Raw genomic sequence first — 57024 nt, 5'->3', positions numbered from 1 at the left:
GCTGAAGAACAACACGAAGTTCCAGGACGCCGTCAAGAAGGGCACCTACGACGCCTGGGCGATGGCCATGTCGAAGACCTTCGACAACAACAAGGACGGCGTGACGGGCACCCCGAGCTTCGTCATGAACGGCAAGATGCTCACCGCCGACACTTCGGGCAACCCGCCCATGACGGTGGCCGACTTCACCAGGGTGGTGGACGCGGCTCTGGCGAGCTGAGTCGACGGCTGGTGGAAGAGCGGGCGAACTTTTACGAGTTCGCCCGCTCTCGTTGATACCGGTCAGTAACCTGTTCGCTCGTGACCAGTCGATACAGAGCAACCGAAGGCGTCAACTCGCCCTTCCCGCGCCGCCGTACGGTCGTCAAGGCCGCTGCCGCCACCGCCGTGCTGGCCGGCCCGCTCGTCGCCGCGCTGCCCGCCGGGGCCGCGACCGAGGCCCCCGCCTTCCTGCACGGCGTCGCCTCCGGGGACCCGCTCCCGGACGGCGTCCTGCTGTGGACCCGGGTGACACCCACCGTCGAGGCGGTCCCCGGTTCGGGGCTCGGCCCGGACACCGAGGTGAGCTGGACCGTCGCCACCGACAAGGCGTTCACCAGCATCGTCGCCAAGGGCTCGCTCACCGCGAGTGCCGCCTCCGACCACACCGTCAAGGCCGACATCCGCGGCCTGGCCCCGGCCACCGACTACTTCTTCCGCTTCTCGGCCGGCGGCACCGACTCCCCCACGGCGCGCACCCGCACCGCGCCGGCGGCGGACGCCGACGTGAGCGGTCTGCGCTTCGGAGTCGTCACCTGCGCCAACTGGGAGGCGGGCTACTTCGCGTCGTACCGCCATCTCGCCGGCCGGGGCGACCTCGACGCCTGGTTGCATCTGGGCGACTACATCTACGAGTACAAGTCCGGCGAGTACGCGGCGCGCGGCACGGTCGTACGGCCGCACGCGCCGCTGAACGAGATCATCACGCTCGCCGACTACCGCACCCGGCACGGCAAGTACAAGACCGACCCCGACCTCCAGGCGCTGCACCTGAAGGCACCGGTCATCGCGATCTGGGACGACCACGAGTTCGCCGACAACGCCTGGTCGGGCGGCGCGGTCAACCACACCGAGGGCGCCGAGGGCACCTGGACCGCGCGTCAAGCCGCCGCGAAACAGGCGTACTTCGAGTGGATGCCGGTCCGCCCCGCCATCGCGGGCACCACCTACCGCCGGCTGCGCTTCGGCAAGCTCGCCGACCTCTCCCTCCTCGACCTGCGCTCCTTCCGTTCGCAGCAGGTGAGTTCGGGCAGCGGCTCGGTCGACGACCCGGACCGGACGATCACGGGCCGCGCCCAACTCGACTGGCTGAAGGCCGGGTTGAAGGCCTCGGACACCAAGTGGCGGTTGGTCGGCAACTCGGTGATGATCGCGCCGTTCGTCATCGGCTCGCTCACCGCCGATCTGCTCAAGCCGCTCGCCAAGCTGCTGGACCTGCCGCAGGACGGCATCGGCGTCAACACCGACCAGTGGGACGGCTACACCGACGACCGCCGTGAACTCCTCGCCCATCTGCGCTCGAACGCGATCGGCAACACGGTCTTCCTCACCGGCGACATCCACATGTCCTGGGCCAACGACGTGCCGGTGGACGCCGGCACGTACCCCCTGTCGCCGTCGGCCGCCACGGAGTTCGTCATCACCTCGGTGACCTCCGACAACCTCGACGACATCGTGAAGGTCCCCGAGGGCACGGTCTCCGCGCTCGCCGCCCCGCTGATCCAGCTCGCCAACCGGCACGTCCACTGGGTCGACACGGACCGCCACGGCTACGGCGTCCTCGACATCACCGCCGACCGGGCGCAGATGGACTACTACGTCCTGTCCGACCGCACCTCGGCCACCGCGACCTCGTCCTGGGAGCGGTCGTACCGCACGCGCAGCGGCACGCAGAAGGTCGAGCGGACGTACGACCCGGTGTAGCTAGAGGCTGTCCAGGAAGCCGAGCGCCACCCGCCAGGTGGCCTCGGCGGCCTCCTCGTCGTAGTCCGGGAGGCCGGGGTCGGTGTACAGGTGGCCCGCTCCGGCGTACCGGTAGATCTCGACGTCGGCACCGGCTCTGCCCATCTGGAGGTACCAGGAGCTGAGCCAGTCGTCGGTCTCGAACTGGTCCGGCTCGGCGACATGCAGCTGGACCGGCAGGTCGTCGACGGAGGCGGTGGCCGCGATGTCGGAGGTGCCGTGCAGGAGCAGCAGCCCGCGCGCCTTCTCGTCGCCGAGGGCGAGGGTCTGCGCGATGGAGGCGCCGAGCGAGAAGCCGGCGTAGACGAGCCCGCGCTCGGAGTAGGGGGCGGCGGCCAGCACCGCACGCTTCAGCAGCTCGTCCTTGCCGATCCCCTCGTTGAAGGCCATGCCCTCCTCGACCGTCTCGAACGTGCGCCCCTCGAAGAGGTCCGGCGTCCACACCTCGTGGCCCGCGGCGCGCAGCCGGTCGGCGGCCTCGCGCACCGCCGGGCGGAGTCCGTACGTCGAGTGGAAGAGCATGATGTTCATGAAGCCATCGTGCCAGTACGGTCTGACACATGGAGAACGTGCTGCGCCCGCTGATCGTCATCGGCGGCTCCGTCGTCCTCACGCTGCTCATCGGCTGGGTCACCGACCTGCTGCTGCGCAAGGCGGACGCCCGCCACGACGACACCACGCTGTGGGGCCTGCTGCGCCGCGGCCGTGTCCCCTACCAACTGCTGCTCTGCGCGGCCTTCCTCAGGGGCTCCTACGACCAGGCGCAACTGCTTGAGGAACACCGGGTCGGCATCGGCCAGACCCTGACCCTGGTGCTGATCGGCGCCACCGCCTGGCTGATGATCCGGGTCGCGGCGGCGATCGTGGAGTCGTCGTACGCGCGCTACGCCCGCGCCTCCCGCGACGCGGCCCGGGTCCGCCGGGTGCGGACCCAGGTGACGCTGATCACACGCGTGGTGGCCGCGATCGTCGGGGTGGTGGCGATCGCCGCGATGCTGCTGACGTTCCCCGCGATGCGCGCGGCCGGCGCCTCGCTGCTGGCCTCGGCGGGCGTCCTCGGCATCGTCGCCGGTGTGGCCGCGCAGTCCACGCTCGCCAACCTCTTCGCGGGCCTCCAGATCGCCTTCGGTGACATGGTCCGCATCGGCGACACCGTGGTCGTGGACGGCGAGTGGGGCACGATCGAGGAGATCACGCTGACCTTCCTGACGGTACGGACCTGGGACGAGCGCCGGATCACCATGCCGGTGTCGTACTTCACGTCCAAGCCGTTCGAGAACTGGTCGCGCGGCACCCCGCAGATGACCGGCATCGTCTACTTCCAGGTCGACCACTCGGCGCCGGTCGACGCGATGCGCGAGCAGCTCCGCGAGATCCTGCGCGCCTGCCCCGAGTGGGACGGCCGCAAGTACGGCCTGGTCGTCACCGACACCACCCCGAACACCATGGAGGTACGGGCCCTGGTGACGGCGAAGGACGCGGACGACATCTGGACGGTACGGGTCACGGTCCGCGAGCAGATGATCCGCTGGCTGTACGCGGAGCATCCGTACGCCCTGCCCCGGGTCAACACGGCGGACGCGGCCCCGGTCCCGGACGAGCCCCCGTCCCCGAGTCCGAACCGGGGCTGAGCGACCCGGGGTGCGGGTGCCTCAACGCCCGCGCTCCGCCCCGCCGTTGACCTGGATCACCTGTGCGGTGACATGGCCGGCCGCCGGGGAGGCCAGCCAGTGCAGGGTGCCGGCCACGTCACCGGGAGTACCGGCGCGGCCGGTCGAGGTGTCCCGGATCATCCGCTCGCGGCGGGCCTCGGCGATCTCGGGCCCGAAGAACTCGGTGTCCTCGATGTACCCGGGCGCGACCACGTTCACGGTGATCCCGCGCGGCCCGAGGTCCCGGGCGAGATCGTAGGCGTACGGGTGCAACGCGGCCTTGGCGCCGCCGTACGCCCCGCTGCCCGAACCCCGGTACGCGGCGATGGAACTGACGAACAGCACCCGCCCGCCCGGTTCCGCGAGCCGTGCCTTCAGGGCCTCGGTGAGGAGCGCGGCGCTGAGGGTGTTGATCCGGAAGTTGACGGTCCAGTCGTGCGCGACGGCGTCCAGCGCGTCACCGCCGACGCGCCCCGGCTCCAGCGTCCCGTTGCCGCCCGCGCTGTGCACCAGCACGTCCACCGTGCCGAACTCCTCGGCGACGAACCGCGCGACCGCGCGCACCACTTCGGGCTCGCTCAGATCCCCGGCGTACGTCAGCGCCCCGGGCACCCCGGCCTTCTCCAGCACCTCCCGCCGCCGCCCGAGCAACAGCACCCGGTCGCCGCCGGCCGCGAAGGCATGCGCCGCGGCGAGCCCGATTCCCGTACCACCACCACTGATCACCACATTGCGAGCCATGGCACGAGCCTACAAAGGAATCCAAGTGCCCGCAGGCAAGGGCGACTTACCGCAGGCTGCGCACATCGAGATGGCGCAGCACCCGGTCCACGATCTCCGGATCCGCCCCCGGCTCGCTCCGCGCGGCCAGCACCTCGTGCCGCGCCGCGCTCATCATCTCCGACTGGATCCGCCGCATCCGCTTCACCCGCTGCACCCGCTGCACCCGCTTCTCGTACGCCTCCCGCCGCTCCCCGACCTCGGGCGAGATCCGCACCCCGATGTCGAACGCCCGGCGCAGCAGCTGCTCGGACACCTCCTCCGGCAGCTCCTCCACGTCCTCGATCTCCCGCAGCCGCCGCTTCGCGGCCTTCGCCGCCCGCACCGCGAGTTCCTTCTCGAAGGCCTGCTCGCTGTCGGTGTCGGCCCGCACCCCGAGCCGCTTCACCAGCCAGGGCAGGGTGAGCCCCTGAAGGACGAGCGTCGCCATGATCACCCCGAACGCGATGAACACGATCTCGTCCCGGTCCGGGAACGCCGATCCGTCGTCCATGGTCAGCGGGATCGCCAGCGCCAACGCGACGGACGCCACCCCGCGCATCCCGGCCCACCACATGATCACGGTCTCCCGCCAGGAGGTCGGGATCTCCTCGTCGTAGTCCCGCTTGGCGTGCAGCCGTTTCGTCAGCCAGGTCGCCGGCAGCAGCCACGCCAGCCGTACGACCACGACGACACCGACGATCGCGGCGGCCCAGCCCAGCATCTCGCCCCAGCGCCCGGACGCCGTGCGGATCGCGTTGTGCAGCTCCAGCCCGATGAGCCCGAAGGCGACCCCGGTGACCAGGGTGTCGACGACGTCCCACACGGTCCCGCCGGCCAGCCGGGTCAGGACGTCGTCGGCACCGAAGGCGTACTCGGACAGGAACAGCGCGGTGGTGAGCACGGCGAGCACCCCGGAGCCGTGCAGTTCGTCGGCCAGGACGTACGAGGCGTACGGCACCAGGAGGGTCAGGCCGATCTGGAGGGTGGCGTCGTCCAGGGCCGACATCAGCTTGTTCGCGGCCCACCCCAGGGCCAGCCCGATGGCCACGGCGACGACGGCGGAGAGCACGAAGTCGAGCCCCGCGCGCCAGGGGTTGAACGATCCGCTCACGGCCGCGGCGATCGCCACGTGGTAGAGCACGATGGCCGTGACGTCGTTGAAGAGGCCCTCGCCCTCCAGGATCGACACCAGCCGCCGCGGCAGGCCGAGTTGACCGGCGACGGCGGTCGCGGCGACCGGGTCGGGCGGCGCCACCAGCGCGCCGAGCGCCACGGCGGCGGCGATGGGGAGCCCCGGCACGATCGCGCTCGCGACGAAGGCCACGGCGAGGGTGGTGACGAAGACCAGCGCGACGGCGAGCAGGAAGATGGGCCGGATGTTGGCGGTGAACTGCCGCCAGGAGGTGCGCCGTACGGCCGCGTAGAGCAGCGGTGGCAGCAGCAGGGGCAGGATCAGGTCGGGCGGGACGTTCACGTTCGGCACGAAGTCGGCCACCGCGAGGACCATCCCCAGGAGGGTCATGAGCACCGGCGCCGGCAGACCGAAGCGGTCCCCCAGCGGGACGCTCACCACGGCCCCCAGCAACAGGACGAACAACAGGGCCAATTGATCCACGGTCAGGGCTCCGGCGGGATCTCGACGTTCGGTTCACACAACGGACGCCCAAAGCCTGCCACGCCGCCCGCCCGACCGGCTCTTGCGACGCCCTACGGCTGGTGGAGCGCGCGCCGCATCGCCCGGTGCGGGATGCCCGCGTCCGGGAACTCCGGGCCGTACGCCTCGTACCCGAGCCGTTCGTAGAACCCCAGCGCGTGGGTCTGGGCGTGCAGATCGACCGCCGCCAGGCCACGCGCGCGTGCCGCGTCCTCGATGGCCCGCACCAGCGCGATCCCGACCCCGAGCCCCCGTGCCTCCTTGGCGACGGCGAGCCGCCCCAGGGAGCCCACGGTCGGATCCCCGCCGGTCTTCGCCGCGGCGGCCTCGCCGTGCAGCAGCCGGCCGGTGCCCAACGGCACGCCGTCCTCGCGCACGGCGAGCACATGCGTCGCCACGGCGTCGTACGCGTCGTACTCGATGTCCTGGGGCACGCCCTGCTCGACGACGAAGACCTCCTTGCGCACCGTGAAGCAGGCCTCCCGGTCGGCCGGGTCCTCGGCGACGCGCACCGCGTAGGGCGTGGGGCTCATGCGTAGGTCTCCTCGCGCACCAGGTCCAGGGCCTGCTGGAGGTCGTCCGGGTACTCGCTCTCGAACTCGACCCACTGGCCGTCGGCGGGGTGCTCGAAGCCGAGCCGGACGGCGTGCAGCCACTGGCGGGTCAGCCGCAGCCGCTTGGCGAGCGTCGGGTCGGCGCCGTACGTCAGGTCGCCGACGCACGGGTGGCGGTGGGCGGCCATGTGGACGCGGATCTGGTGGGTGCGGCCGGTCTCCAGCTTTACGTCGAGCAGGGAGGCCGCGCGGAACGCCTCGATGAGGTCGTAGTGCGTGACGGACGGCTTGCCCTCGGCGGTGACCGCCCACTTGTAGTCGTGGTTCGGGTGGCGGCCGATGGGGGCGTCGATGGTGCCGCTGGTCGGGTCGGGGTGGCCCTGGACCAGCGTGTGGTAGCGCTTGTCGACCGTGCGCTCCTTGAACTGGCGCTTCAGCGAGGTGTACGCGCGCTCCGACTTGGCGACGACCATCAGGCCGGAGGTGCCCACGTCGAGGCGGTGCACGATGCCCTGGCGCTCGGCGGCGCCGGAGGTGGAGATCCGGTACCCGGCGGCGGCCAGGCCGCCGATGACGGTCGTGCCGGTCCAGCCGGGGCTGGGGTGGGCGGCGACGCCGACCGGCTTGACGATCACGATCACATCGTCGTCGTCGTAGACGATCTCCATGCCCTCGACCGGCTCGGCGACGATCTGCACGGGCGCGGGCGCCTGCGGCATCTCGACTTCGAGCCAGGCCCCGCCGTGCACGCGCTCGGACTTCCCGACCACCGAGCCGTCGACCGTGACCTTCCCCGCCGCGGCCAGCTCGGCGGCCTTCGTGCGGGAGAAGCCGAACATCCGGGAGATGGCGGCGTCGACCCGCTCGCCCTCCAGACCGTCGGGCACGGGCAGGTTTCGGATCTCGGGAACTGTGCTCACCCGGTCGAGTATGCCGGACGGGTCCGACAGCGCCGTACCGGAGCCCGTGCGCGCGGGCCCCTCGGACCGGTGCTCAGTCCTTGTGGACGGTGCCGTCCGGGTCGAGGCCGCGGAAGGAGAGCAGCACGATCAGGATGCCGCCGCAGACGATCGCCGAGTCGGCGAGGTTGAAGACGGCGAAGCCCTTGGGCGCGATGAAGTCGACGACCTCGCCCTGGAAGATGCCGGGCGAGCGGAAGATCCGGTCGGTGAGGTTGCCGAGCGCGCCGCCCAGCAGCAGCCCGAGCGCGATGGCCCACGGCAGGCTGTAGAGCTTGCGGGCCAGCCGGGCGATCACCACGATGACGGCGGCGGCGATCATCGTGAAGATGACCGTGAAGGCCGCGCCGAACCCGAAGGCCGCGCCGGGGTTGCGGATCGCGTGGAACTCCAGCCAGTCCCCGAAGACCTCGATCGGCGCGTGGTGCTCCAGCTTCGCCACCACGAGCAGCTTGCTGACCAGGTCGAGGGTGTAGGCGAACGCGGCCACCGCGAACAGCACCGCGATCCGGCGCCTGCCCCTGGGCCGCGCGGTCCCGCCCCGCTCCGGCTCGGCCCCCGCCGCCTCTGGGGTATCCGGCGTACCGATGATGCGCTCCGCCTCTGCCACGTGAGTCCCTCGAACCTAGGTACCTGACTGAGGAAGAGGGTACGGCACGCCTCTCGGCACCCTCAGTACCGGCGTTCCTGCTTCTGCTTGCACTCGACGCACAGGGTGGCCCTCGGGAAGGCCTGCATACGCGCCTTGCCGATCGGGTTGCCGCAGTTCTCGCACAGGCCGTACGTGCCCGCGTCCAGCTTGCCGAGGGCGCGCTCGGTCTGGATCAGCATCTCGCGCGCGTTGGCGGCGAGCGCCATCTCGCTCTCCCGCGTGATGTTCTTGGTGCCGGTGTCGGCCTGGTCGTCGCCGGCGCCGTCCCCGGAGTCCCGCATCAGACCGGCCAGCGCCCGCTCGGTGGAGGTGATCTCCTCGCTCAGCCGCTCGGCGTCGGCCTTCAGCTCGGTGCGGGCCTCCTCGACCTCCTGAGGCGTCCAGGGGTCCTCGCCCGGGCGGACCGCCAGCTCGCCCGGCCCGGCCGCCGCGGCGAGCCGCGCCTTGGGAACCGGTGTCTTCGCCGCCGTGGCCGTGCCAGGAGTCTTCTTCGCAACCACCGTCGTGGCTCCCGTCTGCTCCGCGGCCCGCGCCGCACCCGCCGTTGCCTTCTTGGCCGCACTCTTCGTGCGCTTCGCGCTGTTCGTCGTCCCGGCGGTCGCCGTCGCCCCGGCCGCCGACTTCACGGCCGCCTTCTTGGCCACCGCCTTCTTCGCCGCCGCTTTCTTCGCCACGGCCTTCTTGGCCACGGCCTTTTTCGCCACGGCCTTCTTGGCTGTCGGCTTGGTCGTCGGCTTCTTGGCCGCCGGCTTCGTCGCGGTCGATGTCGTCGATGTCGATGTCGTGGCCGTCCCCGGAGCCGATTTCGCTGCGGTCGTCGTGGCCGCCCCCTTCGGGGACCCGCCGAGGGCGACGGCTGTCTTCGGGGCCGCCGTCTTCTTCGCGGCGGCCTTCTTCACGGTCGTCTTCTTCGCGTCGGTCCCCTTCTCGGAACCGGTCCCCTTCCGCGGATCCGTCCCCTTCCCCGAACCGGTCGCATGCCCCGAAGAAGCCGTCTTCGTAGCGACCGCCTTCTTCGCCGCGGTCTTCTTCGTTGCGGTCTTCTTCGCCACCATGGCCGCGGCCCCTTCACATTTTGTGATCACGCACGCGAATCGTGCTGGGACGATAAATCGACTTGAGTCCCGCGGCAACGGGGCACGCCGCCCGATTCGTCCACCCTTCCGGCCCCGCGCGGCGAGCCTTCATCCGTTGTGCCCAGCTCCCCGCCGGGTAATCCGCCGGGCCCAGCGCCCCGGAAACCGAACGCGCGTTCAGCGCCATTCGAGTCATACGGCGGCCCGGGAAGCCCCCGCGCCAAGCACCCGCCGAGGGCCTCGTAAAACCGGTCCGCCGCTGTCGGCGCGGGCCCGTACACTGGGCGGAGCGAGAAGCGTGGATGGGGACGAGTAGCGACGTACGCAGCCCAGAGCGACCCGGGGACGGTGGAAGCCCGGGGGCGAGCGCGACGTGAAGATCACCCCGGAGCCGCCGGAAGAAACCCGCAGCCGACCGGCCGCGGCGAGTAGACCCGGTATCGCGACCCCAATGAGGGGGCTCACTGGCGCGCAGGGTGCACCGGGGAGCCAAGGAGGGTGGTACCGCGGGAGCGCGCCGCACACGGCGTACGGAAAGTCGTAGCTCTCGTCCCTCCGGACGGAAGGCAGAAAGTCCGCCGGAGGAAGCTCGCTGATGACAACGCCGACGTACCGCCAGGTGCCCGCCCAGGTCGACCTGCCCGCGCTGGAGCACGCCGTGCTCGACTTCTGGCGCGATCAGAAGATCTTCGCCAAGACCCTGGACCAGTCCGAGGGGCGCCCCGAGTGGGTGTTCTACGAGGGCCCGCCCACGGCCAACGGCATGCCGGGCGCCCACCACATCGAGGCGCGCGTCTTCAAGGACGTCTTCCCCCGCTTCCGGACCATGCGCGGCTACCACGTGGGCCGCAAGGCCGGCTGGGACTGCCACGGCCTCCCGGTGGAGCTGGCGGTCGAGAAGGAGCTGGGCTTCACCGGCAAGCAGGACATCGAGGCGTACGGCATCGCCGAGTTCAACGCCAAGTGCCGCGAGTCCGTGACCCGGCACACCGACGCCTTCGAGGCGCTGACGACCCGCATGGGGTACTGGACGGACCTCGAAGACCCGTACCGCACGATGGACCCCGAGTACATCGAGTCGGTCTGGTGGTCCCTCAAGGAGATCTTCGACAAGGGCCTGCTGGTCCAGGACTACCGCGTCGCCCCCTGGTGCCCGCGCGACGAGACGGGCCTGTCCGACCACGAGCTGGCACAGGGCTACGAGACGGTCGTCGACCCCTCCGTGTACGTCCGTTTCCCGCTCACCTCCGGTCCGCTGGCCGGTCGTGCCGCGCTCCTGGTGTGGACGACGACCCCTTGGACGCTGGTGTCCAACACGGCCGTCGCCGCCCACCCCGAGGTGACCTACGTCGTCGCCACGAACGGTGAGGAGCGGCTCGTCGTCGCCGAGCCGCTGCTCGCCAAGGCCCTCGGCGAGGGCTGGGAGACCACCGGCGAGAGCTTCACCGGCGCCGAGATGGAGCGCTGGACCTATCAACGTCCGTTCGAGCTGGTTGAGTTCCCGGAACCCGCCCACTACGTGGTGAACGCGGAGTACGTGACGACCGAGGACGGCACGGGTCTGGTCCACCAGTCCCCCGCCTTCGGCGAGGACGACCTCAAGGTCTGCCGTGCGTACGGCCTGCCCGTCGTCAACCCGGTCCGCCCGAACGGCACGTTCGCCGAGGACGTCCCGCTCGTGGGCGGTGTCTTCTTCAAGAAGGCCGACGAAAAGCTGACGGAGGACCTCAAGGAGCGCGGCCTCCTCTTCAAGCACATCCCGTACGAGCACAGTTACCCGCACTGCTGGCGCTGCCACACCGCGCTGCTCTACTACGCGCAGCCCTCCTGGTACATCCGCACCACGGCCGTCAAGGACCGCCTCCTCCAGGAGAACGAGAACACCAACTGGTACCCGGACACCGTCAAGCACGGCCGGTACGGCGACTGGCTGGACAACAACATCGACTGGGCGCTGTCCCGCAGCCGCTACTGGGGCACCCCGCTGCCGATCTGGCGCTGCGCGGAGGACCACCTCACCGTCGTCGGCTCCCGCGCGGAGCTGACCGAGCTGACCGGCACCGACCAGTCGGCGCTGGACCCGCACCGCCCGTTCATCGACGCGGTCACCTTCGCCTGCCCCCAGTGCGGGACCACGGCCACGCGCGTGCCCGAGGTCATCGACGCCTGGTACGACTCGGGTTCGATGCCGTTCGCGCAGTGGGGCTACCCGCACAAGAACAAGGAACTCTTCGAGTCCCGCTACCCGGCGCAGTTCATCTCCGAGGCCATCGACCAGACCCGCGGCTGGTTCTACACGCTGATGGCCGTCGGCACCCTGGTCTTCGACAAGTCGTCGTACGAGAACGTGGTCTGTCTCGGTCACATCCTCGCCGAGGACGGCCGCAAGATGTCCAAGCACCTGGGCAACACCCTGGACCCCATCCCGCTGATGGACCGTCACGGCGCGGACGCGGTGCGGTGGTTCATGGCGGCGGGCGGCTCCCCGTGGGCGGCGCGCCGGGTGGGCCACGGCACGATCCAGGAGGTCGTCCGCAAGACGCTCCTGACGTACTGGAACACGGTCGCCTTCCAGGCCCTGTACGCCCGTACGTCCGACTGGGCGCCGAGCGCGGCGGACCCGGCCCCGGCCGACCGTCCGGTCCTGGACCGCTGGCTGCTGTCCGAACTCCACGCGCTCACCGACCAGGTGACACAGGCTCTGGAGTCCTACGACACCCAGCGCGCCGGCAAGCTCCTGTCGGCGTTCGTCGACGACCTCTCCAACTGGTACGTCCGCCGCTCCCGGCGCCGCTTCTGGCAGGGCGACAAGGCCGCGCTGCGCACCCTGCACGAGGTCGTCGAGACGGTCACCCAGCTGATGGCCCCGCTGACCCCGTTCATCACCGAGCGGGTCTGGCAGGACCTAGTCGTCCCGGTGACCCCGGGCGCCCCGGAGTCGGTCCATCTGTCCTCGTGGCCGGAGGCGGACCTGTCCGTCATCGACCCGGAGCTGTCGAAGCAGATGGTCCTCGTGCGGCGACTGGTGGAGCTGGGCCGGGCCACGCGCGCGGAGTCGGGCGTCAAGACGCGGCAGCCGCTGTCCCGCGCGCTGATCGCGGCGACGGGCTTCGCGGCCCTGGACCCGGAGCTGCACGCGCAGATCACGGAGGAGCTGAACGTCGAGGGCCTGGCCTCGCTGAGCGAGGTCGGCGGCTCGCTGGTCGACACCACGGCGAAGGCCAACTTCCGCGCCCTGGGCAAGCGGTTCGGCAAGCGCGTCCAAGAGGTCGCCAAGGCCGTCGCGGACGCCGACGCGGCCGCCCTGTCCCTGGCGCTGCGCGAGGGCACTGCGACCGTCGAGGTGGACGGCGAGACCATCACGCTGGCTCCGGATGAGGTGATCATCACAGAGACCCCGCGTGAGGGCTGGTCCGTGGCCTCCGACTCAGGGGCGACGGTCGCGCTCGACCTGGAGATCACCGAGGAGCTGCGGCAGGCGGGCCTGGCCCGTGACGCGATCCGGCTGATCCAGGAGGCCCGCAAGAACAGCGGCCTGGACGTGGCCGACCGGATCGCGCTGCGCTGGACGTCGACCGATCCGGAGGTCATCGCCGCGCTGGCCGGGCACGCGGCACTGATCGCGGACGAGGTGCTGGCGACGGACTTCGCGCAGGGCGAGGCGGACGACGCGTACGGCTCCCCGTTCACGGACGAGGGGCTGTCGCTGGTGTTCCGCCTGCGCAAGGCGTAGCCACCCCGCCGAACCGAGAGAGGGCCCGGTCTCCGTGGAGGAGGCCGGGCCCTTTCTCGTCACCCGGGCCGGACCGCGCCAAAGGGCGGGGCCCCGGAATCATCCGGGGGCCCCGCCCTTTGAACGCTGCCGACGCCCGAGGCGTACTAGAGGCCGGTCAGTTGTCGTCCTCGTCGATCAGGAAGCCGCGCATCGGCGAGGGAGCCTGGCCCATCGGGGAGGGGCCCTGCGGCCGTACCGGAGCCATCGGCTGGGTCATGGCCGGGGACATCTGCTGCTGGCCGCCGTAGGACGGGCCGGCCGGAGCCGGGCCGCCTCCCATGCTGCCCATGCCACCCATGCCCTGCGGGCTGCCGTACGACGGGGCGCTCGCGCCGGCCGGGGCCATCGAGGGCGCCGGGGACGGCGGAAGCGACGCGGCGGCCGGAGCCCGCGGCGGGGCCAGCGAGTCGTCGGCCTGGGTCTCCAACTGGCGCAGCTGGGACTCCAGGTAGGACTTCAGACGCGTGCGGTACTCGCGCTCGAAGCCGCGCAGGTCCTCGACCTTGCGCTCCAGCGTGGCGCGGGCGGACTCCAGGGAGCCCATCGCGACGCGGTGCTTCTCCTGCGCGTCCCGCTCCAGGGCGTCGGCCTTGGCACGGGCGTCGCGCTCCAGACCCTCGGCGCGCGAACGGGCCTCGCCGACGATCTTGTTGGCCTCGGAACGGGCCTCGGCGATCGCCTGGTCGGCGGTCTGCTGGGCGAGCGAGAGGACTCGGGCGGCGCTGTCGCCACCGGGGCCCTGCTGCGGCATGCCGCCGCCCATGGGTCCGCCCATGCCCATCTGCTGCATGGGGGGCTGGCCCATCTGACCCTGCATCGGGCCCTGGCCCATCTGCTGCATCTGGCCCTGCATCGAACCCTGGCCCATCTGGCCCTGCATCGGACCGGGACCCATGGGGCCCTGTCCCATCGGACCCTGGCCCTGCGGGCCACCCTGGCCGCCGGGGCCGGGCGGCAGCTGCGGGGCGCCGCTCGGCAGCTGGGGCGGGCCGCCCATGGGGCCGCCCATCTGCTGCTGCGGCGGGCCCGATATGCCGGCGGGCACCGGGGCGCCCGGACCGCGCATCCCCTGCTGGGGCATACCTTGCGGGGGCATGCCCTGCTGGGGCATCCCCTGTTGCTGCATGCCGCCCTGCTGCTGGTCCTGTTCGGGGGGCTTGCGCATGTTCTGCTGGTTCTGCGCCGCGGCGCGCGTGGCCGCGGCCAGTTTGGCGCGCAGGTCCTCGTTCTCGCGGAGCAGGCGCGTCAGTTCGGCTTCGACCTCGTCGAGGAAGGCATCAACCTCGTCCTCGTCATAGCCTTCTCGGAGGCGGACGGTCGTGAACTGCTTGTTCCGCACGTCCTCGGGGGTCAACGGCATCTCTTCACCTCAACGTAGTCATCGGCAGTCGGCAAGACCGTATCGTCCACTGTCACCCCGCGAGATTGCCCACGATAGAGATCAAGATGTAGACGATGATCATCAGGACGAAGAAGGACAGGTCGAGCGCCACGCCCCCGAGACGCAACGGCGGAATGAACCGCCGTAGAAGCTTCAACGGTGGATCGGTGACAGTGTAGGCGGCCTCCAGAACGACCACCATCGCCTTGCCGGGTTGCCATGAGCGGGCGAACTGGAAGACGTAGTCCATGACCAACCGGAAGATGAGCACGATGAGGAACACCATCAGCGCGATGTAGATCACCTGCGCGAACACGCTCATGGTCTGTGTTTCCCTCTCCCCTGTTCCGTGCTTCCTAGCGGCTGTCTGTCTCAGCTCTGATTGAAGAACCCGCCCTCTGCGATGCGGGCCTTGTCCTCCGCCGTGACATCGACGTTAGCAGGCGACAACAGGAACACCTTCTGCGTCACCCGCTCGATGCTGCCGTGAAGACCAAACACCAAACCGGCCGCAAAGTCGACAAGTCGCTTGGCGTCTGTGTCATCCATCTCAGTCAGATTCATGATCACCGGGGTGCCTTCACGGAAGTGTTCCCCGATGGTACGGGCCTCGTTGTAGGTCCGGGGGTGAAGTGTGGTGATCCGGTAAGGCTCTCGTTCCGACACGACCTTGGGCATGATCACCGGTGCGTTCTTCTCCAGGGACTGGCGTTCTTGTGTGATGGACGCCACGGGCGCGATGCGCGCCGGACGCCCCGATTCCGCACCCAGTGAAGCGGAATGGGACACCGGGTCGCGAGGGGCCGGAGGCTGCACCACTCGTACCGGTTCGTCCCTTTGGGACTGATGTGAACTGTGCGCCTGGTGCGACGGCTCATGCCGCCGCCGGTCCCGCTCGGGCTCCGGGTCCAGTTCGGGTTCGAAGTCGTCATCGGGGTCGAAACCCCGGCCGTCGTACCCATCGTCCTCCACGAGGCCGAGGTAGACCGCCATCTTGCGCATCGCGCCGGCCATTCTCTGAGTCCTCCGCTCTGTGGTGGATCGGCTGACGACTGCCAAGTGCCCGCGATCCACGAGGTCGTTACGCCCGCCTTCGGCGGCAATGACCATATTTTCTGCTGTGGTCCGACTTCCTGGCGACGTTACCCGAGCCCGGGGCGGACGCCGAGTACCGCAGTGCCGACGCGCACATGTGTCGCTCCGGCCGCCACGGCCTGTTCGAGGTCCGCACTCATCCCTGCCGACACCATGTTCGCAGCCGGATGGGCTCGGCGCAGGTCAGTCGACAAATCCATCAACCGCCCGAACGCCTCCTGTTGGCGTCCCGCGTACTCCCCGGTGAGCGGGGCCACGGTCATCAGTCCGTCGAGCCGCAGTCCCGGGGAGGCGGCCACCAGGTCGGCCAACTCCGCGATCCCGCCCGGCCCCACGCCACCGCGCTCGCCCCGCCCGCTCACTCCCGCGTCGAGCGCGACCTGGACGAGACAGCCCAGTTCGCGTCCGGACCGCTCGGCCTCCTTCGACAGCGCGGTCACCAGCCGGGCCCGGTCGACCGACTGCACGACATCGGCGTAACCGGCCACGGATCGCACCTTGTTGGTCTGCAACTGACCGACGAAGTGCCAACTCAGCGGCAGATCCGCGCATTCGGCCGCCTTCGGGGCGGCGTCCTGGTCCCGGTTCTCGGCGACGTGCCGCACCCCGAGTCCGGCCAGCGTCCGTACGTCGCTCGCCGGATAGGTCTTGGTGACCACGATCAGGGTCACCTCCTCGCGCTTGCGCCCGGCCGCGGCACAGGCGGCGGCGATGCGCTCCTCCACTTTCGCCAGATTCGCGGCGAGTTCGTCCCTACGGTCCGTCATGCGCCTTCAGTCCAGCCACACATAGCTCGCGAGCCGTCCGGTGGTGCGGTCGCGGCGGTACGAGAAGTGGTCGTCCGATTCACGGGTGCACACCGGCGACCGCTCCCGGTCGCGCACCCCCAGCCGGTCAAGCTGCGCGTGCGCTCCGGCGGTCACGTCGACCGAGGGAGTGCCCCAACTCGTCTCGGCGTACGCCGTCGGCTCCACGGCGGCGACGTCGGCGCGCATGTCGGCGGGCACTTCGTAGCACCGGCCGCAGACGGCGGGTCCGGTGCGGGCGACGACCCGGGCGGGATCGGCGCCGAGTTCCACCATGGCCCGTACGACGGCGGGTACGACCCCCGCCACCATGCCCGGGCGCCCCGCGTGGGCCGCGCCCGCGATCCCGGCGACCGGGTCGGCGAGCAGGACGGGTGTGCAGTCGGCGGTCAGCACCGCGAGGGCGAGGCCACGCCGGGCGGTGACGAGCGCGTCGACCGAGGGGATGTCGGAGGTGCCCCAGGGCTCCTCGACGACCGCCACGTCGGCGCCGTGCACCTGGTTCATCCAGACCACCAGCGCCGGGTCCAGGCCCAGCGACTTGGCGGCCAGTTCACGATTGGTACGGACGGCCTCGGGGTCGTCGCCGACCGCGCCGCCGAGATTGAGCTCCTCGTACGGAACGGCGCTCACCCCGCCCCACCTGTCGGTGAAGGCGAAGTGCGCGCCGCTCACGGTGTCGAACTGCCCTATCACTTCAGGAAGTCCGGTACGTCCAGCTCCTCCGCGGCGCTGTCCGAGTAGGTCCGCGACGGCGGGACCGGCGGGGCGACCGGGAGGTCGGCGACCGGCTCCTGGGCGGGCTCCGGCTCCTCCTTGGGCTTGACGCTGCCGAGCGAGCCGAAGGACGGACGGCTCTCGGGCTGCCGTACCGGGGTGGGCTCGTCGCGGCGGGCCGAGGACGAGCTCATGCCGGTCTCGCGGCGGGTCGGCGGCTGGCCGCCGTCGAAGCCGGCCGCGATCACGGTGACGCGGACCTCGTCGCCGAGGGCGTCGTCGATGACCGCGCCGAAGATGATGTTGGCCTCGGGGTGGGCGGCCTCGCTGACCAGTTGGGCCGCTTCGTTGATCTCGAACAGGCCGAGGTCGGAGCCGCCGGAGATGGACAGCAGGACGCCCCGGGCGCCGTCGATGGAGGCTTCGAGGAGCGGCGAGGAGATCGCCATCTCGGCAGCCGCCACCGCGCGGTCGTCGCCGCGGGCCGAGCCGATGCCCATGAGGGCCGAACCGGCCTCGGACATCACGGACTTGACGTCGGCGAAGTCGAGGTTGATCAGGCCGGGGGTGGTGATCAGGTCGGTGATGCCCTGGACGCCGGAGAGCAGGACCTGGTCCGCCGACTTGAAGGCGTCGAGGACGGAGACCTGGCGGTCCGAGATGGACAGCAGCCGGTCGTTCGGGATGACGATGAGGGTGTCGACCTCTTCGCGGAGTTCGGCGATGCCGTCCTCCGCCTGGTTGGCCCGGCGCCGTCCCTCGAAGGTGAAGGGGCGGGTGACCACGCCGATGGTGAGGGCGCCCAGGGAGCGCGCGATGTTGGCCACGACGGGTGCGCCGCCGGTGCCGGTGCCGCCGCCCTCGCCGGCCGTCACGAAGACCATGTCGGCCCCCTTGAGGACCTCCTCGATCTCCTCGCGGTGATCCTCGGCGGCCTTGCGGCCGACGGCCGGGTTGGCGCCGGCGCCGAGCCCGCGGGTGAGTTCGCGTCCGACGTCGAGTTTGACGTCGGCGTCGCTCATCAACAGCGCCTGCGCGTCGGTGTTGATGGCGATGAACTCGACGCCCTTGAGGCCGACCTCGATCATCCGGTTGATGGCATTGACACCACCGCCGCCGACACCGATGACCTTGATGACTGCGAGGTAGTTCTGCGGTGCTGCCACGTCGAAGGCCTCTCGCCTCGAATTACGTCGCCGTCACCGTGCGGTTCCGCGCGGGACGGCAGATGCCGAATGGGACGGTCCGTAGCGCCGACCCGAACCCTAACGTTGAAGTTTAGGGTTACCAGTGTGTCCGTTCCTTGAAGTCTTCTGAACAGGACACTAAGTCGACAAGTGGCGCGCGTTCAACGAACACGCCGAACCTCCCGTTTTTCTTTTCACCCTATGTGATCAGCCGTAGCGCTGCCCAACCAGGGTGCTGGCCTGCGCGAATGTGCGTCAACTCCCGGCTGACGCAGGGGCGGTGGGAACACTCACGTCGAAGTGCCGTGCCCCGGAAGCTGCTTTCATGAGAGCGGTGAGCGTACGCGCCTTCGCGGCACCCTTGTCGCCGCTTCCCCAGGAGACGGTCCGGCCGCCGCTCAACTCCAGCGAGATGTCGTCGTAGGAACGGACCTTGACGACCTGGGTGTCGCGCGCGACGGCGGCCGGAATGTCACCCGCGACGCGCACCGCCTCGCGGACGAGCCGGTCCTCGCCGAAGCGGCGCAGGCCGGCCGCGGACGAAGCCGTCGGAGAGAGTGTCAATTCGAGGGTGGGGACGGACTTCGGCGGTGTGGAAACGGTGGCGAATCGCACGCCGTCGTCGTCCACTTCGATGAAGTTTCCGCCCTTTTTCACCACCAGGACCGGGCTGCGTTCGGTCACTTTCAGCCCGATTCCATGAGGCCAGGAACGGACTACGTCAACGGTGTCAATTCGGGGCAATTTCTTACGGAGTCGGGCTTCGATCGCATCGGTGTCGACGGAAATGAGCGGTCCGCCGACCGGCACTCCGGCGGCTTCGCGCACCTGCTCCGGCGTCAGCACCTCGGTCCCGGAGACCGACACCTTCTCGACCCGCAGCCACTGCGAGCCGTAGAGCAGCCAGACGGTGGCCGCTCCCAACAGGACTGCGGCGAGGGCGAGTACGACAATCAGACGAAGGCGGCGGCGCCCCAGACGCCGGACCAGGGGCGGGCCGGACGACTCCTGCTGGCGTTCACCGCGCTCGGCGGTCGTCGGTCCGGCCACGATCCCCTGCCTCTCTCACATATGGCTAGCGGTGCCGCGAGGCGATCGCCTCGTACACCATGCCGACGAGCAGGTCGTCGGCGTCCCGGCGGCCGAACTCGCTTGCCGCGCGCGACATCTCGTACAGCCGGTGCGGGTCGGCGAGCACGGGCAGGACGTTGCCCTGGACCCACTCGGGCGTCAGTTCCGCGTCGTCGACCAGGAGTCCGCCGCCGGCCTTCACCACCGGCTGGGCGTTCAGCCGCTGTTCGCCGTTGCCGATGGGCAGCGGGACGTAGGCGGCCGGGAGTCCGACGGCGGAGAGTTCGGCGACGGTCATCGCGCCCGCGCGGCAGAGCATCATGTCGGCCGCGGCGTACGCGAGGTCCATCCGGTCCACGTACGGTACCGGGATGTAGGGGGGCATCCCCGGCATCTGGTGCACCTGCGGCAGTTCGTTCTTCGGGCCGACCGCGTGCAGGATCTGGATTCCGGCCTGCTGGAGGTACGGCGCGACCCGCTCGACCACCTCGTTGAGGTGCCGGGCGCCCTGCGAGCCGCCGGAGACCAGCAGCGTCGGCAGGTTGGGGTCGAGGCCGAACGCGGCCCGGGCCTGGGGCCGTACGGCCGCGCGGTCCAGGGTGGCGATCGTGCGGCGCAGCGGGATGCCGATGTAGCGGGCGTCGCGCAGCTTGCTGTCCGGCGTGGAGACGGCCACCTGGGCCGCGTACCGCGAGCCGATCTTGTTGGCCAACCCGGGCCTGGCGTTGGCCTCGTGGATCACGATCGGCACCCCGAGGCGCTTGGCCGCGAGATAGCCGGGCAGCGCCACATAGCCGCCGAAGCCGACGACCGCGTCCGCCTTGGTGCGCTCCAGGATCTGCTCGGCGGCCTTGATCGTGCCGCGCAACCGGCCCGGCACGGTGATCAGTTCCGGGGTGGGCTTGCGGGGCAGCGGTACGGCGGGGATCAGCGCGAGTTCGTAGCCCCGCTCGGGTACGAGGCGGGTCTCAAGGCCGCGTTCCGTGCCCAGGGCCGTGATCCCCACGGTGGGGTCCTGCCTGCGCAGGGCGTCCGCGAGGGCGAGCGCGGGCTCGATGTGGCCGGCGGTCCCCCCACCGGCGAGTACGACATGCACCGAAATTCACCGCTCTCCGGACGAACGCGCCGCCGAGGCACGCCGTCGCATCGTGTTCCATCTGCGGGGGCTCCGGCCGGAACCGGGTCCCCTGGCCCCCCGCTTTCTACCAAAGCGGGGTTGCCGCATCGCAAGCGCCGCCCGCGCAGCGGGGTCGTCGCGCGCGAAGGCGATCAGCAACCCGATGGCGAACATGGTCGGCAGCAGGGCGGAACCCCCGTAGGAGAACAGCGGGAGCGGGACGCCGGCGATCGGCAGCAGGCCGAGCACCGCACCGATGTTGATCACCGCCTGAGCGGTGATCCAGGTGGTCACGCCTCCCGCGGCATACCTCACGAAGGGGTCCTCCGTGCGTCCGGCCACGCGGATACCCGCATAGCCTAGAGCCGCGAAGAGGGCGAGGACCGACAGCGTGCCCGCCAGGCCCAGTTCCTCACCGGTGACGGCGAAGATGAAGTCGGTGTGGGCTTCGGGGAGTTGACCCCATTTCTCCACACTCGCCCCGAGCCCGGAGCCGAAGATCCCGCCGGACGCGAGCGCGTAGATCCCGTGCACGGCCTGCCAGCAGTCGGCGACCCCGGTCTTGGGCTCGGTGGCGCCGATGCAGGCGAGCCGGGCCATCCGGTTGGGGCTGGTCTTGATCAGGATCACAGCGATCACACCCGCGATCGACAGCACCCCGGCGAAGAGCCGGGTCGGCGCCCCGGCCAGCCAGAGCAGGCCGAACAGGATGGCGGTGAGGATGATCGCCGTCCCCATGTCGCCGCCGAGCATGATCAGTCCGAGCAGCATGAACGCGACCGGCACCAGCGGCACCAGCATGTGCTTCCACTGGGACAGCATCGCCTTGTCCTGCTTGCGGGCCAGCAGGTCGGCGCCCCACAGCACGAGGGCCAGCTTGCCGAACTCGCTGGGCTGGATCTGGAAGGAGCCGCCGAGCGAGATCCAGTTGCGGTTGCCGTTGACCGACATCCCTATCCCCGGCAGCTGCACCAGCGCCATCATGAAGACGGCGCCCGCGAGGATCGGATAGGCCAGCGCCCGGTGCAACTTGACCGGCATCCGCGAGGCGGCCAGCGCCATCACCCCGCCGATACAGGCGGCGAGAAACTGTTTGCGGAAGAAATACGAGCCGGGCAGGGAGAGTTGGAGCGCGGTGATCTGGGAGGCCGAGTAGACCATCACCAGACCCAGCACGGTGATCAGCACACTGCCGCCGGCGATCAGGTAGTAGGCGGTCAGCGGCCGGTCCCAGGCCCTGCGCGCGTTGGCGTACAGCCGTCGTACGGGGTTGTCGCGTACGGTCCGTGCGGCGGCGGGACGTCTGGGGGTCCGTTGCTGCACGGGCGGCCGGCCGGTACGGCTACTGGGCATCAGCGCCTCCGCTCACGTCGGTCAGGCGCCGAGTTCGCGAACCGCCTGGGCGAACGCGTCACCGCGCTTGTTGTAGTTGGCGAACATGTCCATGGAGGCGCAGGCCGGGGCGAGCAGCACCGTGTCGCCGGCGGCGGCGAGCCGCTGTGCCTCCTGGACAGCCGCGAGCATCGCCCCAGTGTCGGTCCGGTCGAGGTCCACGACGGGTACTTCCGGCGCGTGTCGCGCAAGGGCTTCCCGGATGAGCGCACGATCGGCGCCGATCAGCACCACGCCCCGGAGCCGCCGCGCCGACTTGGCGACCAGTTCGTCGAAGGTGGCGCCCTTGGCGAGTCCGCCCGCGATCCACACGATCGACGCGTAGGCCGCCAACGAGGCTTCCGCCGCATGGGTGTTGGTGGCCTTGGAGTCGTCGATGTACGCGACACCGTCCACATCGGCCACGTGCGCGATCCGGTGCGCGTCGGGCGTGAAGGCCCGCAGCCCGTCCCGTACGGCCTTGGCGGGCACCCCGTAGGCGCGCGCGAGGGCGGCGGCGGCAAGGGCGTTGGCGATGTTGTGCGGGGCGGGCGGCTCGACGTCGGAGATCTCCGCCAGCTCCTGCGCGTTGCGCTGCCGGTCCTCGACGAAGGCGCGGTCGACCAGGATGCCGTCCACGACGCCGAGTTGGGACGGCCCGGGGCTGCCGAGCGTGAACCCGATCGCCCGGCACCCCTCCTCGACGTCGGCCTCGCGGACCAGGTCCTCGGTGGCCTTGTCGGCCACGTTGTAGACGCAGGCGACCCGATTGCCTTCGTAGATACGGCCCTTGTCGGCGGCGTACGCCTCCATGGAGCCGTGCCAGTCGAGATGGTCGGGTGCCAGGTTCAGGACGGCGGCCGAGTGGGCGCGGACCGAGGGCGCCCAGTGGAGCTGGTAGCTGGACAGTTCGACGGCGAGGACGTCGTACTCCTCGTCGCCGAGTACCGCGTCGAGCACCGAGACGCCGATGTTGCCGACCGCCGCCGTGCGCAGGCCGCCCGCCTTCAGGATGGAGGCGAGCATCTGGACGGTGGTGGTCTTGCCGTTGGTGCCGGTGACGGCCAGCCAGGGAGCTGGTTCTGTACCGTCCCGGCCGCGCAGACGCCAGGCCAGCTCCACGTCGCCCCACACCGGGACGCCCGCCTGACGGGCCGCCGCGAACAGCGGCTTGTCGGGCTGCCAGCCGGGGGTGGTGACGATCAACTCGGTGCCGTCGGGCAGGGTCGCGCCGTCGCCCAGGCGCACGGTGACGCCGAGCGCCTCCAGGTCGGCGGCCTGGGCCCGGGAGCGCTCGTCGGCGCCGTCGTTGACGACCGTGACGAGCGCGCCGAGGCCGTGCAGGACCTTGGCCGCCGGGATGCCGGAGACACCGAGTCCGGCGACGGTGACGTGCTTGCCCTCGAAGGAGGGCCCCTGCCCTTCGGTCACTTTTCCGCTGCCCATCCCGCGTAGAAGAGGCCCAGGCCGACGATCACGCAGATGCCCTGGATGATCCAGAAGCGGACCACCACGAGCACTTCGGACCAGCCCTTGAGTTCGAAGTGGTGCTGGAGCGGGGCCATGCGGAAGACCCGCTTGCCGGTCAGTTTGAAGGAGCCGACCTGGATGACCACCGACATGGTGATGAGGACGAACAGGCCACCCATGATGGCGACCAGCAGCTCGGTGCGGGAGAGGATCGCCAGACCGGTGAGGACACCGCCGAGGGCCAGCGAACCGGTGTCCCCCATGAAGATCTTGGCCGGCGAGGTGTTCCACCACAGGAAGCCCAGGCAGGCCCCCATCAGCGCGGAGGCGATGACCGCGAGGTCGAGCGGATCGCGCACCTCGTAGCAGGCGTTCGGGTTGGTCAGGGTCTGCGCGTTGGCGCAGGACTCCTGGAACTGCCAGACACCGATGAAGGTGTAGGCGCCGAAGACCAGCACCGAGGCGCCGGTGGCCAGGCCGTCCAGACCGTCCGTCAGGTTCACGCCGTTCGACATCGCGAGGATCATGAACAGCGCCCAGATCACGAACAGGATCGGGCCGATCTTCCAGCCGAAGTCCGTGATGAACGACAGCTTCGTGGAGGCCGGGGTGTTGCCGCGGGCGTCCTGGAACTGGAGGGCGAGCACCGCGAAGCTGATGCCGACGATCAGCTGGCCGGCCATCTTCGCCTTGGCCCGCAGGCCCAGCGAACGCCGCTTGACGATCTTGATGTAGTCGTCGAGGAAGCCGACCAGGCCCATCCCGACCATCAGACCGAGCACCAGCAGACCCGAGTAGCTCGGGGTGTAGCCGGTGATGACCTTGGACAGGAAGTAGGCGGCCACCGTCGCGAAGATGAAGGCGATACCGCCCATCGTCGGCGTACCGCGCTTGCTGGCGTGCTCGCGCGGGCCGTCGTCGCGGATGTACTGGCCGTAGCCCTTGCGGGCCAGCAGCTTGATCAGCAGCGGGGTGCCCACCAGGGTCAGGAACAGGCCGATGACTCCTGAGAACAGGATCTGCTTCATCATCGGGCGGCAACCTCACCCTCGGTACCGGCCTCGACGAGCGCCTGCGCCACGCTCTCCAGACCGACCGACCGGGACGCCTTCACGAGAACGACGTCTCCCGGGCGCAACTCGCTGCGCAACAGGTCGACCGCCGCCTGTGCGTCGGACACGTGCACCGACTCCTCACCCCACGAACCCTCGTTATATGCGCCCAGTTGCAGCCAGGACGCTTCCCTGCCCCCGACCGCGACGAGCTTGCCGACATTGAGCCGGACGGCCAGCCGTCCGACCGCGTCGTGCTCGGCGAGCGCCTCGTCCCCGAGCTCGGCCATCTTGCCGAGCACCGCCCAGGTCCGCCGCCCCTTGCCCATGGCCGCGAGCGCGCGCAAGGCGGCTCGCATGGACTCGGGGTTCGCGTTGTAGGCGTCGTTGACGATGGTCACGCCGTCCGGCCGCTCGGTGACCTCCATCCGCCAGCGGGAGAGGGAGCCCGCCTCCGAGAGCGCGGTGGCGATCTCGTCTGCGGACATGCCCAGCTCATGGGCGACGGCGGCGGCGGCGAGCGCGTTCGACACGTGGTGCTCACCGTACAGGCGCATGGTCACTTCGCTGCACCCGGAGGGTGTGCGAAGGCTGAAGGCGGGCTGTCCGCTGTCCGTGAGTCTCACGTTCTCGGCCCGTACGTCCGCTTCGCCGGACTCTCCGAAAAGGATCACCTTCGCCTTCGTACGGGACGCCATGGCCCGTACGAGCGGATCGTCCGCGTTGAGGATCGCGGCGCCCCCTTCGGGGAGGGCCTCCACGAGTTCGCCCTTTGCCTGTGCGATCTGCTCCCGGCCGCCGAACTCCCCGATGTGGGCGGTCCCGACGTTGAGGACGAGGCCGATCCGCGGGGGCGTCAGATCCGTGAGGTAGCGGATGTGACCGATCCCGCGGGCGCCCATCTCCAGGACGAGGAACCTCGTCTCGTCGGTGGCGCTCAGCGCGGTCAGCGGCAGCCCGATCTCATTGTTGAACGATCCCGGTGTGAACACCGTGGGCGCCTTGCGCGAGAGCACCTGGGCGATGAGGTCCTTGGTGCTGGTCTTGCCCGCCGATCCGGTCAGGGCGACGAGGGTCGCGCCGAGCCGTCGTACGACATGGCGGGCGAGGGCGCCCAGGGCGCTCTGGACGTCGTCCACGACGATCGCGGGGACGCCGACCGGGCGGGACGCCAGGAGGGCCACCGCGCCCGCCTCGACGACGGCCCGCGCGAAGTCGTGGCCGTCGACGCGCTCGCCGACGAAGGCGACGAAGAGGCTGCCTGGTTCCACTTCCCTGGAGTCGCGGACCACCGGGCCGGTGACCTGGACGGACGGATCCGGTATGTCGTGCGTCTGCCCGCCGACGACTGCTGCGATCTCGGCGAGGGAGAGGGCGATCACAAGTTCATCCCCTGGGTCTTCAGGATTCTCATCCCTGGGTGTTCTGGATGGCTTCGCGGAGCACCTGGCGGTCGTCGAAGGGACGGACCACTCCGGCGATGTCCTGGCCCTGCTCGTGGCCCTTGCCCGCGACCAGCACGGTGTCCCCGGGCCGCGCGCGGGCGACGGCGGCGGCGATGGCGGCGGCCCGGTCCTCGAAGACCTGGACCTCGCCGCGCTCGTGCGCGGGCACGGACGCGGCGCCCTGGAGCATGGCCGCGAGGATCGCGAGGGGGTCCTCGGAGCGGGGGTTGTCCGACGTCAGTACGGCGGTGTCGGCGAGCCGGGCGACCGCCGCCCCCATGGGCTCGCGCTTGGTCCGGTCCCGGTCCCCGCCGCAGCCGAGCACGACGTGCACCTTGCCCTCGGTGACCTTGCGCAGCGCGCGCAGCACCGATTCGACGGCGTCCGTCTTGTGGGCGTAGTCGACGACCGCGAGATACGGCTGCCCGGCGTCCACGCGCTCCAGGCGCCCCGGCACGCCCGGCACGGCGGCGACGCCGTCGGCGGCGAGCTGCGGGTCGAGGCCCGCGGTGGCCAGGGCGGCGATGGCGGCGAGGGTGTTGGCCACGTTGAAGGAACCGGCCAGCGGCGACCGCGCGGTGATCAGCTCGCCCTTGGGGCCGACCGCGGTGAACGTCGAGTCCATGGGGCCGATCTCGACGTCCTGGGCGCGCCAGTCGGCGTCCGGGTGGCCCTCGGCGGAGTAGGTGGTCACGGGGACCGTGGCCTCGCCCGCGAGCCTGCGGCCGTACGCGTCGTCGAGGTTGACCACTCCCTGCCTGCTGCGCAGCGGGGTGAACAGCTGCGCCTTGGCCTGGAAGTAGTCCTCCATGTCGGAGTGGAACTCCATGTGTTCCGGGCTGAGGTTGGTGAAGACCGCGATGTCGAAGACACAGGCGTCGACCCGGCCGAGGACCAGCGCGTGGCTGGAGACCTCCATGGCGACCGCGTCGACCCCGCGCTCGCGCATGACCGCGAACAGGGCCTGGAGATCGGTGGCTTCGGGGGTGGTGCGCTCGGACTTGATGCGCTCGTCGCCGATGCGGGTCTCGACCGTGCCGATCAGACCGGTGGACCGGACCGTTCTCAGGCCGCCCTCCACGAGGTACGCGGTGGTGGTCTTCCCGGAGGTGCCGGTGATGCCGATCTGGAGCAGGTCGCGGCCGGGGTGGCCGTAGATCGTGGCCGCCAGTTCGCCCATCCGCCCGCGCGGGTCCGCGACGACCAGGACCGGCAGGCCCGTCGCGGCGGCCCGGTCGGCGCCGGCCGGGTCCGTCAGGACGGCCACGGCGCCGAGGCCGGCCGCCTGGGCCACGAAGTCGGCGCCGTGCAGGCGGGCGCCGGGCAGCGCGGCGTACAGGTCGCCGGGGCGGACGGCGCGCGAGTCATGGGTGATGCCCGTGACGTCGGCGGCCGTGGCCGGTTCGGCGGCGGCCAGTTGACCGGCGAGTTCCGCGAGGGGTGTGGCGGAGAGCTGCGCCGGCCTGGGCGGCCCCGGGTATGTCACGGATGCGCCCTTCTGGGGTGGTTGGGACTGATCGGCGGTTGGCACGGCGGTGAGCGTACCGGGCCCGCCCGCCTCGGAGCGAAGCGAGGGGCGGGGCTCGCCCTGGTTCCCGGAGTGGGAAGTGATCATGGTCACGGATCGGTTCCTGGCTGTTGCGCTGATCAGGGAGTGAAGGTCACGGGCAGGTTCGCGGCCTTCGCCCCGGTGGGCGGGACCTGGAGGGTCTTGAGGGCGAACTCCATCACCTGCTTGTAGATCGGTCCGCAGATCTGACCGCCGAAGTAGCTTCCGCTGGTGGCGTTCTGGATCGCGCAGTAGACGGTGATGCGGGGGTTGTCGGCGGGCGCGAACCCGGCGAACGACGAGGTGTAGCCCTTGTACTTGCCGGTGGCCGGATCCACGCGGTTGGCCGTGCCGGTCTTGCCCGCGACCCGGTACCCCGGAATCGCGGCCTTACCGCCCGTGCCCTGCTCGTCGTCCACCACGGACTCCAGCATCTGGGCGAGGGTCTTGGCCGTCTTCGCGCTGATGACCCGGGTCTTCTTGGGGGTGGCGGCCGGTGTGAAACGGCCGTCGGGCCCTTGTGTGCCGCGCACCAGGGTGGGTTCGACGCGGACCCCGCCGTTGGCGACCGTCGAGTAGACGGAGGCGGCCTGGAGCGCGTTGAGGGACATGCCCTGGCCGAAAGGAATCGTGTACTGCTGCGAGGTCGACCACGCGGAGGCGGGCGCGAGGATGCCCTTCGTCTCGCCGGGGAAGTCGAGCCCGCTGTAGCTGCCGATGCCGAACTTGCGCAGATACGAGTACAGGATCTCGTTGGCCTGCGCCTGCGTCTTGCCGAGCTGGCCGGCCGCCTCGATGGTGCCGATGTTGCTGGACTTGGCGAGGACGCCGTTGAGCGTCAGGTTCCAGGTCGCGTGGTCGACGTCGTCCTGGAAGAGCCGGTCGCCCCGGTGCAGCCGGTTCGGCACGACGACATGCGTCAGCGGGGTGGCCACGTTCTCCTGGAGTACGGCGGCCATCGTCATGACCTTGGCGGTGGAACCGGGCTCGTAGGCGTCCTGGAGGGCCGCGTTGCCCAGGGAGGCCGCGTTGGCCTGCGCGAGGTCGTTGGGGTCGAAGCCGGGCGCGTTGGCCATGGCGAGGATCTCTCCGGTGCGGGTGTCCTGCACTATCACGTACCCGCGGTCCGCCTTGGACTTCTTCACCTGCTCCGTGATGGCGTTCTGCGCGGCCCACTGGATGTCGCGGTCGATCGTCAGCTCGACGTCGGAACCGGGCACCGCGGGCGTCTCCGTGGAGCCCGCCGTGGGCACCTGGAGGCCGCCGGACTGCGCGTAGCGGACCTTGCCGTCCTTGCCGGTCAGGTCCTTGTTCAGCTGCTGCTCGATGCCGCCGCCGCCCTTGCCGTCGGCGTTGACCCAGCCCAGTATCCCGGCGGCGAGATCGCCGTTCGGGTACACGCGCTTGGTGGTGGGGACGGCGAGGACACCGGCAAGGACGTTGACCGTGGACGGGTCGGTTCCCGACTTCGTGATGAGCGCGCTCTTCAGGTCCTTGATCTGCTTCCAGACCTGCGGGGTCTGCCGGTTGGCGAGCACCACGTAGCGCAGGTTCTTGTTGGCGGGCCGGAGCTTCTTGACCAGTCCGGCCTGGTCCACGCCGAGGATCGGGGCGAGGAGGGCGGCGGCCTGTTCGGGCCCGTCGTCGATCTTCAGCTGCTTGCGGGTGAACAGCGTCGGGTCGGCGGTGATCGTGTACGCGTCCACGCTGGTGGCGAGGGCCACCCCGGAGCGGTCGGTGATCTCGCCGCGCTCGGCGGCCAGGACGTAGTCGACGTACCGGTTCTGCGCGGCCTTGGCGGCGTACGCGCTCGCGTCGACGGCCTGCACCTGGAGCAGGCGTACGACGAAGGCGATCAGCACCAGGGTCAGCGCGAGGCTGATCATGCGCAGCCGGGGGCGGGGGCTGCCGAGCCGGAGCGAGCGCGGGCCTCCTGGACGGCCCGACGCGGGAGGGGCGGACGAGGGGCGGCGGGCCGGGCGGGCTCCGGGCCCGGAGCGGCGGGCATCGGGCCGTTCGGACCTGGCCGGTCCGGGCACTCGGCGGCGCGGCGGTTCCCTGTCGGACACTTCCGTCACCTGCCGGGGGTAGTCGGGGCGGAGGGCTGGACTGGCGAGGACTGCGCGGCGGACGGCCGCACGGACACCGCGGACCGGGCCGGGGCGGAGGTGGCCGCAGGGGCCGCCGCGCCGGGCGCGGGGGTCGGGCTCGGGCTCGGCCTGCTGACGAGGGCCTCGGGGGCGAGGACGGCCGGCGTGATCACGGTCCTCTCCGCGGTGGCCTGCTCCGGGACACCCTTCACGGTGCCGTCCGGGTCGAGGAAGGCCGGGTCTCCCCCGGGCACCATGCCGAGTTCGTGGGCGCGGCGCTGAAGGGCGTCCGGGGCGGAGTAGGCGTCCACGTCCCGCTGGAGGGCCTGTTCCTCGTCGGTGAGGCTCTTGGTCTGCTTCTGGAGGTCGTCCAGCTTGAACTGCCCCTCGCTGAGCGCGGAGTTCAGTACGAGCAGCGCGATCAGGCCGCCGCCGAGGAGGAGGACGACCAGGAGGACGAACGGGGTCCGGGCCGCCTGGATCCCGCCCTGCTGCGCGGGCCCGCTGGGGAAGAGCCGCGCCAGCCGGGCGGCCCTGCCCCTCAGTTCGGGTTTCCTACTCACGTACGCACCCCGCACCCCAGCACCCCGCACCGACTTGGTACGTACTCACCCGATGTCCTCCCTGATGCGCTCGGCCCCCCGCAGCCGCGCGGGTGCCGCCCGCCGGTTCTCGGCGACCTCTTCCTCGGTGGGAAGTTCGGCACCGCGCGTCAGGAGCTTGAGCCGGGGCTGATACTGCTCGGGCACCACCGGCAGTCCGGGGGGCGCGGTATTGGCGGCGCCGGCCGCGAACACCTGCTTCACCAGGCGGTCTTCGAGCGAGTGGTACGACAGGACGGCGATCCGGCCGCCCACGGCAAGGGACTTCACGGCGGCGGGGATCGCCCGCTCCAGGACGGACAGTTCGCCGTTGACCTCGATGCGCAGCGCCTGGAAGGTGCGCTTGGCCGGGTTGCCGCCGGTGCGCTTGGCGGCCTGGGGCAGCGAGTCACGGATCAGCTCGACGAGCCGCGCGCTGTTGTCGAAGGGCTCCTTGTCGCGCTCGCGGACGACCGCGGACACGATCCGCTTGGCCTGCTTCTCCTCGCCGTACGCCCGCAGGATGCGGACGAGTTCGCCCGCCGGGTAGGTGTTGAGGACCTCGGCCGCGCTGATGCCGGTCGTCTGGTCCATGCGCATGTCGAGGGGCGCGTCCTGGGCGTAGGCGAAGCCGCGGTCGGCCTCGTCCAACTGCATGGAGGAGACGCCGAGGTCGAACAGCACGCCCGCCACGCGCGCGAGCCCGAGCCGCTCCAGGACGTCGGGCAACTCGTCGTAGACGGCGTGCACGAGGGTGGCGCGCTCCCCGAAGGGGGCGAGGCGTTCGCCGGAGAGGCGCAGGGCCTCCTTGTCGCGGTCGAGGGCGACGAGGCGGGTCTCCGGGAAGCGGGTGAGCAGTGCCTCGCTGTGGCCGCCGAGGCCGAGCGTGCAGTCGACGACCACCGCTCCCGGCCGCTCCAGGGCGGGTGCCAACAGGTCCAGGCACCGCTGGAGCATCACCGGAACGTGTCGACTGTTGCTCAAGGGGCCCTCTCAGATCCGGCAGGCCCGTACGCACCGCCGGGTCCCCGCCCGCTCGCGAAGAGGAGGCCCCGGAAAATCGCCGGGGTCTCCGGGAAAAGTCCAGCAGGGAGAGCCTCGCCTCCCGCTTCGCGCAACTTTAGTCCACGCTGTCTCACGGTCAATCAACCGGCCTGCGCGTCGCGGGCCGGGGTGCGCGCGAAGCCTCAGAACAGGATGAATCACCCACTCGGGTGCACCCCCGCCACCCGTGTGGGTTACCTCACAAGAGGACGCAATGACGCTCTTTTTCCCGTCCCGCACCGCGACCGCACCGCCGTTGACCAGTACCGTCATAGGTATGACGACCTCCGCATCCGTACCCACAGAGTCCGAAGGCGCCATAGCTCACGGCGGGACCGTGACCGACCGTCTGGTCGAGGCGAACGTCCAGTACGCCGCGGCGTTCACCGATCCCGGGATGGACGCCCGCCCCGTCCTCCAGGTGGCCGTGGTGGCCTGCATGGACGCGCGGCTCGACCTGCACAAGGCGCTCGGCCTCCAGCTCGGCGACTGCCACACCATCCGCAACGCGGGCGGCGTGGTCACCGACGACGTCATCCGCTCCCTCACCATCAGCCAGCGGGCGCTCGGCACCCGCAGCGTCGTGCTCATCCACCACACCGGCTGCGGCCTGGAGTCCCTCACCGAGGAGTTCCGGCACGACCTGGAGATGGAGGTCGGCCAGCGCCCCGCCTGGGCGGTGGAGGCCTTCCGGGACGTGGAGCAGGACGTCCGGCAGTCCATGCAGCGTGTGCGCACCTCACCGTTCCTGCTGCACACTGATGATGTGCGCGGCTTCGTGTTCGACGTGAAGTCGGGCCTGCTGCGCGAGATCGACCCCGCCTGACCCGCCAGCCCGCCCCGAAAAACTCCCGCCTGGGACCACCCAAAAGGTCGTAAGACCCGACAAAGCGAAGGCAGTTGTCCACAGGCGGATGACACGAACCGGTAACGGCAACAAGAATGCGGGTGTGGCGTCACGCGGAACTTTTCCCGCGTGCCGTCCGTGTTTCGGGGTGGGCCGGTCCGCACTGCGCGCGTCGGCCCATGGAAAGAACGGGCCGAGGAGGGCCGGGTGACGACCTATGACGATCGAGCGAGCCTTACGGATCTGACCGCCACTGTGGAGCGAGTCCGCAGTTCGGTGGAAGGAGTGATCGAGGGCAAGCCCGAGGTCGTACGGCTTTCGCTGACCGTGCTGCTCGCCGAGGGACATCTTCTGATCGAGGACGTCCCGGGCGTGGGCAAGACAATGCTGGCCAAGGCGCTGGCGCGGTCGATCGACTGCTCGGTGCGGCGCATCCAGTTCACGCCGGACCTGCTGCCCTCGGACATCACCGGTGTGTCCATCTGGGACCAGCAGCAGCGGGACTTCGAGTTCAAACCGGGCGCCATCTTCGCGCAGATCGTGATCGGCGACGAGATCAACCGCGCCTCGCCGAAGACGCAGTCCGCGCTCCTGGAGTCCATGGAGGAGCGCCAGGTCACCATCGACGGCCAGACCTACGAGCTGCCCAGCCCCTTCATGGTGGTCGCCACGCAGAACCCGGTCGAGATGGAGGGCACCTATCCGCTGCCCGAGGCCCAGCGCGACCGCTTCATGGCCCGGGTCTCCATCGGCTATCCCAGCGCGGAGGCCGAGTTGCAGATGCTGGACATCCACGGCGGGGTGAGCCCGCTGGACGACCTCCAGCCGGTGGCCCACGCGCACGACATCGTCAAGCTGGTCGAGGCGGTCCGCGGCGTCCATGTCGCCGACGCGGTGCGCAGGTACGCGGTGGACCTGGTCTCCGCCACCCGCACCCACCCCGAGCTGAGACTCGGCGCCTCCCCGCGCGCGACCCTGCATCTGCTGCGCGCGGCGAAGGCCTCCGCCGCCCTGAGCGGCCGTGAGTACGCGCTGCCGGACGACGTCCAGGCGCTCGCGGTCGCGGTCCTGGCCCACCGTCTGCTGCCCACCGCGCAGGCCCAGTTCAACCGCCGTACGGCGGAGCAGGTCGTCCAGGAGATCCTCCAGCGCACCCCCGTGCCCGCGGCGCCGCCGCAGCAGAGCGGCTACGGCATGGGCCGCGGCACCGCCTCCTACGGCGAGCAGCCGCCCCGGAGGCTGTGATGGCCGCCGGGGGGCCGCGCGTACCGGAGCCCGAGCGGGACGAGAAGGGCGGTGTCCGCACGGCCCTGGCGGGGCTGACCACCCGCGGTCGCTCGTTCCTGGCCGCCGGTATCGCGGCGGGCGTCTGCGCGTACGTCCTGGGACAGGGCGATCTGCTCCGGGTCGGACTGCTGCTGGCGGTGCTGCCGCTGGTCTGCGCGACCGTCCTCTACCGCACCCGCTACCGGGTCGCCGGCAGCCGCCGGCTCTCCCCCGCGCGCGTGCCCGCCGGCAGCGAGGCCCGCGTCCATCTGCGGATGGACAACGTCTCGCGGCTGCCCACCGGCCTGCTGATGCTCCAGGACCGGGTGCCGTACGTGCTCGGTCCGCGCCCCCGGTTCGTCCTGGACCGGGTGGAGGCGGGCGGCCGGCGCGAGGTGTCCTACCGGGTCCGCTCCGACCTGCGGGGCCGCTATCCACTGGGCCCGCTCCAGCTGCGCCTGACGGACCCGTTCGGGATGTGCGAACTGACCCGCTCCTTCTCGACGTTCGACACCCTGACCGTGATCCCGCGCGTGGAGGCCCTGCCCCCGGTCCGGCTGAGCGGCGAGGCCAAGGGCTACGGCGACGGACGCAACCGCTCGCTGGCACTGGCCGGCGAGGACGACGTGATCCCGCGCGGCTACCGCTACGGCGACGACCTGCGCCGCGTGCACTGGCGCTCCACCGCCCGCTACGGCGAGCTGATGGTGCGCCGCGAGGAACAGCCGCAGCGCGCCCGCTGCACGGTGCTCCTCGACACCCGGGGCATCGCCTTCGCCGGCCAGGGCCCCGACTCGGCCTTCGAGTGGGCCGTCTCGGGCGCGGCCTCCGTCCTGGTGCACATGCTGGAACGGGGCTTCTCCGTAAGGCTGTTGACCGACACCGGGAACTCGGTGCCCGGCGAGGGCGCCGACGGGTTCGCGGGCGCGAGCCAGGAGTCGGCGGACGCGGCCGGGCTGATGATGGACACCCTCGCGGTGATCGACCACTCGGACGGCGCGGGTCTGTCCCGGGCCTTCGACCTGCTGCGCGGCGGAAACGAAGGGCTGCTGGTGGCCTTCTTCGGCGACCTCGACGAGGAACAGGCGGCGATCGCCGCCCGGATGCGGCAGCGCAGCGGAGGCGCCCTCGCCTTCGTGCTGGACAGCGGCGGCTGGGTGCGCGAGGCGAGTGACGTACCCGGGGCTGAGGACGAGCGGGAGGAGCGGCTGCGGATGCTGCGCGACGCGGGCTGGACCGCCGTGGGCGTGCCGCGCGGCGCGTCCCTGACCGAGCTGTGGCGGCAGGCGGACCGCGAGCGCAACGGCATCACCGCCGCCGGTCTCGGGGAGGGACGGGGATGAGCGGGCGGGCACGACTGGCGCTCTGCGCCTGGGCGGCGACCATGCTGGCGGCCACCGCGCTGATCCCCCTGGTCTCTCCGGCGATCTGGATCTTCCAGGCCGGTTTCATGCTGGCGGTCCAGGCCGGGGTGGGCGCGGCGACCCGGCGGGTCCCGCTGGCCCGGCCGCTGACCGTCGTGGCGCAGGCCCTGGTCACGCTGCTGATGCTGACCCTGGTCTTCGCCCGCGAGCAGGCCCTCGCCGGGCTCGTGCCGGGCCCCGAGGCCTTCCAGCACTTCGCCGACCTGCTGCGGCAGGGCTCCGACGACGTCTCCCAGTACGCGATTCCCGCCCCGCTGCACGACGGCATCCGGCTGATGATCATCGGCGGTGTGCTGGTGATCGGCCTCGCGGTGGACACGCTCGCGGTCACCTTCCGCAGCGCGGCCCCGGCCGGACTGCCGCTGCTCGCCCTGTACTCGGTGGCGGCGGGCCTGTCGAACAGCGGCTACGACTGGCTGTGGTTCCTGTTCGCGGCGGCGGGCTATCTGATGCTGCTGCTGGCCGAGGGCCGCGACCGGCTCGCCCAGTGGGGCCGGGTCTTCGGCGGGGCGCCACGCACCGCCGCGGCTGCGGACTCCGCCGGGCCGCTCGCCCCGGTCCGCACCGGGCGGCGGATCGGCGCGGTCGCGGTGGCCATCGCCCTGCTGCCGCTGCCCACGATCTCGGGCGGTCTGCTGGACGCCGCCGGGACCGGTGTGGGCGCGGGCACCGGGGGCGGCGGCACGATCTCCGCCGTCAACCCGCTGGTGTCGCTGCGCGACAGCCTGAACGTGGACGAGAACCGCCAGGTCCTGTCCCTGCGCACCAACTCGAACGACCTGTCGGACATGTATCTGCGGATCGTGTCCCTGGACGACTTCGACGGCATCACCTGGAAGCCGTCGCAGCGGCACATCGAGAGCGTCCCGAACACCTTCCCCACCCCGACCGGTCTCGGCGCCGACGTCAAGCGCGCGGAGATCAAGACCCGGATAGCGGCCGCCGACTGGTACGCCCAGGACTGGCTGCCGATGCCGTATCCGCCCAGCCGCGTGGACATCAACGGCAGCTGGCGCTACGAACCCGTGGGCATGACGGTCGTGGGCGACCACGGGCAGAACACGCGCGGAGTGACCTACACGGTCACCAGCCTCGACGTGGAGCCGACCGCGGAGCAGCTGGCCGACGCGCCTGCCCCGTCGAAGGCCCTGGAGACCGAGTACACCAAGGTGCCGAAGTCGCTGCCCGCGGTGGTGGCCCAGACCGCCCGCCGGGTCACCGCGGGCTCGGCCAACGCCTACGAGGAGGCGGTCAAGCTCCAGGACTACTTCGCGGTGAACGGCGGCTTCCAGTACGACACCCAGGTGGACGTCGGTACCGGCCGCAACGCGATAGCGAAGTTCCTCAAGGACAAGCAGGGGTTCTGCGTCCACTTCTCCTTCGCGATGGCGGCGATGGCCCGCACCCTGGGCATCCCGGCCCGGGTCGCGGTGGGCTTCGCGCCCGGCACCCCGGAGGCGAACCAGACGGTGTCGGTGGGCCTGAAGGACGCGCACGCCTGGCCCGAGCTGTACTTCGAGGGCATCGGCTGGACCCGCTTCGAGCCGACCCCCAACCGTGGCTCGGTGCCGTCGTACACCCAGCAGACCACCCCCGGCAGCGACATCCCGGACCCGGCCGGCTCCTCGGCCGCGACGAGCGCCGCGCCCTCGGCCGCCCCCTCGGCGAGCGAGAGCTGCACGGCCCAGCTGAAGAAGCTGGAGGGCTGCACGAGCCAGGCCCCGGCGCTCGCGGCGGGCGACGACGGCAGGGGCCCGTGGTGGTACCTCCAGATGTCGCTGCTGGGCCTGGGCGCGCTGCTGCTGCTGACGATCCCGTTCTCGCCGATGCTGTGGCGGGCCCGGGCCCGCTCGGTACGGCTGGGCACGCACGGCCGTACGGCGGCCGACGCGGCCGTGCACACGCTGGCGGTCTGGGAGGAACTGACCGACACGGCCTGGGACTTCGGGATCTCGCCGGACGAGTCGCTGACTCCGCGCAAGGCCGCCGCCCGGATCGTGCGGCTCGGACATCTCGATCCGCCGACCGCCGCCTCGGTGCACCGGGTGGCGGACGCCGTGGAGCAGGTCCTCTACGCGCCCAGGCCGCAGCCGGCCGCGGGGCTCGCGCAGGACGTGCGCCGGGTGGTCGCCGGATTCCAGGGCACGACCGGCCGCTCCACGCGGCTGCGCGCACTGGTCGCGCCGCGCTCGACCGTCCGGGTGGTGTGGGCGCTGTCGGCCTGGCGGGCGTCCGTGACGGCGCGGGCGGCGGCGCTCCGGCCGACCCTGCGCAAGCCGTCGGGACAGCAGGGCTGAGGCGCCCCGCCACGGCACACGGGAGATGGCATACGTGAGGGGGTGACCACCGGTCGGTGGTCACCCCCTCACTCGTCCTGCGGGGCGTCCGGCTTCGGGCGGCGCGGCCGGGCCGCCGTTACCGGGCCTGCTACTGGCCCTGCTGCTCGTCGCGGCGGCGCTGCCAGCGCTGCTCGATACGGTCCATGACCGAGCGCCGCTGCCGTCCCTGACGGCCGGCGTGTCCAGCGCCCGCCGCGGGCTGTTCGCCGGGCTTGGGAGCCTTGCGCCAGCCGGTCACGGCGAGTACCGCGCAGCCCAGCATGACGAGGAAGCCCACCACGCTGACCCAGATCTGGAGCGTGACCATGCCGGCGATGAGGAGCGCGATACCTACGAGAAAGCCCGCCACCGCCTGGTAGACCCGTCGCCGGGTGTACGTGCGCAGGCCGCTTCCTTCGAGCGCTGTCGCGAACTTGGGGTCTTCGGCGTACAGCGCTCGCTCCATCTGCTCAAGCATTCGCTGCTCGTGCTCAGAGAGCGGCACGGAGTCCTCCTCATCGTGCAGTCGCCGGGGCGACCCGGGGGGTCCCTTCAGGATAGGCAGGGAATCGCCCCCGTGAAACCCGCCCCTCTACGCCAATTGGCCAACCGGAACCCGTCATGACTGTTCCGACTCGCTGAGGCTTCCATTCCCCGGCGGCCGTCCTGTCATGCCGGGCGGTCTCCCTCGATCATACGGCGCCTGGCCCGCGATCGGTGGGCCTGTGGCGTACTCCATGTGCGGCCGAGCCCCTGATCAGGGCTCCGCCACGGGAGGCCGCTCAGGCCTCTCCCGCACCCCGCGTCTCGCCGAGCACATGAAGCTGGGTGGCCACGGAGTGGTACGCCGGGAGCTCGGCCGCCGCGGCCTCCAGCTTGAGCAGCGCGTCCAGGGCTCCGGGCTCGGTGTCCACGAGCACGCCGGGCACCAGGTCGGCGAAGACCCGCACCCCGTGCACGGCGCCGACGTCCAGGCCCGCCCCCTCGACGAACGCGGTGAGCTGCTCGGCGGTGAAGCGGTGCGGGACGGGGTCGGCGGCGCCCCAGCGGCCGTTCGGGTCGGCGAGGGCCTGGCGGGCCTCCGTGAAGTGGCCGGCGAGGGCGCGCGCGAGGACGGCTCCGCCGAGTCCGGCGGCGAGCAGGCTGAGGACGCCCTCGGGGCGCAGCGCGGCCACCACCGTGCGGACGCCCTCGGCGGGGTCCTCGACGTACTCCAGGACGCCGTGGCACAGCACCGCGTCGTAGCCGCCGCGCTCGACCACGTCGAAGAGGCCGTGCGCGTCGCCCTGGACGCCCCGGACACGGTCGGCGACCCCGGCCTCGGCGGCGCGGCGCTCCAGCGCGAACAGCGCGTTCGGGCTGGGGTCGACGACGGTGACGCGGTGGCCGAGGCGGGCGACGGGCACCGCGAAGTTGCCGCTGCCGCCTCCGGTGTCGAGGACGTCCAGCGCGTCCCGACCCGTGGCCTTGACCCGGCGGTCGAGGGCGTCCTGAAGGACGTCCCAGACCACGGCGGTACGGAGGGAGGCGCGGGGGCGGCTCGGGTCCGACACGGCAGTTGACTCCTCGGCGCGGCACCGCCTGGGCACGGCGGAGCGATCGGGCTGCCTCCCGGCCCGGAGGCGGGCGGAGGGAGGGCTTCAGGCGCCTTCCACCCTATTGCCTCCGGTGCCGTACCTGGTCATGTGTCTCGCGCGGCGAACGGCGTGCTCACCCGGCGCGGTCCCCCGGCCGCTCCGGGTCCTGGCGCGGCTGGGGCAGCACCGGCTGGAGGACGAGCATCCGCTCCACCAGGCGCAGGAACATCGCCACGTCGCGTATGAGGTCGTCGGCGTCCCGGCGGGTCGCCGCGCCCTGGATGCCCGCCTCGGCCCGGGCGCGGCGCCGGGCTCCGGAGGCGAACAGGGCGCTCCACTCGGTGAGTTCGGGCGCTATCTCGGGGAGTACTTCCCAGGCGCTGCGGATGCGGGCCCGGCGCCGGGCGGTGGGCTCGGGCTGGGCGCGTGCGGCGAGGACCGCGGCGGCGGTGCGCAGGGCGGCGAGGTGGGCCGTCGCGTAACGCTCGTTCGGCGTTTCGAGGACGGCCGCCTCGTCCAGTCCGGCGCGGGCCTGGGCGAGCAGGTCGAGGGCGGCGGGCGGGGCCGTGGCCCGGCGGAGCACGGGGTGCACGTCGCTCGCCGGGCCGGTCAGTGAGGGGGCAGGGCCGGAGGCGCGGCGCCGGCGGGCGGCGGCTGCGGACGAGTTGGCCATGACGAACCTCCTGTCGTCGTGTGACGGCACGCCCTGTCAGGTAGTGCCGTATGTGCCCATCGTGAGCTATGGCACTGACAATCCGTTCTGACCTGCGCTTTTGCTTCGATCGAAGGTTCGCGTTAGTTTTTGCACTGACCAGTCAGTTCAAAAAGATTTCGACATCAGGGGATGGGGAACCGTGGGTGGGGTCGCAGTCACGGCCGAGGACTTCGGGGTCAAGGGGCCGCGCGGCTGGGCGTTCCGGGGGATCTCCCTGGACGCCGGGCCCGGGTCGCTGATCGCCGTGGAGGGGCCGTCCGGGTCCGGGCGCACGAGCCTGCTGCTCGCGCTCACCGGGCGGATGAAGGCGTCCGAGGGGACCGCCCGCGTGGGCGGGTCCGCGCTGCCGAAGCGGGCGGCGGCCGTACGGCGCGTCGGCGCGCTGGCCAATGTCGCCGGGGTCACCGACCTCGACCCGGCGCTGACCGTCGGCGAGCACCTGCGTGAACGGGCCGCGCTGCAAAGGCGGTTCGGGGACTCCGTGCGCGGGCTGCTGCGGCCACGCTCGGAGCGGGCGGTCGAGGCGGGGCTGCGGATCGAGCGGGCGCTGACCGCCGCGGGTCTCGACCTCGCCGCGCTGCCCAAGGGCGCCCGGACCGCCGTACGGGATCTGGAACGGCCGCAGGAGTTGCGGCTGTCGATCGCGCTGGCGCTCGTCGGGCAGCCGGCGCTGCTCGGTGTGGACGACGTCGATCTCAAGCTCTCGGACAGCGAACGGGCGGAGATCTGGGACCTGTTGAGGTCCCTCGCCGATTCCGGGACGACCGTCGTTGCGGTGTCCGCCGCAGGAGCCGAAGGGACGGAGAAGGCCGATGCACGCGCCACGACTGGCCGCGCTTGAGCTCAGGCGCTTCGGCAGGGGGAAGCTGCCGCGCGCCGCGCTCGTCGCCCTCCTGCTGCTGCCGCTGCTCTACGGCGCGCTGTACCTGTGGTCCTTCTGGGACCCCTACGGCCGCCTGGACCGCATCCCCGTGGCGCTCGTCAACGACGACCGGGGGACGACGGCCGGCGGGAAGAAGCTCACGGCGGGCGACGACATCACCCGGGGGCTGCGCGACAGCAGGACGTTCGAGTGGCACGAGGTGAGCGCGGCCACCGCGCGGAAGGGCGTCGAGGACGGCACGTACTACTTGTCGCTGACCATGCCGGCCGACTTCAGCCGGCGCATCGCCTCCAGCGCGGGCGACTCCCCCGAGACGGGCGCGCTCCAAGTGCGCACGAACGACGCGAACAACTACATCGTCGGGCAGATCTCCCGGACGGTGTTCAGCGAGGTGCGCTCGGCCGCGTCCACCAAGGCCTCGCGGACCTTCCTGGACCGGATCTTCGTGTCCTTCTCCGACATCCACGGGCAGACCGTGAAGGCGGCCGACGGCGCCGACCAGCTCAAGGGCGGGATCGGTACGGCCGAGGCGGGTTCCAAGGATCTCGCCGACGGTCTGAAGGACGCCAAGAAGGGCAGCGGCAAGCTCTCCGCGGGCCTGAAGAAACTCGACACGGGCGCGGGCGACCTGGCGGACGGTTCGAAACAGGTCGCGGCCGGGACGCAGACCCTCGCCGACCGCGTCAACGGGGTCGCCGACAAGGTGGGGCCCTTCCTCAAGGACAACGAGAAGACCATCGGGGACACGGCCCAGCTGGTCGCCGACTCGGCGAAGACGATCCGCGCCCACCTCGGCGTCCTGGTGAAGACCGCCCCGGTCGCCGCCAAGGGGGCGCACGCGGCTTCGGACACCCTGGACGACGTCTACAGGGCGCGCTGCGAAACCGCCGTCCTGGCCGACGCCGCCTGTCCCGACCTGAAGAAGGCGGCCCAGGCCGCCTCGGACGTGGCGAAGGTCGCCGACGACGTCGACACCCTGGTGGCCGACCAGAACGGCGACCTGAAGAAGCTCGACGCGAACCTGCGCACCCTCCAGACACAGGCCCAGGCGCTCGCCGACCGCGCACCGCACCTCTCCAAGGACCTCGACGACGCGGTGGCCAGGATCAACAAGCTGAACGACGGTGCCGGGAAGGTCGCCGCGGGCGCCAGGACCCTGCACACCGGGCTCGGCACGGCCAAGACCGGCGCCGCCGACCTGGACACCGGGGTCGGCAGGCTGAAGACGGGCGCCGTGGACCTCAACGGCGGCCTGTACAAGCTCGTCGACGGCTCCGGGAAGCTGGCCGGCGGACTGCACGACGGCGCCGCGCGGATCCCCGACTACGACAAGCAGGACCGCGAGCGGCGCACCGGTGTCATGGCCGACCCCGTCCGGCTGGCCTCCCAGGACCTGCACAAGGCGCCCAACTACGGCACCGGATTCGCCCCGTACTTCATCCCGCTGTCCCTGTGGGTGGGCGCGATGGTGGCGTACATGCTGATCGCGCCCATGAACCGGCGGGCACTCGCCGCCGGTGCCCCGGCCTGGCGGATCGCCCTGGCGGGCTGGCTGCCGGTGGTCGCGGTCGGAGTGCTCCAGACGGTGGCGCTGATGTCCGTACTGCACTGGGCGATCGGTCTGGAGATGGCACACGCGGCCGGCACGGTCGGGTTCCTGTTCCTGGTGACGGCGTGCTTCGCGGCGATCGTGCAGTGGCTGAACGCGCGCTTCGGGGCGGCGGGCCGGATCCTCGTACTCGCCCTGCTGATGCTCCAGTTGACGTCGGCGGGCGGCACCTATCCGGTGCAGACCAGTCCCGGCTTCTTCAACGCGATCCACCCCTTCCTGCCGATGAGTTACATCGTCGAGGCACTACGGAGGCTCATCACGGGCGGCGGTCCGGAACCCGTGTGGCACGCGTGCGTGGTGCTCGTCGCGTTCACCGCGGGCGCGCTCGCGCTGACCGCCGTGTCGGCGCGCCGCCGCCAGGTGTGGACCCTGGACCGGCTGCACCCGGAGCTGAGCCTGTGACCGCCCCCAGGACCGCGGCACCCGTGCCCGCCGCCGGAGCCGGGCCTGTGACAATCAGGCCCATGGAAAGCAGCAGCACCCCGTCGGGCGGCAGCACACGCCGCGAGGCCACCCGGCAGAAGCTCTACGAGGCGGCCGTCACGCTCATCGCCGAACAGGGCTTCTCGGCCACCACGGTGGACGAGATCGCCGAGCGCGCCGGGGTCGCGAAGGGCACCGTCTACTACAACTTCGCGAGCAAGTCCGTCCTCTTCGAGGAGCTGCTGCGGCACGGCGTGGGCCTCCTCACGGCCTCTCTGCGGGAGGCCGCCGAACAGACGGAACGGGACGGCGGCAGCAAGGTCGACGCCCTGGACGCGATGATCCGCGCGGGCCTCGGTTTCATCGCCCGCTACCCGTCCTTCACCCAGCTCTACGTGGCCGAGCTGTGGCGCACCAACCGCGCCTGGCAGTCCACGCTCATGGTGGTGCGACAGCAGGTGAACGCGGCCATCGAGGACGTGCTGCACGCGGGCGTGGCGGGCGGCGAGTTCAGCCCCGAGATCGATGTCCGGCTGACGGCCGCCGCACTCGTCGGGATGGTCCTGGTGGCCGCCCTGGACTGGCAGTCGTTCCAGCCGGAGCGCTCCCTGGACGACGTCCACTCGGCGCTGTCCCGGCTGCTCCAGGGGCGGGTGAGCGGGGGGCACTGAGCACACAGCAGCGCCGGTCCGTCGTGGCCGCGTCCCCCGCGGGCCGCCCCGGACCGGCGCTCCCTTGTGCTTCCCCCCGTACGTTCCCCCCGTCGGAACCCCCGTCGGTCGGTCCCCCTGGGCTCCCCCGTGCCTCGCTCCCGCCGATGTTCCGGCGGAAGGAGCGGCCAAGGGCGCGCGCCCCGTTCCGCCGCCCCGTGTCGGCGGTACCGGAGCCGCGCCCCTTTCCGTGGCTCCACTCTCTCGTTCGCGCAGGTGGCGCCCCATCCGCGCGCGTACTCATCTCACTCCCTAGGTACGCGTACTCAGCCGTACGCACTCAGGCCCAGGACGCGCTGTTGCCGAGTGGTTACCATCACCTCCGTGTCCGTACTCCCCCTGGTCTTCACCAGCGGCTGGGCCAGCGGCATCAACGCCTACGCGGTGGTGCTGCTGCTCGGCGTCTTCGGCGCGACCGGGGTGAGCGACGCCGTCCCCGAGTCGCTGCAACGCCCCGAGGTCCTCATCGCGGCGGCCGTGCTGTTCCTGTGCGAGGCGGTCGCCGACAAGATCCCCTACGTCGACTCCGTGTGGGACTCCGTGCACACCGTGATCCGGCCGGCCGCCGGGGCGTGGGTCGGCGCGGTGCTCGCCGGGCACAGCGGATCGTTGAACGATGTGGCGGCAGGGCTGATCGGCGGTTCGACGGCGCTGGCCAGCCACACCGTCAAGGCCGGGACGCGGATGGCGATCAACACCTCGCCGGAGCCGTTCAGCAACATCGTGATGAGCATCGCGGAGGACCTCGGGGTCGGCGGGATCGTCTCGTTCGCGATGTTCCATCCGCAGGCGGCGGCGATCATCGCGGCCGTGCTGCTCGCGGCGGGGCTGACGGTCCTGTTCTTCCTGGTCTCCCGCATCCGCCGGTTCCTGCGCCGCCGGGCCCAGCTCCGGGAGGAGAGACGGCTGGCCGCGCAGTCGGGCGGGCCGCCGGACCGGCCGCCGTGGTGACGGCCCGTGACCGGACTGTCAGTGGCGGCCGATAAAGTCGCAGGCATGGCACGGATTGCGGTGATCGGCGCCGGCATGGGCGCGATGGCGGCCGCTGCCCGGCTGGCCGTCGCGGGCCACCGGGTGGCGGTGTACGAGCGTACGGAGACGTACGGCGGTGCGGTGCGCCGCTTCGAGCGGGACGGTTTCTCCTTCGACACCGGCCCCGGGCTGCTGTCCGTGCCCGCGGTCTACCGCGACCTGTTCATCAAGACCGGCAAGGAACCGCTGGAGGACCTGGTCGAGCTGGTCCAGGTCGACCCGTCCTCGCGGCACGTCTTCGCGGACGGCACGGAGGTGTCGCTGCCGAACGCCTCCCGCGCGGGTGTCGTCGGCGCCCTGGACGAGGCGCTGGGCGGCGGCGCCGGGCAGCGCTGGGGCGACTTCCTGATCCGGGCCCGCGAGGCCTGGGACCGCACCCGCAGGCCCCTCCTGGAGGAGCCGCTGTGGCCCAACTGGTCGGTGCTGGCCGACCAGGAGCCCTATCCGGCGGTCCCGCACAAGAAGCTGCTGCGCACCCGCCGGGCGGCCACCCTCGCCGAGATCGGCGCCTGGGAGCTGCGCGACGACCGTCTGACGGCCCTCCTGGAGAGCCACGCGCTCGCGTACGGCCTGCATCCCCGGACCGCTCCGGCGAGCGCGGCCGTGCTGCCGTACATGGAGCACGCCTTCGGCACCTGGTATGTGCGCGGCGGTGTGCGGGAGTTGGCGCGCGCGGTGTACGAGCGGTGTCTGGCGCGGAAGGTCGAGTTCGTCTTCGGGGCCGAGGTCACCCGGGTCCTGGAGAAGGACGGGCGGGCGGCGGGGGTCGAACTGGCCGACCAGACCGTGGTCGACGCGGACCATGTCGTGGCGGACGTGGATCCGGCGCGCCTGTGGGCCCTGACGGAACATCCGCTGGACGAGGACGGTGACGTGCGCGCCGACCGGGTCTCGCCCAGGCCCGCGCGCCTTACGCTGCTGCTGGCCCTGCGCGGCCCGCGCGAGGCCGGGGCCGCGCACCGGACGGTGGTCCACGCGCCGGACCGCGAGGCCGAGTTGGACTTCCTGGCCTCCCCCGGCGGCGACGAGCCCCGCCGCCCCACCGTGACCGTGCTGCGCCCCGACGACCCGGCGCTGCGGCCGGACGGTGAGCACGAGTCGGCGGTGGTGTCCGCCGTGCTGTCGAGCGAGGCCGCCTGGGACGACGAGGGCACGGCCCGGCGGTACGGCGACTTCCTTCTCCAGGCCGCCGAGTCCGCCGTACCGGGCCTGCGGGAGCGCCTGTTGTGGCACGAGGTGCGCACCCCCGACCACACGGAGGACGAGACGGGTGCCCGCTTCGGCGGTGTGCCCGCGCCCTCGCTCGCCGCCGCCCGGGGCCGCTTCCTGCACCCGTCCAACACCACCCGCCTGCCCGGGCTCTACCGCGTCGGCGGCTGGTCCCACCCCGGGGGCGGGCTCCCGCACGCCGGTATGTCGGGGGCGCTGGTGGCCGGACTGATCGTGGAGGGACCGCGGTTCAGAGGGTCTCAGTAAGGAGGCCGGGTCTCAGTAGGCCGGGTCTCAGGAGGCTTCAGAAACGGTACTGCTCGTCGTAGCCGGGGCCCGACTGCTGCTGTTGCTGGTGGCCGTCGCCCTGGTAGTACTGCTGATCCGCCGGGAGTTCGCCGCCGTAGGTCTCGTCGTTGCGCTGCTGCGGGACCCACACCCCGCCGGCCGGGGTCTCGCCGACATAGCCGCCGTTGCCGTACTGGTCCTGCGCGTAGCCCTGTTGGGGGTACTGCTGCTGGCCGTCGTAGCCCGTGTCGTACGAGGCGCCGCCGCCGTAGGTCTGGGTGCCGATGTACGGGTCGGAGTAGGCCGCGTACTGCTGCTGGCCGGTCGTGTCGTAGCCGTACTGCTGCTGGTCGTAGCCCGCGTACGTGTCGTAGCCGTACTGCTGCTGGTCGGCCGACCCATAGGCCTGGTCCTGGTTCTGACCGGCTGCCGCCGCCGCGTAGGCCTGGTCCGTGCCCGCGAAGTTCGGGTCGGTGGCGTTCGCGTAGGCGGCGGCGCTGTAGACGCCGTAGGAGCCGGTGTCGTCCGGCAGGGGCTGCGGCTCGTAGACCGAGGTGGTCTCGGCGGCCGTGGGGTCGAGCGGCCGGCTGGGGGTGAAGACGTCGTCGCGGTCGTAGTCGTCGTCCTGGCCGAAGTCGGACTTGTCGCGGCCGTACTCCGGGAAGGCGGGCTGGGAGCCGGTCGAGTCGAGGCCGGAGGCCTCCATGTCCTGCTCGTCCGGTTCGCCGCCGCGGCGCTTGAAGCCGCCGACGCCGGGCCGCCCGGAGACCGCCCAGCCGGCCTCGAAGCCGCGGCGGAACGACAGGGTGACGTAGGTCTGGCCGACGGCGAAGGCCACCGCGCCCAGTCCGATCACCACGACGGAGGGCATCAGGACGCCGAGCACGACGCCCAGGAAGCCGACGAAGGCGAGCAGCCGCCAGCGCAGCCGCGCCTTGTACTGCAGCAGCACCTCACCGAGCAACCACAGTGCGACGATGCCGAACGCGATGTAGAGGACCGTCCAGCCCATGTACGCCCCTCTCCCAGTGGCCGCTACGCAGTGTGTCGTATGTCCGGGCGGCCGGTCTAGGCCCGCGGTGGGTGGTGCAGGCCCAGGTTCTCGTAGATTTCCAGCGTCGCCGTGGAGTTGTTGAGCGTGATGAAGTGCAGTCCGGGCACTCCCTCGGCCAGCAGCCGGGCGCAGAACTCCGTGGCGAAGTCGATTCCGATCGAGCGTACAGCCGCCGGATCGTCTTTGGCTGTGAGGATTCGCTCTTTCAGAGCGTCCGGGATGACGGCGTTGCTGAGCTGCGGCAACCGCTCCAGCATCCGCACGCTGGTCACCGGCATGACCTCGGGGATGACCGGTGTGGCACAGCCTGCCGCGCCGACGCGGTCGCGCAGGCGAAGATAGGACTCCGGGCGGAAGAACATCTGGGTGATCGCGTAGTCGGCGCCGGCCCGGCACTTGTCGACGAAGTGCCGGACGTCCGTGTCCCAGTCAGGGGAGCGCGGGTGCAGTTCCGGGAAGGCGGCGACGCCGACGCAGAAATCGCCCGACTCCTTGATGAGCCGGACCAGTTCGGCCGCGTACGTCAGACCGCGCGGGTGCGCCACCCAGTCGGCCATGGGGTCGCCGGGCGGGTCGCCGCGCACGGCGAGGATGTTGCGGATCCCGGCGTCGGCGTACTGGCCGATGATGTTGCGCAGTTCGGCGACGGAGTGGTCGACCGCGGTGAGGTGGGCGACCGGGGTGAGTGTGGTGTCGGCGACGATCTGCTCGGTCTCCCTGACGGTGCCCGCGCGGGTCGAACCACCGGCACCGTAGGTCACCGAGACGAAGTCCGGGGCGACCGCCTCGATCCGCCGCAGCGCGCTCCACAGGTTTCGCTCACCCTTGGGGGTCTTCGGCGCCGAGAACTCGAACGAGTACGTGTTCTTGCCGGTCGCGAGCATGTCGCGCACCGTCCGTGCGCGATCGGTCCTGGTGGATGCGATTCCGAAGGCCATACCCGCAGGTTAGTCAGGGGACGGCGGTCGCCCAACCGGAACCGGAAATTTGCCTGATTTGTCGCCCCGTTGTCCACCCACCGGACAACAGCGCGACACCCGGACGGCCCTCAGGCCTGCCGGAGCCGCTTGGCGAACTCGGCCGCCGCCGCGCCCGGGTCGTCGGCCTCCGTGATCGCCCGTACGACGACGACCCGGCGGGCGCCCGCTTCGAGCACCTCGTCGAGGTTGCCGAGGTCGATGCCGCCGATGGCGAACCAGGGCCGGTCGGTGCCCAGGCCGGCCGTGTACCGGACCAGGTCGAGGCCGGGGGCGTGGCGGCCGGGCTTGGTGGGGGTCGGCCAGCACGGGCCGGTGCAGAAGTAGTCCACGCCCTCCTGGACGGCGGCGGCTGCGGCCTCCGTCTCCGCGTGCGTGGAGCGGCCGATCAGGACGTCGTCGCCGAGGATCGCGCGGGCCGCGGGGACCGGGAGGTCCCCCTGTCCCAGGTGCAGGACGTCGGCGCCGGCGGCGTGGGCGACATCCGCGCGGTCGTTGACCGCGAGCAGTCTGCCGTGCCGGGCGCAGGCGTCGGCGAACACCTGGAGGTGCTCCAGCTCCTCGGCGGCCTCCATGCCCTTGTCGCGCAGCTGCACGATGTCGACCCCGCCGGCCAGCACCGCGTCCAGGAACTCCGGCAGGTCGCCCTGGCGGCTGCGGGCGTCCGTGCAGAGGTAGACCCGGGCGTCGGCGAGTTCCGCGCGTACGGCGGCTGCGGTGTCGGGCATGGGTGTGTCCCCCCGTTGTCGTTCGTCTTCGGTGCGCGGTGGTGCCGGGTACGGGCCGCGGGCGGGCGCGCCGCGGCCCGTGCACCGGTCGGTCGTCCGGTCTGCCGGTCGTCCGGGGCAGTCGGTCGTCCCGGTCAGCCGGTCGCCCGGGTCAGACGGCGAGCGCCTGGGCGCGGCGCTTCACCTCCGTGCCGCGATTCTCGCTCAGGGCCTGCGCGGGGGTGCCGGGCAGGCTGGGGTCGGGGGTGAAGAGCCATTCCAGCATCTCTTCGTCGGAGAAGCCGTCGTCCCGCAGGAGCGTCAGGGTCCCGGTGAGGCCCTTGACGACCTTCTGCTCGGCCCCGTCGATGAAGGCGGCGGGGACGTGCAGCGCGCGGTTCTCACCACGCCGTACGGCGATGACTTGGCCCTCCTTGACCAGCTGCCGCACGCGTGTCACCTCGACATCGAGCATCTCTGCGATGTCGGGCAGCGTGAGCCAGGCGGGGACGAGAGCATCGATCTTTGCGTCAATCTCGGTCACGTAAACAGCGTGCCATCCCGGACTGACAGTCGGAAGCCGGGCCGGTCCGACCCGGGGTACGAACTAGGCCACAGCGGCCTTCATCGGGAGGGAAGGGTCGGCCAGCGGGCCGGGATTCACCTGGGTGCCCGATTCGATCAGCCGGCGGCCCTGGGCCAGGTCGCGGGGGCGGCCGACCGCCAGGAGGGCCACCATGCGGTCGCCGCGCAGCCAGCAGGCGGTCCAGGCCGGGGTGGCCGGGTCGCCGCGCCACAGCAGCGTGTCGGCGGACGCGTGGTGGCCGACGTACTGGACGAAGCGGCCGAACTGCTCGGACCAGAAGTAGGGCACCGGGTCGTAGACCGCCGGGGTCGAGCCGACGATGTTCGCGGCGACCGTGCGCGGGCCCTGGAGGGCGTTGTCCCAGTGGTGGACGAGAAGGCGCTCGCCGTACCTTCCCGAAGGGAAGGAGGCGCAGTCGCCGACCGCGTACACGTCCGGCACCGAGGTGCGCAGCCGGTCGTCGGCCACGACCTCGCGGTGGGCGCCCAGTTCGATGCCGGAGTCCGCGAGCCAGCCGGTGGCGGGGCGGGCGCCGATGCCGACCACGACCGCTCCCGCGGGCAGCCGGGTGCCGTCGTCGAGGACCACGGCACCGGGTTCGACGCGCTCCACGCGCGTGTGCGTGCGCAGCACGGCTCCGGCGTCCGCGTACCAGGCGGCCATCGGCGCGGCCACCTCGGCGGGCAGCGCGCCCGCGAGCGGCCGGTCGGCGGCCTCCACGACGGTCACCGCGCAGCCCGCCTCACGCGCGGCCGTGGCGAACTCGGCGCCGATCCAGCCCGCGCCGACGACCACGATGTCGTGCTGCCGCGCGAGCACCGGTCGCAGCCGCTCGGCGTCGTCCAGGGTGCGCAGCAGATGCACTCCGGGGACGCCGTCGGCGCCCGGGAGCCGGATCGGCTCGGCACCGGTGGCGAGGACGAGGACGTCGTACGGCACCGGGCCCTCGGCGGTGTCGAGTTCGTGGTCGGCGGGGCGCAGGCCCAGGACCTCGCGGCCGAGCCGGAGTTCGATGCCGAGCGCCTCGAAGTCGACGTCGAAGGCGGAGCCCTCGGCCTTGCCGAGCAGCACGGCCTTGGACAGCGGCGGGCGGTCGTAGGGCTGATGGGGTTCGGCGCCGAGGAGGGTGACGGTGCCGGTGAAGCCCTGTTCGCGCAGGGCGACCGCGGTCTGCACCCCTGCCATGCCCGCGCCGACGACGACCACGCGCCGTCCCTCGCCGCCCGCGTCCCGTCCCGGTGTCTGCTCGCTCATCCGATCACCATAGACACCTGACAAATCGTCAGTCAGGGGGTGCGTCCAGTGACCTGTTCCACAACGCTCCTCCCGCGCGTCGCGCGGGCGGCCGTGGACGGAGGCTCCCTTACCGGGACATGGGGTACGGGCTAGGGTGGCCGACGTACAAGCACTCGCGGGAGTCCGGACGCACCGGGCTGAGAGGGAGGCTGGCGGCCTCCGACCGTACGAACCTGATCCGGGTCATGCCGGCGAAGGGAGGGGCTGGACGCCCATGCCTACACGTACGTCAGACGTCCTCGTCGTCGGGGGCGGGATCATCGGCCTGGTCACGGCCTGGCGGGCGGCCGGACGGGGGTTCGCGACCGCCGTGGTGGACCCTGAGCCGGGCGGCGGGGCCGCCCAGGTGGCCGCCGGGATGCTGGCCGCGGTCACGGAGCTGCACTACGGCGAGCAGACCCTGCTCGCCCTCAACCTGGCCTCGGCGCACCGCTACCCGGACTTCGCGGCCGAGCTGACCGACCTCACCGGGCTGGACCTCGGCTACCGGCGCTGCGGCACGCTCGCCGTCGCCCTGGACGCCGACGACCGCGCCCACCTCCGTGAACTGCACACCCTGCAACGGCAGTCGGGGCTGGACTCCGAGTGGCTGTCCGGGCGCGAGTGCCGGCGTCTGGAGCCGATGCTCGCGCCGGGCGTGCGCGGGGGGCTCCGCGTCGACGGGGACCACCAGGTCGACCCGAGGCGGCTGGCGCGGGCGCTGGTGGCCGCGTGCGAGCGCGCCGGGGTCGCTTTCCACCGGACGTGGGCCGAGCGGCTCACGGTCGGCCAGGACCGCGCCACGGGGGTCGTCACGCGCGAGGGGGAGGTGCTGGGCGCGGAGCAGGTGGTGCTCGCGGGCGGCAGCCTCAGCGGGCGGCTGGCGGGCGTCCCGGACGACGTCCTGCCGCCGGTGCGGCCCGTGAAGGGGCAGGTGCTGCGGCTGACCGTGCCCGAGCGGTACAAGCCGTTCCTGAGCCGGACCGTGCGGGCCGTGGTGCGCGGCAGTCAGGTCTACCTGGTGCCGCGCGAGAACGGCGAGCTGGTCGTCGGCGCGACCAGCGAGGAACTGGGCTGGGACACCACGGTGACCGCCGGCGGGGTCTACGAACTGCTGCGCGACGCGCACGAGCTGGTCCCCGGGATCACCGAACTGCCGCTCACCGAGACCCGGGCCGGACTGCGCCCCGGCTCCCCCGACAACGCGCCGCTGCTCGGCCCCACCGCCCTCCCCGGGCTGCTGCTGGCCACCGGGCACTACCGCAACGGCGTCCTGCTCACCCCGGTCACCGGCGACGCCCTCGCGCACGCGCTGGCCACCGGCGAACTCCCGGACGAGGCGCGCCCGTTCACCCCGAAGCGATTCGCTCTCACGGAGTTGCCCGCATGAACGTCTCCGTCAACGGGGAGCCCCGGGTGATCGCCCCCGGCACGGCTCTCGACGCCCTGGTGCGCACCCTGGCCGCGTCGCCCTCCGGAGTGGCCGCCGCCCTCAACGAAACCGTCGTCCCGCGCGCGGAATGGCCATCGACCTCCCTCTCCGAGGGGGACCGCGTCGAGGTCCTGACCGCCGTCCAAGGAGGCTGACCCATGGCCGACGACCCCTTCCTCCTCGGTGGTACGTCCTTCACGTCCCGGCTGATCATGGGCACCGGGGGCGCGCCCAGCCTCGACGTCCTGGAACGCGCGCTGGTCGCCTCCGGCACGGAACTCACGACGGTCGCGATGCGGCGCGTGGACGCCTCCGTGCACGGCTCCGTGCTGTCCGTCCTGGAGCGGCTCGGCATCCGGGTGCTGCCCAACACGGCGGGCTGCTTCACGGCCGGTGAGGCGGTGCTGACGGCCCGGCTGGCGCGCGAGGCGCTCGGGACGTCACTGGTCAAACTGGAGGTGATCGCGGACGAGCGCACCCTGCTGCCCGATCCCGTCGAACTGCTCGACGCGGCCGAGACCCTGGTCGACGACGGGTTCACGGTGCTGCCGTACACGAACGACGATCCCGTGCTGGCGCGGAAGCTGGAGGACGTCGGGTGTGCGGCGGTCATGCCGCTGGGGTCGCCGATCGGGTCCGGGCTCGGGATCCGCAATCCGCACAACTTCCAGCTGATCACCGAGCACGCGCGCGTGCCGGTGATTCTGGACGCGGGGGCCGGTACGGCGTCCGACGCGGCGTTCGCGATGGAGCTGGGGTGCGCGGGTGTGATGCTCGCCTCGGCGGTGACCCGGGCGCGGGAACCGGCGCTGATGGCGTCCGGCATGAGGAGTGCCGTGGAGGCGGGCCGGCTGGCGTTCCGGGCGGGGCGTATCCCCCGTAGGCACTTCGCCGAGGCCTCGTCTCCCGCAGCGGGCCTGGCACGGCTGGACCCGGAGCGCCCGGCCTTCTGAACACGCGCTCCACAGCGTGGGATCCGTCACAGGTCCGCTGCAGTAAGGCTCCGATCCTGGCCGAAAACCCGGTGCTGTCAGCCTCGGCTCGTACACTCACCTGCGTGGATACGACCCTCTCCGACCCTCTCGTCGGGCAGCTGCTCGACGGCCGGTATCGCGTCGACGCGCGGATCGCCGTCGGCGGGATGGCCACGGTCTACCGGGCCGTGGACACCCGCCTCGACCGGGTTCTCGCGCTCAAGGTGATGCACCCGACGCTGGCGGCCGACGCCTCCTTCGTCGACCGGTTCATCCGCGAGGCCAAGTCGGTGGCGCGGCTGGCGCACCCGAACGTGGTGCAGGTCTTCGACCAGGGCGCCCAGGGCGCGTACGTCTATCTGGCGATGGAGTACGTCGCCGGCTGCACCCTGCGGGACGTGCTGCGCGAGCGCGGGGCGCTCCAGCCGCGGGCCGCGCTGGACATCCTGGAGCCCGTGCTGGCGGCGCTCGGTGCCGCGCACCGGGCCGGGTTCGTGCACCGGGACATGAAGCCGGAGAACGTGCTCATAGGGGACGACGGCCGGGTCAAGGTGGCCGACTTCGGGCTGGTCCGGTCCGTGGACACGGTCACCAGCACCACGGAGAACGTGCTCGGCACGGTCTCGTATCTCGCGCCGGAGCAGATCGAGGGCGGCACCGCGTCGCCCCGGGTCGACGTGTACGCGTGCGGTGTCGTCCTGTACGAGATGCTGACCGGCGAGAAGCCGCACGACGGGGACTCCCCCGCGATCGTGCTCTACAAGCACCTGCACGAGGACGTCCCGCCGCCCTCGGCCGTCGTGCCCGGCCTGGCGTACGAGCTGGACGAGCTGGTCGCCACGGCCACCGCGCGGACCCCGGACATCCGGCCCTACGACGCGGTCGCGCTGTTCGGCCTGGTCCGCGAGGCGCGGGCCGGGCTGAGCGACGGGCAGCTGGACGCGGTGCCGCCGCAGGCGCTGACCTCGGAGCATCCCAACGCGGAGAACCGTACGAGCGTGATCCCGCGCTCGCTGACCGTGCCGCGTCCGCTGCCGGTCAACGAGGAGGACGAGGGCGGCGACCCGTTCAACCGGACCAGCCGGTTCGAGAGCGGGCCGCCGCTGCCGCCCCGGCGGCGCGAGGACCGGCGGCCCCGGCGCGGGCTGCTGGCGATCGTCGCCGCCGTGCTGTTGGTCCTCGGGGTCGGCGCGGGGGTCTGGTACATCAACTCCGGCCAGTTCACCAAGGTCCCGCCGCTGCTGGCGAAGACCGAGGCGCAGGCGACGGCGCGGCTGAAGGAGGCCGGTCTCGACGTCAAGTCGGTCAAGCACGCCTACAGCGACACCGTGCGGCGCGGCACCGTCATCAGCACCGACCCGGCGCCCGGCGCCCGCATCCGGGACAACGACTCGGTGGCCCTGACCGTCTCGGACGGGCCGGAGACCGTGAAGGTGCCCGATCTGACGGGCTACGCCCTGGGCAGGGCGCAGGCCCTGCTCAAGACGGACGGGCTGGCGGCCGGCATGGTCACCAGGGAGTTCAGCGACGACGTCCCCAAGGGCTTCGTGATCAGCACGGCCCCCGGTGCAGGCACCGAGCGCCGCGCCGGCTCCGCGATAGCCCTGACCGTCAGCAAGGGCAGCGCGGTGGACGTGCCCGACGTCACCGGTGAGAGCCTGGACGACGCGAAGTCGGACCTCCAGGAGGCCGGTCTGACCGTGAAGGTGTCCGACACCGAGGTCACCTCGGAGTACGACGCGGGCCAGGTCGCCCAGCAGACCCCGGCCGGCGACAGCCAGGCCGCCTCGGGCGACACGGTGACGCTGACCCTGTCCAAGGGCCCGGAGATGGTCGAGGTGCCGAGCGTGGTCGGCGCGAGCGTCGACGCGGCGACGAAGCTCCTTGAGGAGTCCGGTTTCAAGGTCAAGGAGGACCGCGGACTGCTCGGTCTGTTCGGCGACACAGTGAAGAGCCAGTCCGTGGACGCGGGCGAACAGGCCCCCAAGGGGTCGACGATCACGATCACCATCCGGTGACGGGGGCGGCACGCGCGCGTGACACCCTGGTCGGGTGAGCAGCGAGCCCCCCTCCCCCGTCTCCCGCAACCCCGTCGGCGGCCATGTCCCCGTGGCCGGCGGTCTCCACTCCGTGGGGCTGTCCTACGCCCGTGAGCTGGCCGCCGAGACCGTGCAGGTCTTCGTCGCCAACCCGCGCGGCTGGGCGACCCCGCCCGGGAACCCGCGCCAGGACGAGGAGTTCCGCGCGGTGTGCGAGGCCGAGTCCATCCCGGCGTACGTGCACGCCCCGTACCTGATCAACTTCGGCTCGCACACCGAGGCCACCGTCGAGAAGTCCGTCGAGTCGCTGCGGCACTCGCTGCGGCGGGGGCGGGAGATCGGCGCGCTCGGGGTGGTCGTGCACACCGGGAGCGCGACGGGCGGGCGGGAGCGGTCGGTGGCGCTGGCGCAGGTGCGGGAGCGGCTGCTGCCGCTGCTGGAGGAGCTGACCCACGACGACGATCCGTTCCTGCTGCTCGAGTCCACGGCCGGGCAGGGTTCGTCGCTGTGCTCGCGGACCTGGGACTTCGGGCCGTACTTCGAGGCGCTGGACGCCCATCCGAAGCTGGGCGTGTGTCTGGACACGTGCCACATCTTCGCGGCCGGGCACGACCTGACCGGCCCGTCCGGGATGCACCGGACGCTCGACCTGCTGGTGGACACGGTCGGTGCGGGACGGCTGAGACTGATCCACGCCAACGACTCCAAGGACGTCGTCGGCGCCCACAAGGACCGCCACGAGAACATCGGCTCCGGCCATATCGGCGAGGACCCGTTCCGCGCGCTGATGACCCACCCGGCGACCGAGGGCGTACCGCTGATCATCGAGACACCCGGCGGCAGAGAAGGGCACGCGGCCGATGTGGAGCGGCTGAAGAAGCTGCGGGACTCGTAGCCTCCGGGGGCCTACGGCCCGGGGGCTACAGTTCGGGGCCCTCGCCCGGCCCCTCCTGGTAGGAGTACCGCTGCTCACGCCAGGGGTCCCCGACGTTGTGGTAGCCGCGTTCCTCCCAGAAGCCGCGCCGGTCGGCGGTCATGTACTCGACGCCCCGGACCCACTTGGGGCCCTTCCAGGCGTACAGGTGCGGGACGACCAGGCGGAGCGGGAAGCCGTGTTCGGCGGTGAGAAGTTCGCCGTCCTTGTGGGTGGCGAACAGGGTCTTCTCGGACGCGAAGTCGGCCAGCCGGAGATTGGCGCTGAAGCCGTACTCCGCCCACACCATGACATGGGTGACGGCGGGCGAGGGCGGGGCTGTCTCCAGGATCGTGCGGGCGGGGATGCCGCCCCATTCGGCGCCCAGCATGCTGAACTTCGTGACGCAGTGCAGATCGGCCACGACCGAGTCGTAGGGCAGGGCGGTGAACTCGTCGTGGTTCCAGCAGTGCTTGTCGCCGTCGGCGGTGGCGCCGAAGACCCTGAACTCCCAGCGCTCGGGGCGGAACTTGGGCACCGGGCCGTAGTGCGTGACCGGCCAGCCGCGCTGAAGTCGCTGGCCGGGCGGCAGCTCGGACTGTTCGACCCCTCTCTGACCCATGGCTCCATCCTGACAGACGGGGGCCGGTGCACATGACCGGCTCTGGGCGGATTCGGGCAACTCCTACTAAGCATGCACTTACTGGACGACGTCTTCGCGCCGGTGCAATCATGCGGCGCAACCCGCCAGTTCCCTTGTTTTGGAAGGAGCCTCTGCGATGCAGGGCGACCCCGAGGTCCTTGAGTTCCTGAACGAGCAGCTCACCGGTGAGCTGACCGCGATCAACCAGTACTGGCTGCACTACCGCATCCAGGACAACAACGGCTGGACCAAGCTCGCCAAGTACACGCGTGAAGAATCCATCGACGAGATGAAGCACGCGGACAAGATCACCGAGCGCATCCTGATGCTCGACGGTCTGCCGAACTACCAGCGGCTGTTCCACGTCCGGGTCGGCCAGACGGTCACCGAGATGTTCCAGGCCGACCGGCAGGTGGAGGTCGAGGCGATCGACCGGCTCAAGCGCGGTATCGAGGTGATGCGCGCGAAGGGCGACGTCACGTCCGCCAACATCTTCGAGGACATCCTTGAGGACGAGGAGCACCACATCGACTACCTCGACACCCAGCTCCAGCTGATCGAGCAGCTCGGCGAGGCGCTCTACATCGCGCAGCAGATCGAGCAGCCCAGCTAGGCGCTTCGCCGCGCCCCCCAAGGACAGGCCCGGCCCTACGCGGCCTCGTCCAGTTCGGCGAAGACCGGCGCGCCCTCTTCCGCGAGATCGCGGCGCGGGCAGTTGCCGCGGCCGAGGATCGCCTGGATCCGGCGGACGCACGAACCGCAGTCGGTACCGGCCTTGCAGGCGGAGGCGATCTGGCGGGGCGTGCAGGCACCGCCACCCGCGTGCTGCCGGACCTGCGCCTCGGTCACCTGGAAGCAGCTGCAGACGTACACGCGGATTCACCTCCCGCCGGAACTTGATAAGGCCAACCTAACCTTACCCGGCTCGCAGGTGCCGCAAAAGTGCCGTGGGGGGGGGGGGGGGGGGGGTTACCCCCCCCCCCCCCCCCGCGGTTAAAAGGGTAAAACTTTAATGTGGCCGTTTAAAAAGGGGGCCCCGAGAGGCCCGGGAAACGGCGG

52 protein-coding genes and 1 riboswitch (1 of these 53 only partly in view) are annotated in these 57024 nt (G+C 71.4%); of the genes, 19 read left to right on the top strand and 33 right to left on the bottom strand.

The annotated features are described in order from the left end of the window. Together ACIQPR_RS31110 and ACIQPR_RS31105 are read left to right on the top strand one after the other, a co-directional pair. Window positions 1-220, top strand: partial view of a DsbA family protein gene (locus ACIQPR_RS31110; protein WP_403655016.1) — the end only. It extends 599 nt beyond the left edge of the window; 220 of the gene's 819 nt are visible here — the last part of the coding sequence; its start codon lies beyond the left edge, outside the window; it ends in the stop codon at window positions 218-220. Between the two features lie 80 nt (window positions 221-300). After that, window positions 301-1962 carry an alkaline phosphatase D family protein gene (locus ACIQPR_RS31105; RefSeq protein ID WP_403655014.1) on the top strand — a complete coding sequence of 554 codons (1662 nt, stop codon included), beginning with the start codon at window positions 301-303 and terminating at the stop codon, window positions 1960-1962. Here ACIQPR_RS31105 and ACIQPR_RS31100 read toward each other — a convergent pair whose 3' ends face one another. Beyond that, window positions 1963-2532: a dienelactone hydrolase family protein gene (locus tag ACIQPR_RS31100; protein ID WP_403655012.1), complete on the bottom strand. Its 570-nt coding sequence runs from the start codon at window positions 2530-2532 to the stop codon at window positions 1963-1965. Window positions 2533-2561: 29 nt separating this feature from the next. On the opposite strand from ACIQPR_RS31100, the gene ACIQPR_RS31095 reads away from it, so the two are divergent. Then, complete coding sequence (locus tag ACIQPR_RS31095; protein ID WP_403655010.1) at window positions 2562-3632, top strand: mechanosensitive ion channel family protein; 1071 nt, start codon at window positions 2562-2564, stop codon at window positions 3630-3632. Window positions 3633-3653: 21 nt separating this feature from the next. On the opposite strand, the gene ACIQPR_RS31090 is transcribed toward ACIQPR_RS31095, so the two are convergent. The 6 genes from ACIQPR_RS31090 to ACIQPR_RS31065 form a co-directional block, all read right to left on the bottom strand. Continuing rightward, window positions 3654-4394 (bottom strand): SDR family NAD(P)-dependent oxidoreductase, encoded by a 741-nt coding sequence (locus ACIQPR_RS31090; RefSeq protein WP_403655008.1) that lies wholly within the window; start codon window positions 4392-4394, stop codon window positions 3654-3656. 46 nt (window positions 4395-4440) lie between these two features. Beyond that, window positions 4441-6030: a Na+/H+ antiporter gene (locus tag ACIQPR_RS31085; protein WP_403655006.1), complete on the bottom strand. Its 1590-nt coding sequence runs from the start codon at window positions 6028-6030 to the stop codon at window positions 4441-4443. Window positions 6031-6122: 92 nt separating this feature from the next. Then, window positions 6123-6602: a GNAT family N-acetyltransferase gene (locus ACIQPR_RS31080; RefSeq protein ID WP_403655004.1), complete on the bottom strand. Its 480-nt coding sequence runs from the start codon at window positions 6600-6602 to the stop codon at window positions 6123-6125. Then, window positions 6599-7543, bottom strand: a complete 945-nt coding sequence (locus ACIQPR_RS31075) for an RluA family pseudouridine synthase (RefSeq protein WP_403655002.1) — start codon at window positions 7541-7543, stop codon at window positions 6599-6601. The genes ACIQPR_RS31080 and ACIQPR_RS31075 overlap by 4 nt, the downstream gene beginning before the upstream one ends. A gap of 73 nt (window positions 7544-7616) precedes the next feature. Further along, window positions 7617-8192: a signal peptidase II gene (lspA, locus tag ACIQPR_RS31070; RefSeq protein ID WP_403655000.1), complete on the bottom strand. Its 576-nt coding sequence runs from the start codon at window positions 8190-8192 to the stop codon at window positions 7617-7619. A 62-nt stretch (window positions 8193-8254) separates the two neighbouring features. Beyond that, window positions 8255-9289 (bottom strand): TraR/DksA family transcriptional regulator, encoded by a 1035-nt coding sequence (locus tag ACIQPR_RS31065; protein WP_403654998.1) that lies wholly within the window; start codon window positions 9287-9289, stop codon window positions 8255-8257. A gap of 616 nt (window positions 9290-9905) precedes the next feature. Here ACIQPR_RS31065 and ileS point away from each other — a divergent pair. Beyond that, window positions 9906-13043: an isoleucine--tRNA ligase gene (gene ileS, locus ACIQPR_RS31060; RefSeq protein WP_403654996.1), complete on the top strand. Its 3138-nt coding sequence runs from the start codon at window positions 9906-9908 to the stop codon at window positions 13041-13043. Window positions 13044-13200: 157 nt separating this feature from the next. Here ileS and ACIQPR_RS31055 read toward each other — a convergent pair whose 3' ends face one another. The 16 genes from ACIQPR_RS31055 to rsmH all read right to left on the bottom strand — a co-directional run bounded on the left by ACIQPR_RS31055 (window position 13201) and on the right by rsmH (window position 31001). Beyond that, the gene (locus ACIQPR_RS31055) at window positions 13201-14445 is read right to left on the bottom strand and encodes a DivIVA domain-containing protein (RefSeq protein WP_403654994.1); all 1245 of its coding nucleotides are present in this window, start codon (window positions 14443-14445) and stop codon (window positions 13201-13203) included. Window positions 14446-14497: 52 nt separating this feature from the next. Continuing rightward, on the bottom strand, window positions 14498-14788 hold the full coding sequence (locus ACIQPR_RS31050) for a YggT family protein (protein ID WP_019067748.1): 291 nt from the start codon (window positions 14786-14788) through the stop codon (window positions 14498-14500). Window positions 14789-14838: 50 nt separating this feature from the next. Then, window positions 14839-15480, bottom strand: a complete 642-nt coding sequence (locus ACIQPR_RS31045; RefSeq protein WP_026178397.1) for a cell division protein SepF — start codon at window positions 15478-15480, stop codon at window positions 14839-14841. A gap of 128 nt (window positions 15481-15608) precedes the next feature. Beyond that, a complete protein-coding gene (locus tag ACIQPR_RS31040) occupies window positions 15609-16328 on the bottom strand; it encodes a YggS family pyridoxal phosphate-dependent enzyme (RefSeq protein WP_403654991.1) in 720 nt (239 codons plus the stop codon). 6 nt (window positions 16329-16334) lie between these two features. Then, complete coding sequence (gene pgeF, locus ACIQPR_RS31035; protein WP_403654989.1) at window positions 16335-17063, bottom strand: peptidoglycan editing factor PgeF; 729 nt, start codon at window positions 17061-17063, stop codon at window positions 16335-16337. Next, on the bottom strand, window positions 17060-18250 hold the full coding sequence (gene ftsZ / locus ACIQPR_RS31030) for a cell division protein FtsZ (RefSeq protein WP_403654987.1): 1191 nt from the start codon (window positions 18248-18250) through the stop codon (window positions 17060-17062). Before ftsZ ends, pgeF begins: the two co-directional genes overlap by 4 nt. Window positions 18251-18526: 276 nt before the next feature. Continuing rightward, a complete protein-coding gene (locus ACIQPR_RS31025) occupies window positions 18527-19321 on the bottom strand; it encodes a cell division protein FtsQ/DivIB (RefSeq protein ID WP_403654985.1) in 795 nt (264 codons plus the stop codon). A gap of 25 nt (window positions 19322-19346) precedes the next feature. Next, complete coding sequence (gene murG / locus ACIQPR_RS31020) at window positions 19347-20438, bottom strand: undecaprenyldiphospho-muramoylpentapeptide beta-N-acetylglucosaminyltransferase (protein WP_403654983.1); 1092 nt, start codon at window positions 20436-20438, stop codon at window positions 19347-19349. A 6-nt stretch (window positions 20439-20444) separates the two neighbouring features. Continuing rightward, window positions 20445-21812 (bottom strand): putative lipid II flippase FtsW, encoded by a 1368-nt coding sequence (ftsW, locus tag ACIQPR_RS31015; RefSeq protein ID WP_403654981.1) that lies wholly within the window; start codon window positions 21810-21812, stop codon window positions 20445-20447. Between the two features lie 21 nt (window positions 21813-21833). After that, a complete protein-coding gene (gene murD / locus ACIQPR_RS31010) occupies window positions 21834-23276 on the bottom strand; it encodes a UDP-N-acetylmuramoyl-L-alanine--D-glutamate ligase (RefSeq protein ID WP_403654979.1) in 1443 nt (480 codons plus the stop codon). Continuing rightward, on the bottom strand, window positions 23258-24331 hold the full coding sequence (mraY, locus tag ACIQPR_RS31005) for a phospho-N-acetylmuramoyl-pentapeptide-transferase (RefSeq protein WP_403654977.1): 1074 nt from the start codon (window positions 24329-24331) through the stop codon (window positions 23258-23260). The genes murD and mraY overlap by 19 nt, the downstream gene beginning before the upstream one ends. After that, window positions 24328-25734, bottom strand: coding sequence for a UDP-N-acetylmuramoyl-tripeptide--D-alanyl-D-alanine ligase (gene murF / locus ACIQPR_RS31000; RefSeq protein ID WP_403654975.1), 1407 nt, complete (start codon window positions 25732-25734; stop codon window positions 24328-24330). Before murF ends, mraY begins: the two co-directional genes overlap by 4 nt. A gap of 28 nt (window positions 25735-25762) precedes the next feature. Beyond that, a complete protein-coding gene (locus ACIQPR_RS30995; RefSeq protein WP_403655632.1) occupies window positions 25763-27283 on the bottom strand; it encodes a UDP-N-acetylmuramoyl-L-alanyl-D-glutamate--2,6-diaminopimelate ligase in 1521 nt (506 codons plus the stop codon). A 161-nt stretch (window positions 27284-27444) separates the two neighbouring features. Beyond that, window positions 27445-29415, bottom strand: coding sequence for a peptidoglycan D,D-transpeptidase FtsI family protein (locus tag ACIQPR_RS30990; protein ID WP_403654973.1), 1971 nt, complete (start codon window positions 29413-29415; stop codon window positions 27445-27447). 5 nt (window positions 29416-29420) lie between these two features. Beyond that, window positions 29421-29999, bottom strand: a complete 579-nt coding sequence (locus ACIQPR_RS30985; protein WP_403654971.1) for a septum formation initiator family protein — start codon at window positions 29997-29999, stop codon at window positions 29421-29423. A 45-nt stretch (window positions 30000-30044) separates the two neighbouring features. Further along, complete coding sequence (rsmH, locus tag ACIQPR_RS30980; RefSeq protein WP_403654969.1) at window positions 30045-31001, bottom strand: 16S rRNA (cytosine(1402)-N(4))-methyltransferase RsmH; 957 nt, start codon at window positions 30999-31001, stop codon at window positions 30045-30047. A gap of 337 nt (window positions 31002-31338) precedes the next feature. Between rsmH and ACIQPR_RS30975 the strand changes: the two genes are divergently transcribed. The 4 genes from ACIQPR_RS30975 to ACIQPR_RS30960 all read left to right on the top strand — a co-directional run bounded on the left by ACIQPR_RS30975 (window position 31339) and on the right by ACIQPR_RS30960 (window position 36895). After that, window positions 31339-31887 (top strand): beta-class carbonic anhydrase, encoded by a 549-nt coding sequence (locus tag ACIQPR_RS30975; RefSeq protein WP_403654967.1) that lies wholly within the window; start codon window positions 31339-31341, stop codon window positions 31885-31887. Between the two features lie 228 nt (window positions 31888-32115). Further along, on the top strand, window positions 32116-33153 hold the full coding sequence (locus tag ACIQPR_RS30970; protein WP_403654965.1) for an AAA family ATPase: 1038 nt from the start codon (window positions 32116-32118) through the stop codon (window positions 33151-33153). Beyond that, window positions 33153-34517, top strand: a complete 1365-nt coding sequence (locus tag ACIQPR_RS30965) for a DUF58 domain-containing protein (RefSeq protein WP_403654963.1) — start codon at window positions 33153-33155, stop codon at window positions 34515-34517. Before ACIQPR_RS30970 ends, ACIQPR_RS30965 begins: the two co-directional genes overlap by 1 nt. Beyond that, a complete protein-coding gene (locus tag ACIQPR_RS30960) occupies window positions 34514-36895 on the top strand; it encodes a DUF3488 and DUF4129 domain-containing transglutaminase family protein (RefSeq protein WP_403654961.1) in 2382 nt (793 codons plus the stop codon). The genes ACIQPR_RS30965 and ACIQPR_RS30960 overlap by 4 nt, the downstream gene beginning before the upstream one ends. Window positions 36896-37025: 130 nt before the next feature. On the opposite strand, the gene ACIQPR_RS30955 is transcribed toward ACIQPR_RS30960, so the two are convergent. The 3 genes from ACIQPR_RS30955 to ACIQPR_RS30945 all read right to left on the bottom strand — a co-directional run bounded on the left by ACIQPR_RS30955 (window position 37026) and on the right by ACIQPR_RS30945 (window position 39166). Next, window positions 37026-37421 (bottom strand): DUF3040 domain-containing protein, encoded by a 396-nt coding sequence (locus ACIQPR_RS30955; RefSeq protein WP_403654959.1) that lies wholly within the window; start codon window positions 37419-37421, stop codon window positions 37026-37028. Between the two features lie 277 nt (window positions 37422-37698). Continuing rightward, entirely contained in the window at window positions 37699-38469 is a 771-nt protein-coding gene (locus tag ACIQPR_RS30950; protein WP_403654957.1) for a methyltransferase, read from the bottom strand. Between the two features lie 157 nt (window positions 38470-38626). Then, entirely contained in the window at window positions 38627-39166 is a 540-nt protein-coding gene (locus ACIQPR_RS30945; protein ID WP_403654955.1) for an SAV_6107 family HEPN domain-containing protein, read from the bottom strand. 181 nt (window positions 39167-39347) lie between these two features. Between ACIQPR_RS30945 and ACIQPR_RS30940 the strand changes: the two genes are divergently transcribed. The 5 genes from ACIQPR_RS30940 (at window position 39348) to ACIQPR_RS30920 (ending at window position 45344) form a co-directional block, all read left to right on the top strand. Next, entirely contained in the window at window positions 39348-40049 is a 702-nt protein-coding gene (locus ACIQPR_RS30940) for an ATP-binding cassette domain-containing protein (protein WP_403654953.1), read from the top strand. Beyond that, window positions 40021-42105: a YhgE/Pip family protein gene (locus tag ACIQPR_RS30935; protein ID WP_403654951.1), complete on the top strand. Its 2085-nt coding sequence runs from the start codon at window positions 40021-40023 to the stop codon at window positions 42103-42105. The genes ACIQPR_RS30940 and ACIQPR_RS30935 overlap by 29 nt, the downstream gene beginning before the upstream one ends. A 62-nt stretch (window positions 42106-42167) precedes the next feature. After that, complete coding sequence (locus ACIQPR_RS30930; RefSeq protein WP_403654949.1) at window positions 42168-42797, top strand: TetR/AcrR family transcriptional regulator; 630 nt, start codon at window positions 42168-42170, stop codon at window positions 42795-42797. Window positions 42798-43160: 363 nt separating this feature from the next. Continuing rightward, complete coding sequence (locus ACIQPR_RS30925; RefSeq protein WP_403654947.1) at window positions 43161-43787, top strand: DUF4126 domain-containing protein; 627 nt, start codon at window positions 43161-43163, stop codon at window positions 43785-43787. A 45-nt stretch (window positions 43788-43832) separates the two neighbouring features. After that, window positions 43833-45344 (top strand): phytoene desaturase family protein, encoded by a 1512-nt coding sequence (locus ACIQPR_RS30920; protein ID WP_403654945.1) that lies wholly within the window; start codon window positions 43833-43835, stop codon window positions 45342-45344. A 37-nt stretch (window positions 45345-45381) separates the two neighbouring features. On the opposite strand, the gene ACIQPR_RS30915 is transcribed toward ACIQPR_RS30920, so the two are convergent. The 5 genes from ACIQPR_RS30915 to ACIQPR_RS30895 all read right to left on the bottom strand — a co-directional run bounded on the left by ACIQPR_RS30915 (window position 45382) and on the right by ACIQPR_RS30895 (window position 49943). Next, window positions 45382-46377, bottom strand: coding sequence for a hypothetical protein (locus tag ACIQPR_RS30915; protein ID WP_403654943.1), 996 nt, complete (start codon window positions 46375-46377; stop codon window positions 45382-45384). 56 nt (window positions 46378-46433) lie between these two features. Continuing rightward, entirely contained in the window at window positions 46434-47357 is a 924-nt protein-coding gene (gene metF, locus ACIQPR_RS30910; protein ID WP_403654941.1) for a methylenetetrahydrofolate reductase [NAD(P)H], read from the bottom strand. 110 nt (window positions 47358-47467) lie between these two features. After that, the gene (thiE, locus tag ACIQPR_RS30905; RefSeq protein ID WP_403654939.1) at window positions 47468-48124 is read right to left on the bottom strand and encodes a thiamine phosphate synthase; all 657 of its coding nucleotides are present in this window, start codon (window positions 48122-48124) and stop codon (window positions 47468-47470) included. A 151-nt stretch (window positions 48125-48275) separates the two neighbouring features. Beyond that, window positions 48276-48647, bottom strand: a complete 372-nt coding sequence (locus tag ACIQPR_RS30900) for an Rv2175c family DNA-binding protein (RefSeq protein ID WP_019067778.1) — start codon at window positions 48645-48647, stop codon at window positions 48276-48278. Between the two features lie 63 nt (window positions 48648-48710). After that, window positions 48711-49943, bottom strand: a complete 1233-nt coding sequence (locus tag ACIQPR_RS30895) for an NAD(P)/FAD-dependent oxidoreductase (protein WP_403654937.1) — start codon at window positions 49941-49943, stop codon at window positions 48711-48713. A 147-nt stretch (window positions 49944-50090) separates the two neighbouring features. Then, a riboswitch (TPP riboswitch) is annotated at window positions 50091-50202 on the top strand. Here ACIQPR_RS30895 and thiO point away from each other — a divergent pair. The 5 genes from thiO to ACIQPR_RS30870 all read left to right on the top strand — a co-directional run bounded on the left by thiO (window position 50200) and on the right by ACIQPR_RS30870 (window position 55304). Continuing rightward, window positions 50200-51354, top strand: coding sequence for a glycine oxidase ThiO (gene thiO, locus ACIQPR_RS30890; RefSeq protein ID WP_403654935.1), 1155 nt, complete (start codon window positions 50200-50202; stop codon window positions 51352-51354). Its footprint overlaps the riboswitch before it by 3 nt. After that, entirely contained in the window at window positions 51351-51551 is a 201-nt protein-coding gene (gene thiS, locus ACIQPR_RS30885; RefSeq protein WP_403654933.1) for a sulfur carrier protein ThiS, read from the top strand. Before thiO ends, thiS begins: the two co-directional genes overlap by 4 nt. Before the next feature lie 3 nt (window positions 51552-51554). After that, complete coding sequence (locus tag ACIQPR_RS30880) at window positions 51555-52349, top strand: thiazole synthase (RefSeq protein ID WP_403654931.1); 795 nt, start codon at window positions 51555-51557, stop codon at window positions 52347-52349. A 104-nt stretch (window positions 52350-52453) separates the two neighbouring features. Continuing rightward, entirely contained in the window at window positions 52454-54388 is a 1935-nt protein-coding gene (gene pknB, locus ACIQPR_RS30875) for a Stk1 family PASTA domain-containing Ser/Thr kinase (RefSeq protein WP_403654929.1), read from the top strand. A 34-nt stretch (window positions 54389-54422) separates the two neighbouring features. Continuing rightward, entirely contained in the window at window positions 54423-55304 is an 882-nt protein-coding gene (locus ACIQPR_RS30870; RefSeq protein ID WP_403654927.1) for a deoxyribonuclease IV, read from the top strand. A 25-nt stretch (window positions 55305-55329) separates the two neighbouring features. On the opposite strand, the gene ACIQPR_RS30865 is transcribed toward ACIQPR_RS30870, so the two are convergent. Further along, window positions 55330-55944, bottom strand: a complete 615-nt coding sequence (locus ACIQPR_RS30865) for a sulfite oxidase-like oxidoreductase (protein WP_403654925.1) — start codon at window positions 55942-55944, stop codon at window positions 55330-55332. 157 nt (window positions 55945-56101) lie between these two features. Between ACIQPR_RS30865 and bfr the strand changes: the two genes are divergently transcribed. Then, window positions 56102-56578: a bacterioferritin gene (bfr, locus tag ACIQPR_RS30860; RefSeq protein ID WP_317885067.1), complete on the top strand. Its 477-nt coding sequence runs from the start codon at window positions 56102-56104 to the stop codon at window positions 56576-56578. Between the two features lie 35 nt (window positions 56579-56613). Here the strand turns inward: bfr and ACIQPR_RS30855 are convergent, their stop codons facing one another. After that, a complete protein-coding gene (locus tag ACIQPR_RS30855) occupies window positions 56614-56838 on the bottom strand; it encodes a bacterioferritin-associated ferredoxin (RefSeq protein WP_403654923.1) in 225 nt (74 codons plus the stop codon). Window positions 56839-57024 lie beyond the last annotated feature (186 nt).

The organism is Streptomyces sp. NPDC091280 (assembly GCF_044768565.1).
In the GTDB taxonomy this organism is placed as follows: domain Bacteria; phylum Actinomycetota; class Actinomycetes; order Streptomycetales; family Streptomycetaceae; genus Streptomyces.
Note: the sequence above shows the minus strand (reverse complement) of the source record. Positions and strands in the feature narration are given on the sequence as shown.

Excerpts from the sequence above, each read along its gene's own strand:
- ACIQPR_RS31100 (WP_403655012.1), bottom strand. The coding sequence starts at position 2,532 with ATGAACATCATGCTCTTCCACTCGACGTACGGACTCCGCCCGGCGGTG.
- ACIQPR_RS31095 (WP_403655010.1), top strand. The coding sequence starts at position 2,562 with ATGGAGAACGTGCTGCGCCCGCTGATCGTCATCGGCGGCTCCGTCGTC.
- ACIQPR_RS31090 (WP_403655008.1), bottom strand. The coding sequence starts at position 4,394 with ATGGCTCGCAATGTGGTGATCAGTGGTGGTGGTACGGGAATCGGGCTC.
- ACIQPR_RS31080 (WP_403655004.1), bottom strand. The coding sequence starts at position 6,602 with ATGAGCCCCACGCCCTACGCGGTGCGCGTCGCCGAGGACCCGGCCGAC.
- ACIQPR_RS31065 (WP_403654998.1), bottom strand. The coding sequence starts at position 9,289 with ATGGTGGCGAAGAAGACCGCAACGAAGAAGACCGCGGCGAAGAAGGCG.
- ileS (WP_403654996.1), top strand. The coding sequence starts at position 9,906 with ATGACAACGCCGACGTACCGCCAGGTGCCCGCCCAGGTCGACCTGCCC.
- ACIQPR_RS31055 (WP_403654994.1), bottom strand. The coding sequence starts at position 14,445 with ATGCCGTTGACCCCCGAGGACGTGCGGAACAAGCAGTTCACGACCGTC.
- ACIQPR_RS31050 (WP_019067748.1), bottom strand. The coding sequence starts at position 14,788 with ATGAGCGTGTTCGCGCAGGTGATCTACATCGCGCTGATGGTGTTCCTC.
- ACIQPR_RS31045 (WP_026178397.1), bottom strand. The coding sequence starts at position 15,480 with ATGGCCGGCGCGATGCGCAAGATGGCGGTCTACCTCGGCCTCGTGGAG.
- ACIQPR_RS31040 (WP_403654991.1), bottom strand. The coding sequence starts at position 16,328 with ATGACGGACCGTAGGGACGAACTCGCCGCGAATCTGGCGAAAGTGGAG.
- ftsW (WP_403654981.1), bottom strand. The coding sequence starts at position 21,812 with ATGCCCAGTAGCCGTACCGGCCGGCCGCCCGTGCAGCAACGGACCCCC.
- murD (WP_403654979.1), bottom strand. The coding sequence starts at position 23,276 with ATGGGCAGCGGAAAAGTGACCGAAGGGCAGGGGCCCTCCTTCGAGGGC.
- mraY (WP_403654977.1), bottom strand. The coding sequence starts at position 24,331 with ATGATGAAGCAGATCCTGTTCTCAGGAGTCATCGGCCTGTTCCTGACC.
- ACIQPR_RS30975 (WP_403654967.1), top strand. The coding sequence starts at position 31,339 with ATGACGACCTCCGCATCCGTACCCACAGAGTCCGAAGGCGCCATAGCT.
- ACIQPR_RS30965 (WP_403654963.1), top strand. The coding sequence starts at position 33,153 with ATGGCCGCCGGGGGGCCGCGCGTACCGGAGCCCGAGCGGGACGAGAAG.
- ACIQPR_RS30960 (WP_403654961.1), top strand. The coding sequence starts at position 34,514 with ATGAGCGGGCGGGCACGACTGGCGCTCTGCGCCTGGGCGGCGACCATG.
- ACIQPR_RS30945 (WP_403654955.1), bottom strand. The coding sequence starts at position 39,166 with ATGGCCAACTCGTCCGCAGCCGCCGCCCGCCGGCGCCGCGCCTCCGGC.
- ACIQPR_RS30935 (WP_403654951.1), top strand. The coding sequence starts at position 40,021 with ATGCACGCGCCACGACTGGCCGCGCTTGAGCTCAGGCGCTTCGGCAGG.
- ACIQPR_RS30930 (WP_403654949.1), top strand. The coding sequence starts at position 42,168 with ATGGAAAGCAGCAGCACCCCGTCGGGCGGCAGCACACGCCGCGAGGCC.
- ACIQPR_RS30920 (WP_403654945.1), top strand. The coding sequence starts at position 43,833 with ATGGCACGGATTGCGGTGATCGGCGCCGGCATGGGCGCGATGGCGGCC.
- ACIQPR_RS30915 (WP_403654943.1), bottom strand. The coding sequence starts at position 46,377 with ATGGGCTGGACGGTCCTCTACATCGCGTTCGGCATCGTCGCACTGTGG.
- metF (WP_403654941.1), bottom strand. The coding sequence starts at position 47,357 with ATGGCCTTCGGAATCGCATCCACCAGGACCGATCGCGCACGGACGGTG.
- thiE (WP_403654939.1), bottom strand. The coding sequence starts at position 48,124 with ATGCCCGACACCGCAGCCGCCGTACGCGCGGAACTCGCCGACGCCCGG.
- ACIQPR_RS30895 (WP_403654937.1), bottom strand. The coding sequence starts at position 49,943 with ATGAGCGAGCAGACACCGGGACGGGACGCGGGCGGCGAGGGACGGCGC.
- thiO (WP_403654935.1), top strand. The coding sequence starts at position 50,200 with ATGCCTACACGTACGTCAGACGTCCTCGTCGTCGGGGGCGGGATCATC.
- thiS (WP_403654933.1), top strand. The coding sequence starts at position 51,351 with ATGAACGTCTCCGTCAACGGGGAGCCCCGGGTGATCGCCCCCGGCACG.
- ACIQPR_RS30880 (WP_403654931.1), top strand. The coding sequence starts at position 51,555 with ATGGCCGACGACCCCTTCCTCCTCGGTGGTACGTCCTTCACGTCCCGG.
- ACIQPR_RS30865 (WP_403654925.1), bottom strand. The coding sequence starts at position 55,944 with ATGGGTCAGAGAGGGGTCGAACAGTCCGAGCTGCCGCCCGGCCAGCGA.
- bfr (WP_317885067.1), top strand. The coding sequence starts at position 56,102 with ATGCAGGGCGACCCCGAGGTCCTTGAGTTCCTGAACGAGCAGCTCACC.